Below are 57,671 nucleotides of genomic sequence, written 5' to 3'. Positions count from 1 at the left end.
TCACGTACAGCTGCGATAAAGCAGTCTGCTTAACGGGCACCTCCACATACAGCCATACGGCATTGTCCTCCGCTTCGGAGCCCAGCAGCGTAAAGGTAAGTGGCTTGCCCGGCTCCAGCGCAAAAGCCAGTGTGCTGTGCAGGTAATCGGCTAACTGTTGCGTTATTTTACTATCTGCGCGGCTGTAGTGCACCGTTGTTTTAGCACGTCCTGACAGAGCCTTCTCCAGGTCATCGGTAAACACTTTTACAGCTACCTCCAGGCTCTGTGTGCGCGGGTTATACTTTATATCCGTAATGCTGGTGTGGTAGTTATGCGCAAATGCAGCTCCTGTGCCCATGCAAAGCAGGAGTAGCACTGAAAGCAGGAATTTATACATCATACTTCTGATTTTTGGTTAACAGCTACACCCGGTTGTGCCCGGCGCAGTTATTCTTTGGCGGCAGGCAGGTCAGATAGTACGCGCCTGGCTACACCGGGCATATTATCGCTCACAATACGCTGTATATCGTTCATATTGGAGTGATACGGCACGCTCACTTTGTTGCCCGACACCAGCTCGCCGTTGCTGTCATAGATCGAGTAATGAACCAGAAAATTGCGCTCATAGTTCATGGCCGCGCGGTCCAGGCAGTGCTCATACACTGTTTTCACCTCAAACTGGTTGATGAAAACATAGTAGTCGATGCCATACTGGTTGTTGAAATAAGTGAAGAACTCCGGATCTTTTACTGTCACGCCGAAGTGCTTGTTTGGGTCCTGCGCTACGGGCACCTGCTCCGGGGCTTTGTTGTCTATCCCCAGCTTTTCTTTCTGCCGCTTGATCCACTCCAAGGCGCCCGGTTGCGGTTCTTTTACCGCTGGCTGGTGGTTATACTTCGATTGTTTGTTGTCCTGGTAAGTATAGCTGAGCGATTTGTATACCTTGCTCAGTTCATTCACACTATCGCGGTACACGCCACCCAGCAGGTGAATGGTTTCGTAGCCTGACGGCGCCAGCAGGGCATTCAGGCGGTTACGAAACACATAGCGCACATTCTGCCGCGGTATCTTCGACTGGCGGGCAATCTCGTAATCCGCGTCGGAGAAGTATAAATAAGGATCGAAGGGAATAACCAGGATGCGCTTCTTGGTTTTATGCTCGGCAAGGCCGGGTAGTGGTACTGCGGCTGCCGAAGTACTTTCCGGCGCCCGTGCCGGGGCAGTGGCCGCTTCGCCATACTTAGCAGCGCTAACAGTTTGGACGGCCGGCTTGGCGGCTGCCGGCTGGTGTGGCGCAGCAGCTCCTGTAGTCGGTGCGGCATGTGTCAGGAAAATGGTTTGCCCGATCTGCAGTTGCATGCCGTTCCAGCGCTGAAGCGAATCGAGCGGCACCTGAAACCGGTGAGCAAGGCCGTAATACGTATCCCCCTCCTGCACCAGGTAGGTGCTATCGCCTGCTGTAACAAGCGGGCGACTTAGTTGAAACGGTTGGTTGCCGGGAGCCGCTGTAGCCCCTGACATCACAAAAACAAAAAAGAAAAAAACGCTTGTAAGGATACGGGTTACTGGTAATTTCATTAAAAACGATGCACGTTATTAAAAAAACGTCTGGAAGACATCGTTAAAGATAGCGAATCCCATCAAGCACAGCAAGATCACCATGCCCACTTTCTGCGCGTTCTCCAGGAAATTATCAGACGGCTTGCGGCCACTCACCATCTCATAGGTCAGGAACAGCACATGGCCGCCATCCAGCGCCGGGATAGGCAGAAAGTTCATAAAAGCCAGCACCATTGACAGCAGGCCTGTTAATGTCCAGAACTTAAACCAGTCGAAGACACCGCCATAGATCTGCGCAATTTTGATAGGGCCGCCAATCGATTTGGTAGGATCTACCTCGCCCCGGAACATTTTACCGAAGCCTTTTATCTGGTTTGATACAACGCCGAAAGCCTGCTCTGCTCCCATCGGGATAGACTCGCCGAGGGTATAATCGCGGGTGGCATAATTCAGCAGCGGCTTAGGGAAAAAGCCAAGATGGCCGTCTTTGTCTACCTGAGCGCTGAGTTTGATAGGCTTGCCATCGCGCTCTACCTGCATCGTAATCTGCTTGCCGGCATTCTCCAGCAGCATGTGCTGAAACTCATCGAAAAACTTGGCATCCTTGCCATTGATTGTGAGCACGTAATCGCCGGACTGCAAGCCGGCTTTGGCTGCATTGCTGGCTGGCTGCACCTCCCCGATCTGGAAAGTCTGGCGGGGCTGCACAAACAACATACGGTCTTCCTTGTCTGCCAGGCGGTCCATCAGGTCTACAGGCACGTTGATGTTGACCTGCTTACCATCGCGCAACACCGTATAGTAGGCGTTCCGGTCCAGCAGGGCATCCAGCGCGTATACATCATCAAACCGCTCTATCTTTTTGCCATTTACAGCCACGATCCGGTCGCCGGTCTGAAAACCCATTTCTTTGCCGATCTCATTCACAACCACGCCATACTTGGCCTCGCGGGCAGGCAGGTAGCTTTCGCCATAGTGGTACGTCAGCACTGCAAAGATCACGATGCCGGTGATCACGTTCACGATAATGCCACCCATCATCACGATCAGGCGCTGCCAGGCTGGTTTTGCCCGGAACTCCCACGGCTTCGGCTCCTCTTTCAGCGCTTCGGTATCCATCGATTCATCCACCATCCCGGAAATCTTGACAAAGCCGCCCAGCGGTATCATGCCCAGCATGTACTCTGTTTCGCCAAACTTTTTACCGAAGATCTTGGGAGGAAAGCCGATCGCATACTTCTCCACGCGCATGCCAAACCACTTGGCCGCCAGCATGTGGCCCAGTTCGTGCAGTCCTACCAGTATTGTGAGGCCCAGCACCAGCTGGCCCACCATTATCACTACGTTCATCTAAAAAGAGTAAGTTTATACATTATACTTGCCACCCACGCCATCACCCCTTCACCAGTTCGGCTGCTTTGGCCCGGGCTTCCCTGTCTGTCGCGACATAGTCTTCGTAAGAAGGATTCGCAATATACGCAACTTTTGCCATACAACTTTCCAGGATGTCGGACATCTGTAGGAATCTAACTTCGTCGTGCAGAAAGGCACTGACAGCCACTTCATTAGCCGCATTCAGGATGCAGGGCATGTTGCCGCCTTTCTCCATTGCATCAAAGGCCATCTGCAGATTTCGGAACGTCTTCAGGTCAGGCTGCTCAAAGGTGAGTTGCGGGTAATCCAGAAAGCTGAACCGCGGCATATCTGACTTCAGGCGATTGGGATAGCCCAACGCATACTGGATCGGCAGTTTCATATCCGGCAGCCCCAGTTGTGCTTTGATGGAGCCGTCTTCGAACTGCACCAGCGAATGCACAATGGATTGCGGGTGCACCACCACCTCTATCTGCTCGTTGCGCAGCCCAAACAGCCACTTGGCCTCAATCACCTCCAGGCCTTTGTTCATCAGCGAAGCGGAATCGATGGTGATCTTGGCTCCCATTTCCCAGTTCGGGTGCTTCAGGGCTTGTGCTTTGGTCACCAATTTCAACTCTTCTGCCGTTCGTCCTCTGAACGGTCCGCCTGACGCTGTCAGTATAATTTTTTCAATTGGGTTGTGAAATTCACCAGCCAGGCACTGAAAAATGGCGCTGTGTTCCGAGTCAACCGGGTAAATGTTAACGCCATGCTCCCGCGCCAGTTTTGTGACCAGTTGCCCGGCAACTACCAGCGTTTCCTTATTGGCCAGGGCAATTTGCTTGCCAGCTTTTATAGCATGTATGGTCGGCAGCAGCCCGGCATAGCCGACCATAGCCGTGAGCACCATGTCGAGGGTGCCCATCTCCACAACCGAACAGAGCGCCTTGCTGCCCGCATATACTTTCACCGGCTCGTGCTGCAGGGCTGTTCGCACATGCTCGTACAGGTCTTCGCGGGCAATTACCACGGCATTTGGTTTAAAGGCCAGCGCCTGCGCTATCAGCAGTTCTGCGTTGCTGTGCGCCGTGATCACCTCCAGCTCAAACTGCTCTGGATGTGCTTGTATAACTTCCAGGGCCTGTGTGCCGATGGAGCCGGTAGAACCAAGTATAGCGATTCTTTTCATGCGTCATTTTTCAGATAAAACAAGATTTTGCCAGCTGTATGCTTTGGGCTGGTATGTACCAACGCTTCTATTAGCCGGCAAAAGGAGATAACCTGCTGCATGGCAGAACCTGTATACCAGTTCCCGCAGCAGCTAATTCGGCTTTGCTACCGCCAGCAGCCCGTCAGCCAGTTGCCGATCGTTGCTCAAACGTGGCACCTTGTTTTGGCCGCCCAGTTTGCCCTGCGACCTCATGTAGTTGCGGAACGTGCCGATCGGCAGAACCGTGATTTTGAGGTGCTGCAGGATATTACCTTTGATCAGGTCGTCGTAATAGGAGTTGAGCTTTTGCAGCTGTTCATCCAGCTCTTTTTCAAAATTGCCCAGGTCCATGGGCGGCCGTGCAAACTCTACCAGCCACTCGTGGTACGAAGCCCCGTGGTCCTGGCTGACGTGTGGTGCCACCGTAAACTCAATGAGCTCCACATTGCTATATCGCGTCATCGCCCCGTGCATCGCTTTCTCCACTTCCTCACCTATTACGTGCTCGCCAAAAGCCGAAATAAAGTGCTTGATACGGCCGCTAACCACCACTTTATAAGGGTTGAGTGACGTAAACCGGACCGTATCGCCAATAGAATAACTCCAGAGGCCGGCATTGCTGCTCACCACCAGGGCATAGTTCACGTCCGGCTCCACCTGGCCGATGGTCAGACGGGTGGGGTTCTGATGGCCATACTCTTCCACAGGTATAAACTCGTAGAAGATGCCCGCATCCAGCAACAGCAGCAAGCCTTTGTCGTGCTGCTCGTTTTGATAGGCAAAAAAGCCTTCGGAAGCCGGAAACAGCTCAATAGAATCGACTTCACACCCAATCGACTCAAACAACTTTTTGCGGTAAGGCTCAAAGTTGACACCGCCGTACACAAACAGCGAGAAGTTCGGGAAAATGTCTTTCACCTTTTTGCCAGTCTGCCGCATCAGCTTATCGAAGTACATCTGCACCCACGGCGGAATACCGGAGATCAGCGTCATGTCTTCGTCAATGGTTTCTTCGATGATCTGGTCCAGCTTTGTTTCCCAGTCCTCTATGCAGTTGGTTTCGTAGTTGGGCAGTTGGCTGGTGCGCAGGTATGCTGGCACATGGTGGTTCGCAATGCCCGACAAGCGGCCTGTCTTGATGCCACCCACCTCTTCCAGTTCAGGGCTGCCCGACAGGAAGATCATTTTGCCATCCAGAAAAGCTGATTTTCCGGTTTCGTGCACATAGGCCAACAAGGCATCGCGGGCACCGTTAATGTGGTTTGGAATAGAGTCGCGGGTGATGGGAATATACTTGGTCCCGGAGGTAGTGCCGGAGGTCTTTGCCAGGTATAACGGCTTGCCTGGCCAGAGCACGTCTTTCTGCCCTTCCTTCACCAAGCTGATGTACTGCGACAGCCCTTCGTAATCGCGCACCGGCACCGCCTGCACATACTCTGCGTGCGTTTTGATGCCGCTAAAACCGTGGTCCCGGCCAAAGCGGGTGTTTTGTGCTTTGTTCAGAATCTGCTCGAATGTCCTTTGCTGCGCCTCCACCGGATTCTCAATCCAGCTCTGTTGCTTTTTATGCACAAAGGCTGCCAATGGCTTGCTTAACAACGCTTTTACACCCATACCATCTTTATTGTGATGAGGTAAATATAGGCAGATAAACTTTTATTGCCATAGTTTGAGTTACTTTCAGGGCGAAGAGGCATTTTTTGTGCCTTAACTTCTAAACTTTGTTAACCTTATCGCCTTAAATAAGTTTTAAGTAAATACATCAGTAAAAACACTATAACTATGAAAAAGCATACTGCAAACGCACGATGGGAAAAAGGCCTGAAAGATGGCTCCGGGAAAGTAAAATCAGGTAATGGTGCCATAGAGGCCAAATACACCTATGCCAGCCGCTTTGGCGACAGCACCAGCGGCACCACACCCGAAGAACTGATCGGTGCGGCACATGCCGGCTGCTATTCTATGTTTCTGAGCGCTCTGATGGGCAATGAGAACCTCACGCCCGAATACATTGAAACAACGGCCAGTGTGTGGCTGGGCGAAAAAGACGGAGCACCGCTGATCCAGAAGATTGAGCTACGCACCGAGGCCAAAGTAGATGGCCTGGATGATGACGCTTTCCAGGAAATGGCGCAAAAAGCAAAGGAAGGCTGCCCGGTATCAAAGGCGCTGGGAGCTGTGCCGGAGATGACGCTGCAGGCTACGCTTAAAAGATAAAAATTGCTATATTGCGCCATTGCCATAACTGTGGCAGCAATTGTTTTACTTAACGTATTCTCTATGGCCGTGACTGGTAGCAATGCCCGATCGACGCTGGTGGTACAATTGGCGCCCACCCGCAGTGCAAAACTATCTTTTGGTGTGCTGATCACCCTGGCTCTGCTTTGGTTGGGCTGGGCATCGTACCTGCTCCTGACCGACACCTCGGCAGGACGGGAGAGTTACCTCTATTATATTTTCTTCGGGCTGGCCGTAGTATTCTTTTTTTATGTTGTGCTGCAGAATACCTCGGTATTTGGCGTGCAGTCTTACATCGAGCTAACGCCACAATACATTGTGCAGAAATATGGTGTGTTTCGCACCAAGCATATCATTGCAATACCTGAAGTAGAGGAAATACATATTTCGCCACTGGCGCTCCGGGTAACCAAGCGAGATGAAACCAAGATCTACCTGAATCTGAAGCAGGTGCGCAAACGACGTGACCTGGAGAAGATCAAAGAAAAAGTGCGCGACATGGCACCAGAGTATGGCTATGCTGTAACAGAGTCAGCCAGTTTTCGCGCTTAAATAGTATGAGCAAGTACCAACCAGCGGCGGCTATACTTAAAGCAAGTATAGCCGCCGCTGGTTTATAGTATAGCAGGTTCTCCTTCAATCTATCCTAATTCCCCTGCTCTTCAAAAGTATCAGTCCGGTAATGCATTATGCTGCGCTGTTTCGCCGCAGTTAAGCTCTCCTTTTATTTTTATTTAGCTGTAGCAAAGCTTACTTCAGCAGGCCTGGCCATAACGCCTATAGGCAACAGCACTCTGCCATATACTTCATTCAGCAACGTGGCTGTGGCAGTATAAATAGCGGAAGCCCCACATAAGATGCCTTCATATCCGGTAAATACCTTGATGGTAGCATTGCCGGTCGCATCGCCCAGCGCTAACAGGAAGAACAGAACGGTAAGCGTTGCAAACACCACCTGTAAGGCCCTGCTGATTTGTAGCGTACCCACAAACAGGAGCGCCGTAAAAATACCCCACATAATTAAATAAGCCACCATACCTGTTTCTGATGCCGCTACAGTCCAGCCCAGTTTCGGCATCACCAGCAAACCTACCAGTGTAAGCCAGAAAAAACCATAGGAAACGAAAGCGGTCAGGCCAAAAGTGTTGTTCTTTTTTGCTTCCATGATGCCTGCAATAACCTGCGCCAGTCCGCCATAGAACAGGCCCATAGCAAAGATCATCGCATTCATTTCAAAGATGCCGGCATTGTGCAGGTTCAGCAATACGGTGGTCATACCGAACGCAAACAGCCCTAGCGGAGCAGGATTTGCAGTGGTGTCTCTGATGGCAATCACATCTGTTTGGTTCATGGTATAATTGTATATGTAAGTGGCTACTTTAACGGATCAGGACAACGGGTTTCGCCGCACCAGATGAAGCGTTGCGCCTACAGATCGCTGTACAACGGATAGCGCTCTCCTGCTAGATTTGCCCGTACTATACTACACATTTGAGATGAAAAGTACAATAGAGCTGGCACAACTCTTTTACAGACGCAAAGTGCAAACAGCAGCTTTGGCTTATAGCAGTATACTCCCGCAAAGTAGGTAAAAGGGAAAGCAGCGAATGGAGCGGTGTACTATACCTGAATAGCTGTGGCTGCTGCAGGTTGCAAGCCTATGCTTGCTTAATCTGCAGTGCACATGCTGTAAGCGACTGCGGTTGATCAGCCGGCCTTTGACTTAAATTTTTTCTGAAGCTCCTGAATGCTAGCTTTGAACTTCTTGTCGGTATCGATGAGGTCGGAAACGGTTTGTACGGAGTGGATGACGGTGCTGTGGTCGCGGCCGCCGAAGTGATAGCCGATGGACTTAAGGGAGTGGCTGGTAAACTCCTTGGCAAAATACATGGCCACCTGCCGCGCTGTTACAATCTCTTTCTTGCGGGTTTTGGCTTTAAGCGAGTCCAGGCTCACCTGGAAATACTCGGCCACGGTTTTCTGGATGAAGTCGAGGTTCACCTCCGTCTCCACATCCTCAATAATATGTTTGAGCGCCTGCTTGGCAAGCTCCAGGTCAATCTCTTTGCGGTTTAGCGACGACTGTGCGATGAGCGAGATCAACACGCCTTCCAGTTCCCGCACGTTTGTATCTACGCTGTAGGCCAGGTACTCCACCACGTTGTCCGGAATATCGATGCCGTCGCTCTGCATCTTTTTCTGGATGATGGCCATACGCGTTTCAAAGTCCGGGCTCTGCAGGTCGGCGGTGAGGCCCCACTTAAAGCGGGATAGCAGGCGCTCTTCCAGGCCTTTTAAGTCGCGTGGCGGACAATCGGAAGTCATCACAATCTGCTTGCCGGACTGATGCAGGTGGTTGAAGATGTGGAAGAACATCTCCTGCGTTTTATCCTTGCCGCTCAGAAACTGCACGTCGTCAATAATGAGAATATCCACCAGCAGGTAAAAGTTGGCGAAGTCCTGCACGTTGTTTGTTTTTACCGATTCGATGAACTGGTTTACAAACTTCTCCGACGATACATAGAGCACAAATTTATCGGGGTTGCTGTTTTTGATGTGGTTGCCGATAGCCTGCACCAGGTGCGTTTTACCAAGCCCCACACCGCCATACACCATCAGCGGGTTAAAAGAGGTAGTGCCGGGCTTGTTGGCCACAGCAAAACCTGCCGAACGCGCCAGGCGGTTACAATCGCCCTCAATGTAATTCTCAAAGTTGTAAGCCCCGTTCAACTGCGAGTTAAGGAAGTTGCGGTCAATGGTTTTAGACTCAAACGGGCTCTTGATAAAGTTCTGCTCCGGGCGGTACGAGTTTACGACTGCCTGCGGTATCTTTTTGGTGGGAATGTTGACGGTCTGCGGCTTGTTAGTATCATTGCCACGGTCCACGATGATGGAGTATTCCAGGCGGCCTTCGCTGCCAAGCTCCTGGTAGATCACCTTCTTCAAAAGCTGCACATAGTGCTCCTCCAGCCATTCGTAGAAGAACTGGCTGGGCACCTGTATAGTCAGCACACTGTCGCGCAGCGATATAGGCTTTATCGGCTCGAACCAGGTTTTAAAGCTCTGCTCGCCAATATTTTCCTTTATCACCTGCAGGCAGTTAGTCCATACAGTAGAACAGTCTTTTATCATCCAGTTTTCCAAAGCTCACAAGATTCGTTTGGTGAAACAAACCTCTCCTTTACGGCAGGGGGGTTACAAAAATGCTTAAATAATTTAAAACAAAAAATTATTTATTCACGAAGTTAATACAGGGTTATCCATAGGCAAAACAGCGGTTCTTACGCCTGTTCGCTGCTTCGTTTTTTTGTTGAAGCTGAAGTCGATACGGCCCAGGAAAATGCCCGACCAGCCCACCTGGTTTACCAGCGTTTCGCCTCCTGCGTTTGAAACCACTGTCGGCTCATCCAGAAACGTATGGGTATGGCCGCCCAGGATTAAGTCGATGCCGGTTACCTGACTGGCCAGTTTCAGGTCGTCTATTTTCTCGTCTTTATAACTATAGCCCAGGTGCGAGAGGCAGATCACCAGGTCGCATTTCTGGTTGCCACGCAGCTCCTGCACCATCGCGCGCGCCACCGGCACCGGGTCGGTATACTCGGTTGCTCCGTAGTTGTTTTTGCTCACCAGCCCGGCCAGCTCAATGCCCAGGCCAAACACGCCAATGCGCAAGCCCTGCTTCTCAAACACCTTGTATGGCTGAAACTTCCCTTTCAAGATGGTATCCTCAAAGTTATAGTTGGCGATCAGGAAAGGGAATTCTGCTTTGGGCAGCTGGTTCTGCAGGCCCTGCAGGCCGTTGTCGAAGTCGTGGTTGCCGAGCGTGGCAGCATCATACTGCATCTGGCTCATCAGTTCATACTCTACCTCACCTTTAAAGAAGTTAAAGTAAGGCGTGCCCTGCCAGATATCGCCGGAATCGAGCAGCAATACGTTTGGCTCCTGCTGCCTCACCTTCTGGATAAGCGTGGCGCGGCGGGCCATCCCCCCCATGCCGCCATACTTGCGCCCGTCGTTTGGCATCGGATCAATGCGCGAGTGCTGGTCGTTGGTATGCAAAATGGTGAGGTGTATACTTTGTGCCGCCGCCGCTGCCGAAAAGGGAAAGCCCAGCAGACTGATACCTGCCGCCCCTACGGCCGATGCTTTTAAGAAATCTCTTCTTTTCATAGTGTTATATTGCTAAGGGAGGATGGTGACCCGGGTTACCATATCTGCTGTTACAGGTTTGCCTGCCGTAGCCATTTGCGTGATCTGCCGGGTAATGGCGTCGCGCAGCAGCAGCCCTACTTTTTCGGTTTTCGTCGCTTTCTTCAGCATGCTCAGGTCATCGCCGCCGCCGGCCAGGTAATCGGACGTCACCAGGGTATAGCTTTTGTTCGGGTCAAAGGGTTTGCCGCCGATTTTGATGTCCGTGGGTTTGCCGTTTTTTATAGTATAAGTAGCTCCGCCGATGGGTGCCCACTTTTTTTCTACGGCATAATCAAACAACTCCTGCACGGTGCCTCCTGCCAGCGTTAGCACCACCAGTTCATTCTCGAAAGGCATCAGCTCAAACACATTGCCAACAGTAATATTGCCCTGCGGCAGTGGCTGGCGCAAACCGCCATTGGTTGTGAGCGAGAGGTCGATGGGTTTGCCGTAGAGGGGCTCGCTCTGGGCCTTCTGCAGATCTACCACAAAGTTACCCAGCGCCGACTGGTAATCGCCTTTGCTCAGTTCTGTTGGCGCAAAGCCGATCACTTCACTCATTTTAGCGGTTACCTGCTGCCGGAAAGGCTTGATGAACGCCTCCGTCTGCGGGTCAGCCGTAAGGGTGCTGTCTACCGGTACATCGGTCGTGGTAAGGCTGGGCGACGCTTGCCAGGTGCGCGGCTGGCAAGCTGCCAGCGACAAAGCCAGCAGCATACCCTGAAGGCTTTTGTTCCAAATTATCTTCATGCGGAAGGGGTGCATCAACGTTAGTTATCCACAAAAGTACGGCGTTAGCAGAAGCAGCACAAATAGGTTTTCAGGTATGTTTCGCTATAGCAGCGGGCGTATTGAAATATTCCTTTATAGAGCAGCAATTCTCCTCTGGAATTATTACGCTTAGGACAAGCGTCTCTCACCTCTTCCTGCACATGAAAATAAAACACTATTACTGGTGGCCGATCAGATGCCTACCGGACTCAACGACCTACATAAAGAAGATCTGCTGGCCCTTTACCCGAATCAAGCTACCAACCAGTTTATGCTGGAAATGGCGGGAGTAGCCGGCACGCTTATGGTGTATGCGGCAGATGGCCGGGTTGCCTGGCAAACCGCTCTGAAACCTGGCAAAAATCGACTGACAAGACCCGCCGCGCTGGCAGCAGGATTTTATACTTACTGTGTGCAAAGCAAGAGGCGCATTGTGCAGCGCAGCCGCTTGGTACTGCAGTAAAACAGCCGCGGCAGCAAGTAATGCTGCCGCGGCTGTTTATACTTGTATACTTGGCTCTGTTACTTCTTCTTTCCGCCGCTGGCCAGGTAGTTGAGCGTGAGGTCGGTCAGGGTTTTTACGCCTAGTTCCATGCCGCTCTCATCCACATAAAAGTCGGGGGTGTGGTGTGCCGGGGCGGTTTTGGGGTCCTGGCCTTTGGGCATGCCACCGACGAAAATGAAAAGTCCCGGAATCTTCTCCTGGTAAAAGGCAAAGTCCTCGGCACCCGTTACAGCTTTGGTCAAGATGACGTTGTCGCGACCGGCTACCGCCTGTAGCGTCGGCAGCATTTTATCTGTCAGGGCTGGGTCATTGTAAGTAATTGGCGTCTGCGGGATAATCTCTACTTCGGCAGTGGCGCCGGCGCTCTCAGCAATTTTAGTGGCCGTCAGTTTGATTTTATCATGGATCTGCTGCTGCATGTCTTTGTTCAGGGCTCGTACGGTTCCCTCCAGCAGCACCTCCTCCGGAATAATGTTATTGCGCACGCCTCCGTGGATCATCCCAACGGTTACTACCGCGGCACCATCGGTCAACTCCACCTGGCGGCTCACGATGGTTTGCAGGCCCAGCACAATCTGCGCCGCCGTCACCACCGGGTCCACACCGTTCCAAGGGGACGCGCCGTGCACCTGCTTGCCATTTACCTTGATGCGGAAAATGTCGGCGCTGGCCATGGTGCCGCCCGGCCTATACTTGAGCTTGCCCACCTCCGTTTGCGAATTGATGTGCAGCCCGAAAATCACCTCCGGCTTCGGCCCCTTGTCCAGCACGCCCTCCTGCACCATCAGGTTGGCACCGCCAATCTGCCCCACCGGCGAGCCTTCTTCAGCGGGTTGGAAGATGAATTTCACGGTACCGGGCAGTTCTTTTTGCATACCTGCCAACACCTCGGCTGTAGCCATCAACATGGCAATATGCGTGTCGTGGCCACAGGCATGCATCACGCCTACCTCCTGCCCGTTATACATGGTTTTTACCTTCGAGGCAAACGGCACGTCAGTGCGCTCCACTACCGGCAGCCCATCGATATCGGCACGTAAAGCCACCACGGGTCCGGGCTTACCACCTTTCAGAATACCTATTACGCCGGTGCGGGCGACGCCGGTCTGCACTTCAATGCCCAGGTTTTTCAGGTGATCGGCAATTTTGGCGGCTGTCTCCGTTTCATGGTTGCCTAGCTCCGGGTGCTCATGAAAATCACGGCGCCAGGCGATTACTTTAGGCTCCAGTTTATCTGCCGCGGTATTGGCGCGGGCAATCAGCGGGCTCTGCTGGGCAAAGGCAGGTGCCGCCAGCAAACTCAGTCCAACAGCTGTTAGTATAGTGCTTTTGTACAAAATATAGTTGTTGCGCATGAAGTATAGGGTTGAGCGTAAAGGACGTTAAATATACAACAATTTGTGAACGGAAAGGATGAAAAGGTTTATACTTCGCCGGCACAAATAAGGCAGCTGACTACTGCCGGAACAGTGGCATCAGTCCGGTTCGTTGCTGCCTCCATACTTCTTTCGCTGCAGCTACGGCTATACTTGCCGGCACCTCTGCCCTGCATCTCCCGTACTATTAAACTATGCTGAGACGCTGGAAAGAAACCGTTCGAAAATTAAAAGAAGACATTTATACTTTATACCTGGCTGCCAACGACCCGCGCATTCCGTTCGGAGCCAAGGTGGTACTGGTGCTCACCGTGGCTTACGCCTTCAGCCCCATCGACCTGATACCGGATTTTATACCGCTCATCGGCTACCTCGACGACCTGGTGCTGCTGCCACTAGGCATCTGGCTATGCCTTAAACTGATACCCGACGAGGTATTGGTGGAATACCGCGCCAAAGCAAGGGAGCAACTGCAGGAGCGCAAGCCTAACTACGTGATGGCCACCTTTATCCTTATACTTTGGCTGCTGCTGGGCTACTGGATTTACCGCATCTGGGTGGCGCGGCTTGACTAAATTTCCGCCACTCCTGACTACCACCGGCCCTTTTAGGCCGTATCGCAGAAAGCCTTATCTTTACAAGAAATTAGACCTGTAGCATAATGACGGACGATCAGAAGCTATTTACAGAATTTGCCGCTGCTCCTAGTGGCCCTGCCGAGTGGGAGCAGAAAGCACGGAAAGACTTGCGCGACACCCCGCTCGAAAGCCTGACCTGGCACACTTATGAAGGGATCGAGGTAAAGCCATACTATACCCGGCAGGACATCCAACACCTGCCTTTTGTACAGCAAAAGCCAGGCGATTTTCCTTTTCTGCGTGGCCGCAAAACCAGCAACAACAACTGGCTCAATGTATCCCAGCTAAAAGTGCAGGAAACGGGCACTAATGCGGTGGAGAAAGCGGCTGACGCACTTGCCCGCGGGGCTAACGGCATCCACTTTATCCTCCTGCAGCCGGATCTTTTCGATGTCGCTTACCTGGTTGAAAAAGTTGACCTGAGCACGGTTTCGGCAAGCTATACTTTACACGACCAGCCCGTGGCTTTTCTGAAGCGGCTGTATGCTGCACTGGGGGCAAAGCAGGTCTCGCACCGAAACCTGAAAGGCTTTGTGCACTTCGATCCGATAACAGCTAAAGGTACCCTGACGGAAACGGAGGGCCAGGAAATCATAGAACTGCTTGAACTTACCAAAGACAGCCCCGACTTTTATGGTGTTACTGTTTGCGGCACCAATTTCAGCAGCATCGGCGCTTCCGTTACACAGGAGGTGGCCTATACGTTGAGTGCTGCCGTAGCTTATGTAGACAGGCTCACGGATGCCGGGGAGCCGCTGGAATCGGTGTTGCGCAACATGCAGTTCTGTATGGCATCGGGCACCAATTATTTCTTTGAGATCGCCAAACTGCGTGCCCTGCGCCTGCTGTGGGCGGCTGTGGTAGAAGCCTACCAGGCAGAACCTGCCCTGGCAGCCAAACTGCGCATCCATAGCGTAACTTCCAGCTGGTACCAGACCACGCTCGACCCTTACGTGAACATGCTGCGGGCCACCACCGAAGCTATGGCCGCCGTAATTGCCGGCTGCGATAGTCTAACGGTTGTTCCTTTCGACAACACTTTTGAGCAGCCTGACGAGTTCTCGGAGCGCATTGCCCGCAACGTATCCATCATACTGAAGGAGGAAGCCTACCTGGACAAAACGGTAGACCCCGCTGGCGGCTCCTATTACCTGGAATCACTGACCAATGAACTGGCGCAGAAAGCCTGGGCGCTATTTAAGAAAACAGAGGCGCTGGGTGGCTTTGAAACAGCCTATACCAAAGGCGCTATACTTGGTCCGATCACTGAGGTGAGCCGGATGAAGTTCCGGAATATAGCCACCGGCCGCGATGTGCTGGTAGGCACCAACAAGTACCCGAACCCGAAAGAAAGTATAAGCTTTGACCCGGAAGAGCTGATCCAGAGTGCTGATTTTGACACCACACGCGCCGCTTACCCGACAGAGGTAATGCGTATGGCCACCGAACTGCACCTGCGCAAACGCCAGCGCCTGCCCAAGGCTATTGTGGCTGTAATTGGCGATACGGAGAAGCGCAAACTAAATGCGTCGTTTGCCGAAGCGTTTTTCCGCTGCGTCGGTTTTGAAACTGAAAAGCAACAGTATACTTCGGTAGAAGATGCGGCCGACCGCCTGCTTCACTCCGCTGCCGAGGTAGTGGTAGTTGCCTCTTCGGAGGCTGCCTATGCCCGTGAGTTCGGCCCAAGGCTCCGCCAGCATCAGTCAAAGCCCACAGTTATTCTGGCCGACGACCCACAGCACATCAAGGAGGAGATGATCACCAATGGGTATGAGGAGTTTCTCTTCGACGGCTGCGACACGTCTACGATTATGAAGCTGGTGCAAAAGCGGCTGGCGAAAGACAATGACTGAATTTTGAATAATCGAATAACTGAATTCTCTTACCTTATTCAGTAATGCAATTATTCAGTTAATCAAAATCGAACATGAGACCTGACTTTTCTAAGATAGACTTACACCAGGCAATTGCGGCAACGCACGGTCCCAAAGACCCGCTGCCGGCAAAAAGCTGGAAAACACCCGAGAAGATAACTGTCAAAAGCTTTTATACTTCGGAGGACACTCCTGCTTTTGAGCACCTGGACTTTGCTGCCGGTCTGCCGCCTTACCTGCGCGGCCCCTACAGCACGATGTATGTGCAAAAGCCGTGGACAATCCGCCAGTATGCCGGTTTCTCTACTGCCGAAGAAAGCAACGCCTTTTACCGACGCAACCTGGCAGGTGGCCAAAAAGGCCTTTCCGTAGCGTTTGACCTGGCCACGCACCGCGGCTACGACTCCGACCACCCGCGCGTGGTAGGTGATGTGGGCAAAGCCGGGGTCGCCATCGATTCGGTAGAAGACATGAAGATCCTGTTCGACCAGATCCCGCTGGACCAGATGTCGGTGTCGATGACAATGAATGGTGCTGTGCTGCCGATCATGGCCTTCTACATTGTGGCCGCCGAAGAGCAGGGCGTGAAGCCGGAACAACTGAGTGGCACCATCCAGAACGACATCCTGAAGGAGTTCATGGTGCGCAACACCTACATCTACCCGCCGGAGCCCAGCATGAAGATCATCGCGGATATCTTTGAGTTTTCTTCCAAGCACATGCCGCGCTTCAACTCTATCTCTATCTCGGGCTACCACATGCAGGAAGCTGGCGCGACGGCCGACCTGGAGCTGGCCTATACCCTGGCCGATGGACTGGAATATGTGCGCACCGGCCTGAAGGCAGGTATGGACATAGATGATTTTGCACCGCGCCTCTCCTTTTTCTGGGCCATCGGCATGAACCACTTTATGGAAATTGCCAAGCTGCGGGCCGCCCGTATGCTGTGGTCCAAGCTCATCAAGCAGTTTAACCCGAAGAACCCGAAATCGCTGGCCCTGCGCACCCACTGCCAAACCTCTGGCTGGAGCTTAACCGAGCAGGACCCCTTCAATAACGTAGCCCGCACCTGCATAGAGGCCATGGCCGCAGCGCTGGGCGGTACGCAAAGCCTGCACACCAACGCCCTGGATGAAGCCATTGCTTTGCCAACAGACTTTTCGGCCCGCATTGCCCGCAACACGCAGATCTACTTGCAGCAGGAAACTAATATTACCAAAGTGGTAGACCCGTGGGGTGGTTCTTATTATGTGGAGGCGCTTACGCACGAATTAGCGCACAAAGCCTGGGCGCTGATGCAGGAAGTGGAAGAACTTGGTGGTATGGCTAAAGCCATCGAAACGGGCTTACCGAAGATGCGCATCGAAGAGGCTGCTGCCCGCAAGCAGGCCCGCATCGATTCGGGCAAGGACATCATCGTGGGCGTGAACAAGTATAAACCAAGCCAGATCCAGGAAATTGATATCCTGGACATCGATAATACCGCTGTACGGGAGTCGCAACTGCAACGGCTGGCAAGTATAAAATCCAGTCGCGACGAAGGCAGTGTGCTGAACGCGCTGCAGGCGCTGACAAATGCCGCGGAGTCGGGCGTGGGCAACCTGCTGGAACTAGCGGTAGAGGCTGCCCGCCGCCGCGCTACCTTAGGTGAAATTTCCGATGCTTTGGAGAAAGTATACGGCAGACATAAAGCAACCATCAGAGCCATATCCGGCGTGTACTCCGCAGAACTAACCGACGACGAGAGCTTCGAACAGGCCAAAGCCATGGCCGACGAGTTTGAAACACTGGAGGGCCGCCGCCCCCGCATTATGGTCGCTAAAATGGGCCAGGACGGCCACGACCGCGGCTCCAAAGTCATCGCCACCTCCTTCGCCGATCTCGGCTTTGATGTAGACATCGGCCCGTTATTCCAGACGCCCGCCGAAGTAGCTATGCAGGCCGCCGAAAACGACGTGCACGTGGTGGGTGTATCCTCGCTGGCCGCCGGCCATAAAACGCTGGTACCGCAACTTATTGAAGAGCTACGCAAGCTGGGCCGGGAAGACATCTTGGTAATTGTTGGTGGCGTGATCCCGGCGCAGGATTACGACTTCCTGTATAAAGCAGGCGCTGTTGGCATCTTCGGACCAGGCACCATCATCTCTGTTGCCGCACAGAAGATACTGAAGCAGTTGATAAATTCAGTTAAGAGTTAAGAGTTTAAAGTTAAGTGTTATAAAATAGCCGCAGTTGATTTGATTCAGCTGCGGCTTTTATACTTTTAACTTGGCGCCGGTACTTCTGGCGCAGGTTTTAATCCTGTGCTTAAAAATAAAGAGCAAGTCTCTAACTCGCAGAGGTTGTTTTCTAATCATTGGCAACGTTCGCCTTGATTTCACTACCTTCACATACCATGAAACTGAAACCCCTCCTAATAGCCATCGCAGTTGCCCTCATCCTCTGGTTTATCTATGACTCCTTCTCTCAGCCGGGTCCGCAGGATTTGAAAGGGAATTTCAAGGAAGTGGCCATGTACCGTAATGCGAACAACACCGGCCCTATTGTGCGGGTGTATGCCGTTACCGTAGCTGACACGCTCTGGCGCGAGATGCAGGCGTATGGTGATTTCATGCCACACACCAAGTATGGCAACACCAAAGTATACTTCTTCCGGCAAGGCAGCCCGGTACCCTCTGAAGTGCTCCCAGCCGAACCGAACATCGCACCCGCCTATCAGGCGTATGTGTTGGCGCGGTATGAAAAAGATGCGATGGGACAGGTTGCCTTTATCAAGAAGCCTTTCCGGTAAAGTTGCTACTGCTTTCAGGTGCGGTATACGGAGCAGCCTTTTGATAACTTTTAGGCGCAAAACTGCATATAGCTGGAAAAGGATTATGCTCACCGCGCCCGTGAAGTGCGCCTATATGATGCTACAATGACAAAAAAAGCTCTACATTTACCCGGTTTACCTCCAAACTCAATACAGCAGCTCCCCTTTTTTAAGGCGTTTCGTTTATTCCTTTGTTTGCTTATGCGCCAATTAGGTGCTGCCCTTGCGTCCGGTGCCAGCCAGTATATTTGCCCCCTGCTACTTTGCTGTGCGCTTTTTGCCAGCAGCCCTTTGCAGGCACAGCAGTTGTACCAACCCGAAAAAGACTTGGGTGCGTTGTTTGAGCAAGTGCAGTTGCAGGCTGTTTTCCCCGATTCCAAAACATTTCCAGACTGCATCCCACGCACTTCTCCGGCGCAGATTCTGCAGGCGTACCAACAGCAGAAAAACCAACCGGATTTTGATCTGAAAGCCTTTGTACTGGCACATTTTGAGCTGCCCCCGCAGCCTGCCACCGGCTTCACCACTGATACCACGCTCTCCGTTACACAACATATCGAGCGCCTTTGGCCGGTACTTACGCGGCAGCCCGGGGCTGACGGCGGCTCGCTCCTGCCGCTACCAAACGAGTACATTGTGCCGGGTGGCCGTTTCCGCGAGATCTACTACTGGGACAGCTTCTTCACCATGCTTGGCCTGCAGGCCAGCGGCGAAACGGAGCTCATCCAAAATATGGTCGACAACTTCACGCACCTGATCAACACGACCGGGCATATCCCCAATGGCAACCGCACCTATTACCTCAGCCGTTCGCAGCCTCCGTTCTATGCCCTGATGCTGCGTATACTGGCCCAGCAAAAAGGCCGCGACGTATTCCGGAAGTATGCGCCGGCGCTGCAGAAAGAGTATGCGTTTTGGATGGATGGAGCCGATAAACTGACAGCTGCCAACCCTACACACCGCCGCGTGGTGCGCCTGCCGGATGGCAGCATTCTGAACCGTTATTGGGACGACAACCCCGCTCCACGGCCGGAAGCGTACAAAGAAGACGTGGAAACAGCCCGCAAGTCCGGCAGAGCACCCGAAGAAGTATACCGCAACCTCCGGGCAGCGGCCGAATCAGGGTGGGACTTCAGTAGCCGCTGGTTTGCCGATGGCAAAACACTGGGAACGATCCACACCACAGAGCTTATTCCGATAGACCTAAATGCGCTGCTGTACCACGTGGAACTTACGCTACAAGAGATGGCCGTGCTGAATGGGAATAAAGCCGAAGCCCGCAAGTATGAGCAACTGGCCAGGGCCCGCCGCGATGCCCTGCTCAAGTATACCTGGAGCGACAAGGATGCTTATTTCTACGATTACGATTTTGTGAAAGGCACTACCACCAACATCCCGACACTGGCTGCGGTGTACCCGCTATACTTTAGTATGGTGAAGCAGAAACAGGCGGAAGGTGTAGCAAAACGGGTCGAAACAGACTTCCTGAAACCCGGTGGCCTGGCCACCACCCTTAGCCACACCGGCCAGCAGTGGGATGCGCCCAACGGCTGGGCACCACTGCAATGGATGAGCATTCAAGGGCTGCGCAACTACAGGTATAACCAGCTGGCCGATAACATCGCGCAGCGCTGGGCCACGCTCAACACCAGTGTTTACCACAATACCGGCAAGCTGCTGGAAAAGTATAATGTGGAGGACCTCGACCTGAAAGCCGGCGGCGGCGAGTACCCTAACCAGGACGGCTTCGGCTGGACAAATGGTGTGCTGCTCAAGCTCCTGAACCTGCAGCCGGAACTGCTTAAAACGGCAGAAGGCCACCTGGAAATGCAAAAGCAGTAGCAGCCATACCTATGGCTGCCGCTTCCTTTCTGCTTCAGCTATAATTCAACCATACTTGGCACTAGGTTTGCAACTGGCTCGTTTAGGAATAAACAAGAGCACCTATGAGCACGCTTCGACATTTAGCTTCGGCCTTTATACTTTGCATTGGCAGCTTTTCAACTTTCGCGCAGGGTGAAACCGCTAACTGGTACTTTGGCAAAAATGCTGGCATCACCTTTCAGGGCGACTCGGTCATTGCCCAAACCAACGGTCGCCTGCTAACAGAGGAAGGTAGCGCCACGCTGTCGGATAAGGACGGAAACCTGCTACTGTACACCAATGGCATTACGGTTTGGAACCGCAACCACCGCGTAATGCCCAATGGCAATGGCCTGATGGGCGGCAAATCATCCACGCAATCGGCGCTCATACTTCCCAAGCCTGGCTCCGACCATATCTACTACATCTTTACAACTGACATACAGGCGCAATCCAATGGCCTGCGCTATAGTGTGGTAGATATGAGCAAAGACGAAGGCAACGGCGACATTATCTCGCGCAACGTGTTTATGATCTCACCGGCTACCGAAAAACTGACAGCCGTGCGCCACAGCAACGGCCGCGACTGGTGGGTACTGGCACACCGCTGGAACAGCAACGGCTACATTGCTTTTCTTGTGTCGGCGGATGGCGTAACTCCCAAGCCTGTGATGAGCAATGTAGGCACCGTGCACGGCGGCCCCAACCGCAAAGCCATCGGCTACCTGGTACCCTCGCCGGATGGCACGCGCCTGGCCGCCGCTCTCTGGAACGATGACAGCAACTTCGAAGTGCTGGACTTTAACCGTAGCACTGGCGAAGTATCAAATCCTATCCTGCTGAAAGGTTATTCTGAAGCTTATGGTGTGGCATTCTCGCCGGATGGCTCCAAAGTATACGGCACCACCAACGGTGACGGAAAGGGCAAAGGGCAAATTGTGCAGTTTGATTTGAAAGCAGGAAATGCTGCGGCTATCGCTAAGTCGGCGATGGTGGTGGGCACCTCCGGCAGCCCCCATATCGGTGCGTTAGTGTTAGGTCCGGATGGCCGGATATATGTTGCCCGCCAGGACAACACGTATCTTGGTGTCATCAGCCAGCCCAACCTGAAAGGCACAGCCAGCACTTATACCGACCAGGGTTTATACTTAGGTGGCCGTAAAAGTGATCTCGGCCTGCCGAACTTTGCGCAGGGCATCCGCAGCGGTACTTCTTTTAAGGCTACCAGCAAGTAAGTTTATACTTAAAGTAAAAGGCCAGCTTCTTCCGAGGCTGGCCTTTTTGGCTCAAACCCGGTAGGTTTTAGAAACCTACCGGGTTTATTTTATACAACCTCTACCTACAACACCTTTGGCTTGCCAATCCTGAAGCGCAGGAAGCCCATAGCGGTAGATACGCCCGGATTAGTTTCTGAAAAAGGAGCCGTAATGTCGCGGGTACTGATGCCGAATTCATATACCGGCGTAACAATGGCAAAGCCAATGGGCAGGTTTACTTTATCGCCCGCGCCTGTGGAGACGCCGGTGCTCAGGCGGAAAAATGGAAGGGGCATCACATCCAGCCCCAAACCTATAAAGTCCTGTGAGATATTGCCAGGTGCCTTATTAAGGGCATGTACGTAATCCACGCCCAGTTCCAGCACCTTCCCCACCTTTACACCAGCGCCGGCGCGAAAGCGGGTAGGTAATTTGGTGGTCAGGGCGCTTACGGGCGAGAAAACGATGGCACTGTCTACAATGGTTTTCATTGCCTCGGCGGCATCTTCAAAGTTATACTCCTTCGCCCTGTCCGAGTCGCTGGGCAGCGTAAAGCCTTTGTCTTCGCCCTGCAGCAGGTTGTTCGTCCAGGTCATCTGGCCAATATCTGTGACAGACACAGCTAACTTTACAACTTTAGCTACCTCCGCCGACAAGCCCACATCGATCCCGTGGCCTTTGCCCACAGGGCTAAGCATACCGTCCATATCTTTATAGTTGAAGTTCGGATTGTCAAGGTAGCTTTCGTAGTTCCAGTCCAGCAGGGGTGACGAAGCTCTATAAGCGTTAACAGAGCCGCTTTGGGCACTAAACTCATACAGCGCCAGCCCCTGCAGGTACTTATAGCCTGCACCACCATACACATGGAACGCCGGCAAACTGATGAGCTCGCGGCCAAAGGCAAAACTCCATTCATTTACCCAGGATGCCTTGATTTCCGTTCCGGCAAAAAGCTGCGACACATACACAGTCTCATCCGGTTTAAACTGGTCATAAACGGAGGCATCCTGTCCTAAAAACACCAGCTCTGCAAAGTTCTGATTGAAGCCTGCATGTGTCAGCACGCGCTGCCGGTTACTAAAAGCAAAGCCACCTATTTTTGGCACGTATACCGATAGCGCCAGCGTGGTCAGATCGGCCCCTGCATTCAGCACATTATCGTTGGTAAAGGCTTTCGCTAAGTCTTTGCGTTCAGAGAGCGTCAGGTCTTCAGTTGTAGAAAGGGCAGCAAACTTACGAAAAGTGTCTTTGGTGAGCGCCTGCGAACTGGCTCCCAAGCCACCCTCCAGCACTGTAAAGGCCACAATAGACGTGCTCTGCCCCAGATTTGCCGGGTTGATACCCAGTGCCTCGTAATCATGTGCAAAGGTATTCAGCACACCACCACGCCCGACAGCCGAAAAGTTGCTAAATTCCGTTTGAGCCCATGCACTTGTCTGTGCAGCCAGCAGCCCAACTGCCAGCAAGAAGGTCTTTTTCATACGATGAAAATGAGATAATAGGATTGTTTCTGTAAGTAGGCGAACAGGCTCAGGCACCTTGCTGTTAGGAACCAGGCACTTACTTAATACTAAATTTCAGTGCAATTTCTGTTTTTCTGATGAGACCTGCTATACTTCAAAAAACTTTTATAGTAAAAAGAGTATACATAGGAGCAGCAGGTGCTTGCTAACGCGGAAAGCTTAAATTTGCACCTATTCTTTCACTTAACTCCTAGCTTTTGGCCATTCGATTCAGCTCCAACACCTATGCGCAAGGCATCTTAGCCGGTGACCGTGTAATGCTCAGCCGGGCCATTACGCTGGTCGAAAGCAAGCTCCTCACCGATCAGGAACTGGCGCAAGAAGTCATTCAGCGGGTGTTACCAAATGCTGGCAATTCGGTACGGATCGGCATTACGGGGGTGCCGGGTGTGGGCAAAAGCACCTTCATCGAGGCTTTCGGCAGTTACCTGATTCGCGAGCAAGGCCGGAAGCTGGCCGTATTAGCTGTTGACCCCAGCAGCCAGCGCTCCGGAGGCAGCATCCTGGGCGACAAAACACGAATGGAGTCGCTGTCCGTTAACCCGCAGGCATTCATCCGGCCTTCGCCGGCAGGCAAATCGCTGGGCGGCGTCACCCGAAGTACGCGCGAGAGTATCATACTTTGCGAAGCGGCTGGTTTCGATACGATCATCGTGGAAACTGTCGGTGTTGGCCAGTCGGAGACGGCGGTGCATGCCATGGTTGATTTTTTCCTGTTGCTGATGCTTGCTGGTGCTGGCGACGAGCTGCAGGGCATCAAACGCGGCATCATGGAAATGGCCGACGCCATCGCCATCACCAAAGCCGATGGCAGCAACATTGACAAAGCAAAAGCCGCCCGCGCCGAATACCGAAATGCCCTCCACCTCTATCCACCTGCTCCTTCGGGCTGGACACCGCAGGTGAGCACCTGTTCTGCCCTGGCTACTACCGGCCTGGAAACCATTTGGGAAAGTATAGCCGCTTATCTTAACCTGACACAGAGCAACGGGTATTTTGAGCAGCAGCGGCGCGACCAAAACCTGCAGTGGCTGCACGAAGCGATCCGCCAAAGCCTGGAAGATAACTTCTATGCCCGTCCGCAGGTAAAAGCGCAGCTGCCAAGTATAGCACAAGCCGTAAAAGAGGGGCAAAAATCCGCCTTTGCCGCCGCTGCGGAGCTCCTGCGCCTGAGGTAACCAAAGTAGGATTGTCGTTTATACTTGTTTGTTTCTTTTATTATAGCTTATTGTCTAAGGCTTGTAGTGCCGGGTCCAACTGCCCCTCCTTATCTAACGAGGGGTGTTTGTAATTGCTATGGCTGAAGTATAGGCGTTGTAGTTTATCAGGAACACCTCCCTGCCCTCCTCAAGGAGGGAATTCAGCTTTTAGAGAAAGAGAAGTAAAAGTGGTATAGTTAGGACTTCACCTCCCATTCACCAAGATCCTTTCAGGATGACAGGAAAGAGAAAACCAGAAAGAAAGAATTCGTAATAAGTAAAGCTCCCCTCCTTGGTTAAGGAGGGATAGGGGTGGTTGGACCTGGAACTATAAAAGACAGCAGCTTAGTGAAAGATTCCAGTCCTTAGCTTTAGAGCGCTCCAAAGTATGAGATGCAACAAGGCAAGTGTAAAACTGCGCATCAAACAGTAACTAACAAGTATAACTTGGAGTACAAAAATCCGCAACAAAACAAAAGCAGCTGGCCCATTCCTGAACCAGCTGCTTTACTATCTATAATTAAAATAGTTATCTCACTTCTTCCAGTATCACCTTTGCCCATTTGCAGATGCCTCCGAGCGGTGGGTTATACTTGTACACACTCACTTTTACGGAAGCAACAAAAGGGAACTGCGCATATATTTTGTCGATGATGCGGTGGCCCAGGTGCTCCAGCAGGCGCGCAGGTGTTTTCATCTCCTCCAGCACCAGGGCATACAGCACCTCGTAGTTTACCGTCTGGTGCAGGTCGTCTGAAGCTGCAGCACGGCGCAGGTCCGTGTCAATGACCAGGTCGATGCCATATTTGTTGCCGATCTTCTGCTCTTCGTCGTAGTAGCCGTGGAAGGCGAAGAACTCCATGCCTTCCAGTGCAATTTGCCCCATCGTTATTGCCTAGCCTAATTCGTCAAAGAAGGAACCTACAGGTTGCTTTGCAGCTGAGGCTACCTGCGCATAGTTGCGCGACGGCTCCGGAATCGGCTGCACTTCTGGCTTATCCGGCGTTACAGGCTGTATGTCCGGGATCGGCCGCTCGATGTCCGGGGCTGGCACCCGACCGGGATAATCTGGCGCTGGCTGCTCAATTTCAGGACCCGGTATACTAGGCACTACGGGCTCTGCCGGGCTCGGTATTTCAGGATGCACCTGTGTTACTGCCTGCGAACTGCTGCTGGTTGCCAGTACAACCGGTGCATTAGCTGCCGTGCTTTCGGCCAGCTCGTAAGGTTTATTTTCGTGTGTTGCGCTCATATCTTTCAGGTTTTTCAGCAGCTCGGCATTTTCTACCGTTACACCTGCTGCTCTCGAAAGAATACTGCCCATCCCTGATTTAGGTTTTGCTTTGGTCTTTTCGGCTTTCTCCAGCGCTTCGTTGGCCAGGTTCTTCAGGTCGCGTACCAGCGTGTCCAAATAGCCTTCCAGGCGCAGGTGTTCCTGCTCCAGGTTCTTCACTTCCTGCTGCATTTCGGCCACCACTTTATCAGCTTCTCCTTTGGCCTGCTCCAGCATCTGGCGTGCCTGGTTGCGGGCTTCCGAAAGCAGTTCATGGGCTTGCAACTCCGACTCGCGCGCCTTCAGCTCGGCCGACTTCTGGGCCTGCTCCATAATGCTGTTGCCCGTGTCCTCGGCTGTTTTCAGGGTTTTGTAAAGAGACGATTCCACCTCGCGCAGCTTCTGAGTCTCGCGGTGGGCCGTATCCAGCTTCATGCGCAGATCCTTGTTCTCATCCAGTAACTTTTCCCACTGCTGCGAGAGCGTCAGCAAAAAGGCGTTGACCTCGTCCTTATCTAACCCTCTAAATGCTTTCTCAAACGTTTTTTGCCTGATCTCTAATGGTGTAATCTTCATAATGCTACCCTAAATTAATGTCCCAAACTGATATGGTACGGTCGTCACTACACGAAACTAACTGATTCTGATGAGCCGACCAAAATAATTTATTCACAGATGTGCCGTGGCTGGCATTTCGTACTTTATCAATCACTTTCAGCAACTTAAATGTTTCGGCATCCCACAGCTTGATCGATTTATCCATGCTGCAGGTGGCAAAATACCGGCCATCGGGGCTATAGGTAATGTGATTGATGGTATACATGTGCGCAATTTGGTAGCCTCGCTCCTTGTAGCCATCCTCCACCTGCCACACCCACAAGTGCGCATCGCGGCCACCGGTCAGCAGCAGTTTGCCGTCCGGAGAGTACGCAATCGTAAACACCGAATTCGTGTGCGCCTCCAGGGTGTGCTTCACCGTCCTACTGGCAACGTCGAATACGCGCACTGTATTATCGCTGTAGCCCACGGCAAGCTCGTTGCTATACTTGTTGTAAGCCAGGCAGCGGGCGCTCTGGTCCGTTTTCCGGATAATGGTCTGCAGTTCGAAGGTTTGCCCGTGCAGCACACACACGCTGCCATTGCCTAATGCCACGTATACCTGGTCCGGTTCCGGCGCGTACAGTATATCAAAAATAGCCACTTTCGGCAGCGACACCGACTTCAGTATCTGTTTGCTTTTCAAATCAATCACTTGCAGGCCTTCCTGGTTCTGGCCAACGAGCAGCAGGTTACGGTCGGGCACATACTGCAACGCGTATACCGAGGTTGTTACCCGTGCCATCAGCTCGCCGTTCTCTGGCTGGTCCAGGTTCCAGGCAACCACCATGCCGTCGCCACCCGCTGAAAAGAAGACGTTTTCTGCGCCGGAGGGCGTGAGGGTATACACGCAATCGCGGTGCCCGGTAAGGGTGGCTACTTTGTGTACTTGTATTTTGCTGGCCATGTCGCCCTTATACTTGCTGGTTTCAAATTTTAGCTAAATTTACGATAAAAGCGCGAACCGATCGCCTTTCTACTTGTTTAACCCGCCGCCCACTAGCTTTATTGCCTATGCCCCTGCTGCTCACCCGATCTCTTAACCCGCACACCCTTCTTAGCATCTGGCACCTGACCGAGCCTCCAGAGGAACTGCAGCACCTGATGCCTGCCCATGCCGCTGCACACCTGCTGCCGGGCCAGGTGCACCCGCGGCGGCAGCGCGAATGGCTGGCTAGCCGGGTGCTCGCCTATAGGCTGTTGCAACACTTTACCCCCGAGCCGCTTCTGCTACAGCGCAACGAAGCTGGGAAGCCATACTTTGCCCGGCAAGGTTTGCACGTGTCCATCACGCACTCGCCCCACCTGGCGGCTGTTATACTTTCAGACAAGTATGAGGTTGGCACAGATATTGAACTTATCACACCGAAAGCATTGCGGGTAGCTGATAAGTTTTTGTCTGAAACTGAGAAAGAAAACACAAAAGCTGATACTAAGAAAACCTGCCTTTACTGGAGCGCTAAAGAAACGTTGTATAAACTGTATAGCCGTAAAAAGCTGATTTTGAAAGAGAACATACACGTAAGCCCGTCTGCCGAAGCGAATATGCTGCAGGGACGTGTGCAAACCGAAAATTTTTCTAAATTGTATCAGATTGCGTATGAAACGCTTCACGAGCACGTACTGACCTATTGCATCGATTTACAACAAACTTAGACTACAAAAGCAAACCCTTATGAAATACCTGGCCTTTCTTGCCACCGCACTTCTTCTTTCCGCCAGTGCTATGGCACAGTCTGGCGGCTACCAGTTGGGAGATAAAGTGGCCGATTTTTCGCTGAAGAGCAGCAGCAACAAGTCCATTTCGCTCAGCGACTTTGCCAGCGCCAAAACGGTGGTACTGGTGTTTACCAACACGCAGTGCCCGTATGCCAAGCTGTATGAAAACCGCCTGGTAACGCTGGCCAGCGCCTATGGTAGCAAAGGGGTGCAGTTTGTATTCATCAACCCAGGTGTAGGCGCAGGAGATGGTGCTGAAACCCTGGCCGACATGACTGCCAAGAACTACAGCTTCCCATACTTAGCCGATGAAGGTCAGAAGATCAGCGCACAGTTCGGAGCTACCAAAACCCCGGAAGTATATGTGCTGAACAACAGCAACGGCGAATTTGTGCTCAAGTATAAAGGCGCTATTGATGACAACCCACAGTTGGAAAGCGGCGTTAAAAACTTTTACCTGAAGAATGTAATAGACGAGGTGCTCACCAACAAAACGGTCACCACTTTAGACAAGCGGGCGACCGGCTGCCTGATTAAGAAATATTAAGTATAACTAAAGTATAAACAAAAAGCCGCTCCTTAAAACAGGAGCGGCTTTTTGTTTATACTTTGTACTTCAATTTGGCTTTCTCACTCATGTCAGCTAGAGTATCTTGCTTGCTGTAGTCGTTCCTCTATCCACTTCTTTATGCCGTCGAATGTTAAATTACCCTGGGCTATCGAGATAACAAATTGGTACTTTTCATCCTGGGTGGCCCTAATATCGAAACCTGCCTGAAGTAATATAAGCCGCATCAATACGTATCCCGTTCGCTTATTTCCGTCTACAAATGGATGATTTATTAAGATGCTCTCAATTATAGCAGCTGCTTTATCTATTGGTCTGGGATAAAGCTCTTGTTGGTCGAACGTGGCAAACGGCCAGTTTATGGCTCCATCTAATGCTCCTGTATCTCTTACTCCTTTGGCTCCTCCAAATTCCGCTATAACTATGTGATGTATCTGCTCAACCTCTTCTATAGTGATCATTGAGCAAGTTTCTTAAGAAGTTCTCTGTCTTCTGTCAGTATTTTCTGTAAAAGAGTTGCATTATCGTGTGTAGACGTAGTTTCTTTCTGCACTTCTTTTAAATAAAAGAGCACATCCTCCAGCGCACTCTCCGGAACATTCTCTAATACTTTCTGAATTTCTGTTCTGAGTTCCTTAGCAGTCATTCTATAGTCCTTTCTCTCAAATTACGAATTATTTGCAGACACTGTTCATGCTTAGAAGGTCTTACTAACTCTTAGACACCCGGTTCATCATCTGATATGGCAGCCAGCAGTTTAGTTACTTCGGTCGCTTTTTCCAAGTCATCCATCTTTTCGAAAGAGAAAGCCAGGTTCCGCAATGCCCTTTTGATAATGTCGAGGTTGGAGCAGGGCTCATAAAAGATGTCGATCGGGTTCAGGTTGAGCTGCAGGATGTAGTTATCGATATCTGCTTTGGAAAGGATAAGGCCTTTGTTGTAGACGTTGATGTAAAACTGAATGCCATCCATTTTATAGGTAAGTATAAATAGGTTGGGCAGGTTTACACCATGTACCGGCATATGGAGGCGCTTGGCAATGGTCATGTAGATCACGCAGAGCGTCAGCGGGTTGCCACGCTTGGTCTCCAGCACCAGGTGCAGCATAGAGTTAGCCGGCGAATGAAAGTTTTTGGTATTGGCTGAAAACTTTTTCTCCCGGAACAGCACATTGTTGAGCGATTTTACCTGGTCGTACGGGTGCATCTCTTCCTTCATGTGCGTCCAGGCCTCATAGTATAGCTGATCTACTTCGCGGGTAATGGTGCCATACTCCACATCGGGGTACAGGTAACTGTTTACCAGCCACATGCCTTTGAGCAGGTCCTGGGCTCCTTCTTTTTTCCACTCCTGCAGGCGGTGCAGCAGCCCGTCAAACTGCAAGTTATGAATCAGGTCCTCAATTTTTTTCTGCAGGTCCGGGTTCAGGGTTTCCTCCCACTCCTCCTCCAGAAAGGGGATAATGCCTTCTCCTAATGATACAATCTTCTGCTCCACATGCGCCGCCACCTCAAAGTCTACGTCATCCAACAAGGATATCAGCGCCTTAATCTCTGTCTTGTTCACTCTTTTCCTCTGTAATTATGATCGTCAAAATTAGGAATTTTATTCGCTTGCCACCAAACCGGGTAGCTGCCTTGCGTATACTTCCTTCTTCCTAATACTCCTGCAGGGGCTACGTTTCTACCTATAGCACAGCCCCTGTTTTTGTGCTCAGGTCTGTATCACCCCTACGTTGTAAGGCTTCTCGATTGGGGCATGATTAGCTGCTTCTATCCCCATCGAAATAACCTTGCGCGTCTCCAGCGGATCGATAATGCCGTCTACCCACAGCCGGGCAGCGGCGTAGTAGGGCGATAACTCCTCGTTATACTTGGCAGTGATGCGCTCCAGCAATTCTTTCTCGGCTTCCGGCGTTATTTCCTGCCCCTTCGCTTTCAGGGATGATACCTGAATCTGCAGCAGGGTATTGGCAGCGGCGGCACCACTCATTACGGCCAGTTGCGCTGTAGGCCAGGCGTAGATCAGGCGCGGATCGTAGGCTTTGCCGCACATGGCGTAGTTGCCCGCGCCATAGCTGTTGCCTACCAGTATGGTAAACTTCGGCACCACCGAGTTAGCCATCGCGCTCACCATTTTGGCGCCATCTTTTATGATGCCGCCGTGCTCCGACTTGCTGCCCACCATAAAGCCCGACACGTCCTGCAGGAACACCAGTGGAATTTTTTTCTGGTTGCAGTTCATAATAAACCGCGCGGCCTTATCAGCCGAGTCGGAATAGATGACGCCGCCCATCTGCATCTCGCCTTTCTTGCTCTTCACAATCTTGCGCTGGTTGGCCACAATACCTACCGACCAGCCGTCGATGCGGGCCAGGCCGCAGATCAGTGTCTGGCCATACAGATCTTTGTAAGGCTCAAACTCCGAGTTATCTACCAGGCGCCGGATAATGTCCATCATGTCGTATGGTTTTACGCGGTCGGCGGGCAACAGGCCATAAATTTCCTGCTCATCCAGTTTGGGTGCAGCAGCCTCCACCCTGTTAAAGCCGGCTTGGGGCGAATCGCCCATTTTATCAAAGATATTGCGGATGTGGTCCAGTGCTTCCGCATCATCCTTGCACTTATAGTCGGTAACGCCTGATATTTCAGAGTGCGTAGTAGCGCCCCCTAGGGTTTCATTGTCGATGCTTTCGCCGATGGCGGACTTAACCAGGTAGGAGCCGGCCAGAAAAACAGAGCCGGTGCCCTCCACAATTAGGGCTTCGTCGCTCATGATAGGCAGGTATGCGCCACCTGCTACACAGCTCCCCATAATGGCAGCGATTTGTACTATGCCCATAGAGCTCATCACAGCATTGTTGCGAAACATGCGTCCGAAGTGCTCTTTATCCGGAAAAATCTCGTCCTGCATCGGCAGAAACACGCCTGCGCTATCCACCAGGTATACGATAGGCAGTTTATTCTCAATGGCAATCTCCTGAGCCCGCAGGTTCTTCTTAGCGGTGATCGGAAACCAGGCACCGGCTTTCACGGTGGCATCGTTGGCGACCACCACACACTGGCGGCCTTTGATGTAGCCAATGCCCGTCACCACGCCGCCGCTGGGGCAGCCGCCCACCTCTTCATACATGCCCTCGCCGGCAAAAGCGCCGATCTCCAGGAAATCTGTCTCCTCGTCTAAAAGGTAGGCGATGCGCTCGCGGGCGGTCATTTTGCCCTTGTCATGCTCTTTGCGGATGCGCTTCTCGCCGCCGCCCAGGTATACTTTTTTTAGTTTGTTCTGCACCTGATAAACCAATTGCTTTAGTGCGTCTTCATTTTTGTTGAATTCGATATCCATACAGGTATGTGGCGTGTTAGAATAGAGTTATAACGAAAAATCCGCCCTTACTAGTAGCGGATTTCACAAATGTGTCAGTTGTCGTGTGCATCACCGGCTTATCGTGGCGCTTTTACGGAAGTGTTCCTGCTCCCGGCCGGCATTGTTGTGCCAATTGTCCGAAGCGTATCGGCGGGCACGGGCACGTAAACAGTGTCGGGAGCGGGGCTGTTAAACTCCTGCGGGTGCTCGTCCTGCATTTTCTTTACCTCATCCACTGTAATCACGCGGCCGGTAGCATCTACTTTATACTTGTCTTTTTTGCCGAACACAGAGAAGTGCACGTAGCGCTTCGGGTTTACTTGGATGTCGCGCAGCAGCAGGTTCAGCGCCTCTGTCGAGCGGTTCATGTTGTTATATAATTCCTCATCGTTCATCAGCTTTCCGAGGGAGCCCTGATCCGAATTGAGCTTCGCTATTGTTTCCTGCATCTCTTTTACCGCGCTGTTGGCATTATTTACCAGCTTGTTCACCTCGGCCTGCTTCAGGGTATCCGTAATCACGGCCATGTTCTGCGCAATTCTGTCAATGTAACGCTGGGTATGGTTCAACGAGGCTGTGAGCTGGCTGAGGTTCTGCGCAATTTGGCCGATGTTTTTCTGGTTGGCCTGCAGAATAGCGTTTACTGCGTCGGTGGTGGTTTTGGTGTTGGCAAGTATGGCCTGTAGGTTGCCTTTGGCGTCGCTGTCCAGCAGCCGGTTTACGCGGGCGAGGGTCGTATCCACCTTATCGATAATAGGCACCGTTTTCGTGGAGATCATGTCGGTGATGCTGCTCTCTGTAAAAGCGATCAGCCGCTCTCCGCCATTATACAGTTTGGTGCTGTGGCCAAGGTAGAGGTTAACGGCTTTACCACCCAGCAGGTCAGAACTGGCTAGGCTGGCAATCGTTGAATCGCCTACAGCCACATTCTTCTGCACTTCGATCTGCACTTTTATTTTGTTTCCCTGGTCAGTCAGCAGCTGCATGTCCTGTACGGTGCCCACCTGTATGCCATTCAGAACAACAGGGTTTGAAATGGTCAGGCCGTCCACATTATCATATACTACATAATACTGGTGGGTGTTCGAGAAGAGGCTGGAGCCTTTTAAGAACATAAACCCGACATACAGAATAACGGCTGCTATGATACCTAGCAGCGCAACTTTAAGTTCTTTGGATATCTTCACGTAGGAATATTTGGCTTTGTTGGTTAGTTCATCGCCTCAAGCTCCTGTTTATAAGCCTTGAAAGCACGATATATACCTGATGCCATATACGATTGCCCCGACTTATCGTTAAGAAATTTTTCTTCTGTCGGATTTGTCAAAAAGCCACACTCTATTAAAACGCTCGGCATGTACGACTTCCAGAGCACCAAAAAGGGGGCTTGTTTCACGCCGCGGCTGCTGCGGCCTACCTTACTTTTAAACTCATGTTCTACTTTTTCAGCGAAGCGCAGGCTGTTGTCAATGTAGGCACTTTGCTGCAGGGCAAACAGGATGTGGTTCTGAGGCGCATTCGGATCAAACCCGTTATACTTGTCCTTGTAGTTGTCTTCCTGCAGAATTACCGCATTCTCGCGCTTGGCCACCCTCAGGTTGCCTTCTGATTTCTGCAAACCCATCGTATAGGACTCGGTGCCATAGGCAGCAGAAGGGCCGGAATTGAGATGGATGGAAATAAACAGATCGGCGTTATTTTTATTAGCAATCCCGGCCCGGTCGGCCAGTTCTACGAACGTATTATCGTGGCGGGTATAGATTACTTTCACATCCGGCATGTTCTCCTCGATCATGCTCCCCACCTGTAGGGCCAACTTCAAGGCTACGTCCGCTTCGTGAGAGAACTTGCCATTACAACCCACATCTTTCCCCCCGTGGCCGGCATCTATTACCACCGTGTGTAATTTGTACTCTTTGCGAAACTCTAGCTTACTGGAGGTACACAATAAAAGAATGATAGCCAGAAACGAAACAGCAACAATATTTTTCACAACGTTCGTTAGTTTAAAAGCTAAAAGAATAACTTTGTACAAATTAAATAAAACTTTAGGGAAGTCTGAAGAAATTGCGCCACATTTTAATCTTTTTACTGCTACTGCAGTTTAGCACACTTTCTCCGCAAGCCGTAAGGGCGCAGACCATACCGCGCATGAGTGTTCCGCCACAGGATACCCTGAAAGCTACGCAAGATTCAGTGACACTGGCCGCCCCCAAAGGAGATATTGAGACGACTATCAAATACTCTGCCAGGGACTCTATTCAGTTTGAGGTAGAGCGGAAAGTGGTGCACCTCTACGGCGACGCCAAGATCAACTATGGCGAGATGTCGCTGAGCGCAGCTTACATTGAAATCAATTACGACACCAACACCTTAACGGCCTCTGCCCAGACCGATTCTACCGGCAAAGAAGTAGGCGTACCTTTGTTTTCGCAGGGGGCCGAGTCGTATGCCGCCAAGCAAATTGCTTTTAACTACAAAACCAAGCGCGGACGAATTGCACAGGTGGTGACGCAGCAGGGCGAAGGCTACATTCACTCAGAAGTGGTAAAACGGGATGCAGATAATGAATTCTTCGGGTACCACAACATGTATACGACCTGCAACCTGGAGCACCCGCATTTTTACATTAATGCCACCCGCATAAAAGCCATTCCAAACGACAAGGTCATGTCAGGGCCTTTTAACCTGGTAATTGGTGGCATTCCGACGCCGCTGGGTTTCCTTTTCGGCCTCTTTCCAACGCCCCGTGCCGGGCGCTCTTCCGGCGTTATTGTTCCTAGCTTTGGCGAATCAGGCTTACGGGGCTTTTACCTTCAAAATGGTGGCTACTACTTTGCCTGGAACGACTACATCGGCACCCAACTGACAGGAAGCGTTTACTCGCTCGGCAGCTACGACGTTAACATGGCCAACACGTATCAAAAACGCTATGCTTACAGAGGTAGCCTGAACTTCCAGTATTCTTTTCTGAAATTAGATGAAGCCGATGTAGCTGAATCGCGCTCAACTAACAACCTGGCCCGCTACCTGCCAAAAAATAATCGTGCTTTTGCTATCCAGTGGTCGCATACACCGGTGATGAAGCCCGGCCAGGGGCGTTTTTCAGCTAGCGTAAATGCCCGAAGCAGCATGGAGAAAAGCCTGAATTATAACAGCGCAGCCAATTACCTGGCGGCCAGCCTTAACTCCACTATCTCTTATCAGAAAAACATCGAGAATTCTCCTTTCAGCTATGCCATTACGCTGCAACAGGGGCAGAATACATCTGGTGTCATGAACTTTACGCTGCCGGACATTAACCTGAGTATGTCGCAGACAAGTATATCCGATCTGTTCGGCGGAACGTCCACTGGCAAGTGGTATGAGAAATTCCAGATAGGCTATGGCGTGCGGTTCCAGAACTCTATCGACAACATTGTTCGTGCCCGCCAAATTTCAGGGATTGATGCCATCGGCGAAACCACCAATACCGATACCATTGCCATCAACATGAATAACCTGGGCAGACTTTGGAAGAATGGCCGCCGCAGCGCCATCCATAACTTCTCTTTCAGCTTGGGTAACTACAAAGTGCTGCGCTACCTGAACTTTACGCCCAGCGTAAGTTACCAGGAAACATGGCTAGACCAGAAGTATACTTACAGCTTTGACCCGGACTCGCAGAAAGTACGCATTGATACAGCCAATTTTGGCCGGGTGTACAATTATAACGCTGGCGCTTCGCTCTCTACCCAGATCTATGGCACTTATGTGGTAAACGGCAAACGCATACAGGCGATCCGGCACAAGATCACGCCAAGCATAACCTACTCCTACCGTCCGGACTTCGGTTCACAGAGCTTCGGCTTTTACCAGGATCTGCAAACGGGAGTCGATACCACGACCAACCTGCCTGTGTATACTAACCTGGGCCGGTTTAATACTGGTTTGCCTGGCCGGGGGCTCCAAAGCGCCATTTCTTTTGGGGTGCAGCAGAACCTGGAAATGAAGGTGAAATCCAGCAATGACTCCACAGGTAACAAGTTTGAAAAAGTAAGCCTGATCGACAACCTGGGCATCAGCGGGAGCTATAACATGGCGGCGGAGACCTTCAAGTTCAGTACCATTAACATGAACATGAATACGCGCCTGTTTAAAAAGGTCAACATACAAGCTGGGGCTGCTTTCGACCCTTACCAGCACGACAGCACAGGTAACCGCGTCAACGAATTTGTGTTTGACATATCACGGTTTAAACTGGCATCGCTCACAAATGCTCGACTTACCATCGGTGCCAGCCTTAACCCGAACGATAGCCGCAGCAATGAAAGAGTAGCCCCGACCAACCTGCCCGCCCTGCAGCGCGACCAGGACCCGCTCATTCCGGAATACATCGATTTTAAGATTCCCTGGACGCTGACAGTAGATTATACCCTGAATTACAGCCGAGCCTTTGGGATTGACGCCAGAACAGGCCTGGCAAGGGCAAACACCATTACGCAGACGTTAGGTTTGAATGGTTCGCTGAGTTTGACGGAAAAATGGAAGATCAACTATAATACCGGGTACGACTTTACGAACAAGAACATCTCTTATACCAGCGTGAACATTTCGCGCGACCTGCACTGCTGGGACATGAGCATTGGCTGGATACCTTTCGGCCTGCAGCGCAGCTATAACTTTACCATTAACGCCCGTTCTGCGCTCCTACGCGACCTGAAGCTGACGAAACGCAGCTCCAACAATTTATACTATTAGCAGAAGCAGCCACACAAAATGTGGCTGTTTTTGGTTCTAATTTCATAGCTTTACAGCATCACTAGCGTATCTCTGCTTATGTCTGTTCATAAATCCGACGTAAAAATAATTACCACACACCAGCTGCAGAACATGAAGGACCGCGGCGAGAAAATATCCATGTTGACGGCTTACGACTTCTCGATGGCCAGTATACTGGATGCCGCCGGTGTAGATGTGCTGCTGGTAGGCGACTCTGCCTCTAACGTAATGGCAGGGCACGAAACCACGTTGCCCATCACGCTGGATCAGATGATCTATCATGCCTCTTCGGTGGTGCGGGCTGTTAAACGCGCTTTTGTGGTGGTAGACATGCCGTTTGGCTCTTATCAGGGCAACTCCTCCGAAGCACTTCGTTCCGCTATCCGCATCATGAAAGAATCTGGAGCACATGGCATTAAACTGGAAGGTGGCGCTGAGATAAAGGATTCTGTTACCCGCATTTTAAGCGCGGGCGTACCGGTGATGGGGCACCTGGGCCTTACGCCGCAATCTATCTATAAATTTGGCACCTATTCAGTGCGGGCAAAAGAAGACGCTGAAGCGCAGAAGCTGCTGGAAGATGCCCAACTGCTGCAGGAACTTGGATGCTTTGCCATCGTGCTGGAGAAGATTCCGGCAGCCCTGGCCCGCCGTGTTGCTGAGTCGCTCCAGATCCCGATCATAGGCATTGGCGCCGGCCCTCATGTGGATGGCCAGGTGCTGGTAGTACACGACATGTTGGGCATCAACAAAGAGTTCAAGCCCCGTTTTCTGCGCCGCTACGCCGAGCTGCACACCATCATGACCGATGCCGTGCAGCACTATGTGAAAGACGTAAAGAGCCGCGATTTCCCGAACGAGCAGGAAGCGTATTAGAAGTTGGGGAGTTAAAAGTTAGAAAGTTATACTTGCCGTTGCGCTAGAAATTATTCTAGAAATTAGAGCGATCAGGAATGCTATAGCCAGCCATACTTGCAGTTGCTCCACCATTAGTTCTAATTCATAATTTCTAACTCATCATTTATTATTAAAGCCCATGGCTTTAGACGTTCTTTTTGAGGATAACCATGTGCTTGTGGTCAACAAACCGGCCGGATGGCTGGTACATGGCGACGAAACTGGCGACACTACCTTGGCTGATCTGGCGAAAGCTTACTTAAAAGAGAAGTATAACAAGCCAGGTAATGTATTTGTGGGCGTGGTGCACCGCCTCGACCGGCCGGTGAGCGGTGTCGTGCTGCTGGCTAAAACATCCAAAGCCCTTTCCCGCCTTAATGAGCTGTTCCGCAGCAACAAGACCTGTAAAACCTATTGGGCCATTGTGCAAAACAGGCCACAGCCAGAGCAGGGTACGCTGGTGCACTGGCTCGTAAAAGACAGCAGCCGGAATGTAACCAAAGCCTTTGCCAAAGAAAATAAAAGTGGCCTGCGTGCTGAGCTGCACTACAAATTACGCAACACACAGGACGGGCATTATCTGGTGGAGGTAAACCCCATTACAGGGCGGCCACACCAGATACGCGTGCAGCTAGCCTCCCTTCGCTGCCCTATAGTGGGCGATCTGAAGTATGGCGCCCCTGCCCCACTCCCCGACAAAAGCATCGCCTTACACGCACGGCAATTGCAGTTTGAGCACCCGACGCTTAAAACACTGATAACAGTTAGCGCGCCGCTGCCCGCCTGCCCGGTATGGTCGCCTTTCCGGCACCTGCAGTAAGGCCGTCGGAGTTGAAATATGATTTTCATCACTTTTCTGAACTTTTACTTCCTTTAGTATATTTAACTTAAAATTCGTGTTGTAGATTTGTAAACAAGTGGCATGGTTATAGATTATAACCTGCTCCTTCAAAACTCAACCATAACAACATCTTACATATTCTTAATGGCAATTCTTGTATTCTTTGTGGTGCACTGGTACCTGTCGCTGTTCGTGCAAACATTTTTCCTGCACCGCTACGCCGCACACAAAATGTTCACGATGACTCCTTTCTGGGAGAAATCATTTTACCTGCTGACGTATGTGGCACAGGGCTCCTCTTTTCTGTCGCCCCGCGCTTACGCCATTCTGCACCGCATGCACCATGCGTTCTCCGATACAGAGCAGGACCCGCACTCGCCGCACTTTTCTAACAATGCGTTCACGATGATGTGGAAGACCAAAGAGATTTATAATAACGTGCTCAACAACCGCGTGGAGCCGGAGCGCCGCTTTGAGGGCAACTACCCACTGTGGCCCGCTCTGGAAAAGCTCGGCGACTCCTACTACTCCCGCATTGGTTGGGGCGTCGGTTATGTGCTGTTCTACATTGCGTTTGCCCAGCAGTGGTGGATGTTCCTGCTGCTGCCAATTCACTTTTTGATGGGCCCGGTGCACGGCGCCATCGTAAACTGGAGCGGACACAAGTATGGCTACCAGAACTTTGATAACAACGACAAGTCCCGCAACTCCCTGTTCTTCGACTTTCTGACTGGCGGCGAGCTATTCCAGAACAACCACCACAAGTTGCCAAACCGCGTGAACTTCGGTGTGAAGTGGTGGGAGGTAGACCCTACCTGGCCCGTGATCTGGACGCTGAACAAGCTGCGCGTTATCAAACTAAAGCCTGCCAGGCTAAAAGAAAGAGCAAAGGCGGCTGCCTAAGTATAAACAGAAAGCCCTCCCACAGCGGAGGGTTTTCTGTTTATACATTATTCTGCTACCCTGCCAGGCATAACAAGAGGCGTGGTCTTATACTTAGCCCCTTGAGCCCCTGCAAGGTATGTTTCTAAAAGAATCGAAAAACTTTGTATCAACCCAAATAAATTTCCTACCTTTGCGGTTCTAAAAATGGCGGACGGGATTCGCCGACTTAACACTTATATAACCAATGGCAGTAAAAATCAGACTGGCCCGCAGAGGCCGAAAGAAAAAAGCGATCTATGATATCGTAGTAGCTGACGCGAGAGCACCACGTGATGGTAAGTTCATCGAGAAACTGGGCACTTACAACCCTAACACCAACCCTGCTTCCATCAACTTTGATGAGATCAAGGCGTTTGAGTGGGTGATGAATGGCGCTCAGCCAACTGACACGGTAAAGGCCATGCTGTCATACACGGGCGTACTGTACAAGAAACACCTGCAAATCGGTGTAATCAAAGGCGCTATCACGCAGGAAACAGCTGATTCTCGTTTCACAGACTGGAAAGAAGCAAAATCTGCTAAGATAGAAGGCAAGCGTCAGGACCTGGGTACTGCAAAAGAAGCGGCTCGTAAAGCTGCGCTGGATGCTGAAACCAAGAAGAAAGAAGCACGTGCCGAGGCAATCCGTCAGCGTGAAGCTGAGAAGGCTGCCGCAAACGCACCTGCCGCTGAAGAAGCTCCGGAAGCACCTGCTGCTGAAGGCGAAACTACTGAAGAACAAGCATAATTTTTGGTGCCATGAACCAGGATGCCTGCTTTTTGCTAGGACATATTGTGAAGACCCATGGCACTAAAGGGCAAGTGGTCGCGTTTTTTGACGTAGACTATCCCGAGGATTATGATGAGCTGGAATCAGTCTTCCTGGAACAGAAGGGAAGGCTGATTCCTTTTTTTATTGAGGACATGGAGCCGCAGCAGAAAGGCCGGTTTATCATTCGTTTTGAGGATATCAACACGATGGAGCAAGCGGAGACACTGCGCGGAACAGCCCTTTACCTGCCCCTCGACGAGCTTCCGGAACTGGATGCAGATCAGTTTTACTTTCATGAGGTGATCGGCTATACCGTTGTGGACGAAAACCACGGACGGCTCGGCACTGTGAAAGAGTTTTACGACCTGCCCCAGCAGCAATTAATGGCCATGGACTACCTGAACCAGGAGATGCTGATACCCGTTATGGGCGAGATTATGCTGCATGCTGACCATGAGGCCAAAGAGCTGCACGTAAAGCTGCCCGAAGGCCTGCTGGAAGTATACACCCAACCCGCCAGCCCCGACGACGAGGACACGGAGCAAGAATCATAATGCGCTTTGATATCATCAGCTGCCAGCCCGATCTGCTGGACAGCCCTTTCAGCCATTCCATACTTAAGCGGGCGCAACAAAAGCAGCTGGTGGAAGTGCAGGTACATGACCTGCGCAAGTATGCCATCAACAAGCACGGCCAGATAGACGATTATGCGTTTGGCGGCGGTGCCGGAATGGTGATGATGATCGAGCCGATAGACAAGTGCATTTCAGAACTGAAAGCAGCACGCCCCTACGATGCCGTGATTTACATGACACCGGATGGACAGGTGCTGAACCAGCGCATGGCCAACCAATTCTCGTTGCTGCAAAACGTTATTATACTTTGCGGCCACTACAAAGGGGTGGATGAACGTGTACGGCAGCTGTTTGTTACCCACGAGGTGAGCATTGGCGACTATGTGCTCTCTGGCGGGGAGTTGGGAGCCGCCGTATTGGCTGATGCCATCATCCGCCTGATACCAGGTGTGCTGAACGACGAGTCATCGGCATTAACGGATTCTTTTCAGGATGGGCTGCTGGCTCCGCCTGTTTATACCCGGCCCGCAGCCTACAAGGGTTTGCAGGTACCCAGTATTCTATTGTCGGGAGACGGACCAAAAATAGACGAATGGCGCTTTGAGCAGGCTGTAGTACGTACCAGGCAGCGCCGCCCCGACCTATTGGCCGAATAAGCCTGCCTGCTGGAAGGTCCACTTACTGCTGCGGTTTTTCTGAGGAAAGCCGCGTAGCAAAAATTACATTTTTTTTCTGCAAAAGTTCTTATCTAATAAATAATTACATATCTTTGCAGTCCGAATTTTGAAGAAGATACTTTTAAGAGAATAGCCATCATGAGCGAACTAATTAAATTCATAGAGCAGGAATCGACAGACAAACGCGCCTCTTTTCCTAAGTTCCAGGCCGGTGACACGATCAATATTCACGTAAAGATTCGTGAGGGCAACAAAGAGCGTATCCAGCAGTTCCAGGGCGTTGTAATCCAGCGCAAGAACATCAATACAAATGGTGAGACTTTTACTGTAAGAAAGGTATCTAACCAAATCGGACTTGAGCGTATCTTCCCGCTTCTTTCTCCTTCTATCGAGAAAATCGATCTGATCAGAAAAGGTAAAGTGAGAAGAGCCCGCCTGTACTACCTGCGTGGCCTGCAAGGCAAAGCTGCTCGTATCAAAGAAAGAAGATAAAAGTACCTGTTTTCATAATTGTAGTGAAAGAGGAACTGCCCCGGCAGCTCCTCTTTTTTTTGCCCCTACTTACGCGTTCGCCTGATGCGTTTACCAGCCACCGTTGTGTATATTTGCACATGACAAAATTACTGATGCGCTACCTGTTGCTGTTTCCGCTGCTAGCCCTTCTCTCTGCCTGCAAAACAGACTATGCCAACCTGCCCACCTACTCTGCGAACAAACAGCTGCAGGCTGTGATAGAAACACCGGCAGGCAGCAGCCAGCCACTAAGGTATGACCGCCAGACAAAAGCGTTTGTTCCTGTAAAGGAAGCAGGAAAAGAACAGGTAATAGCCTACCTGCCCTACCCGGCCAACTTCGGGTTTATCCCCTCTACTGAAGTAAGCAGCAGCGGCGAAGGGCTGGAAGTACTGGTGCTGGCCGGAAGCCGGGAACCGGGAACCGTGCTGGAAGTAATTCCTTTGGGCGTACTGCAGCTGGAGACTGCCGGTGAACTGGAGCACATCATCGTTGCTATTCCCGCACGCCCAAGTGAGCAGACCATCGCTACTGCCGACTTTAGCAGCTTCAGCCGGCAGTACCCCACCGTAAAGTATATGCTGCAAACATGGTTCGCTCATCACAACCCCACTGCGCGCACCAATTTTGTTGGTTGGCGCGATAATAGGTTCGCCGATGAAGAGATTCAGCGTTGGATGAAGCTGTAAAAGCCAGCGGCCCGGTTATACTTAGTATAACCGGGCCGCTGGCTTTTACAAGTATAAAGTTCTACTTGATGTCCTGTAGTTTTGCGCGTACAGCATCTACCGATTTCCCCATCTCCACAACCTGCTGTCGGCTGGCTTCCTGTTTCTTCTGGTTGTTTAGTACATCCTGCTCCAGTTGCTTCAGCTCGTCACCGTTGCGTACCAGTTCTGCTTCCAGTTCCTGCTTGCGTTTCTTGTTCTTCTCAATGTTTACCTGTATGTCGTTGGCTTCCTTCACTACGCGGTCTTGTTCCAACTTGGTAGCGCGCAGCACCTCTTCGGCGGCATTGATCTGGCGGAGCACGTCCTCACGGTAAAGTTTGCGGGCAAAGCCGCGCATAAAGTTTTCAGCGGCAGTATACTCTTTCGGAGTGGCAGCCTTGTCTACATACGCTACGCCCAAGTCCAGCGACCACCATACATAACTGCCCTGCGCATCGCTGCCCACTGTTGACAGTACCCGCATCGGCGCATCCGAAATAGTATCGATCACGGCCCCTTCAACTGTATACACACCCTTGCTTGACTTTACCTTACCCGCTTTCCGGCCCAGGTAATCTTTCCAGGATTTCTCCACCACCTTTGTATCCAATTGCACCGAAAGCTGCTGCCCCCGACGCAGGACACCATTAATAGCTTGTTCTTTTTCACTTACCTGTACTGATTGTGCCTGGCACAGGCTGCCTGTTAAGAGCAGCAAGACCAGCAAAAAGCCTTTTACACGCATGGGTGTCATCCTTTAAATTGTACTGTTTAATGATTCTCAATTGCGTACGAAAATATGAAATAGCCTTGAGAAACAGCGTGCTGCCGGGGATTATTTTAGCAGAAAATTGGTTTGGCATTCCCGTATACTACACTACCTTTGCATACTTATGCCCGTTGCAACGGCACAATGTTTGGCCGGTTGTGAAACATTCAGCAACTGCAATTTGTTGCAGAGTACTATGAGGATAACCGTTTGCCGGAAAGAACACTTTAACGCCGCTCACCGCCTGCATAACCCTGCCTGGAGCGACACACAGAATGCCGAAGTATTTGGCAAATGCAATAACCCAAATTATCATGGCCATAATTACGAGCTGATCGTGAAGCTGACAGGCCCGGTAGATCCGGACACAGGTTATGTATATGACCTGAAAAAATTAAGTCACCTGATACAGCAGGAAGTGATCGATAAGTTTGATCACAAAAACCTGAACCTGGATACGGAAGAATTTAAAAGCCTTAATCCGACTGCCGAGAACATTGCAGCGGTGATCTGGCAAAGTCTGCGGCCCAAGATCAGCGATACCTACGGTCTGTCCGTAACACTATATGAAACTGAACGAAACTTTGTGGAATATAATGGATAATCCCCACATAGATACTGAAGACGAAGCGATGGATGATCATGTGATGACCTCGCTGGAGACACCGTTGCGCGCAGATGCCTTTGACATGCCGGACGAAGAAAAGATCCGGATTATTTCGGAACATTTTAGCGAAATCATGCACACGCTGGGCCTGGACCTGACCGATGATAGCCTGAAAGGTACGCCGGCCAGGGTGGCTAAAATGTACGTGAAGGAGATCTTTCACGGCCTTGACCCCAAAAACAAACCGGTAGTGCGCCGCTTTGAGAACAAGTACCAGTATAATCGCATGCTGGTAGAGCGCGACATTACAGTTTACTCTTCCTGTGAGCATCATTTTGTACCGATCATTGGCAAGGCACATGTGGCCTATATTCCTAACGGACATGTGATCGGCTTGTCGAAGCTGAACCGCATTGTGCACTACTATGCCCGCCGCCCGCAGGTGCAGGAGCGCATGACCATGCAGATCGCCAATGAGTTGAAGGAAGCATTGCAAACAGAGAATGTAGCCGTGCTGATTGAGGCAGACCATCTTTGTGTGATGAGCCGTGGTGTGAACGATGTGAGTAGTAGCACAATCACAGCAGAGTACTCCGGGCTATTCCAGGAAGTGCAATACCGCAGCGAGTTTCTGGGCCATATTCGTACAGGCAAGTAATTATTTTCGCACACTTACCGGCTTGCCGTATACTTATTGCGCAATAGCTTGTTATAAGGCAACAGAACTATACCCTATCCTCGTATAGAAGCAATTCTATATTTCCAATCTAATGAACAACTATGCCAGGTAAGATACTGATTACAGGCGGCTCAGGTTTAATAGGCATGCGCCTCTCCGAAATGCTGATTGACCTGGGTTACGAAGTGGCGCTTCTCAGCCGTGAGCCGGAGAAGGTTTCGACCTATAAAGCATTTAAGTGGGATGTGCAGAATGACTATATTGATGAAGACGCCATCGGCTATGCTGACTATATCGTGAACCTGGCCGGCGCCAGTGTTGCCAGCAATAAATGGACGGAAGAACGGAAAAAGCAGATCTACAATAGCCGCGTGGACGGCATAAAGCTGCTTCACCGGTGCCTACGCGAAACAGACCACCATGTGAAAGGCTTTGTTTCTGCTTCGGCCATTGGTATCTACGGCGACTCTGGCGAACAGCTGATGTCGGAGGAAAGTATGCTGGGCGATGATTTTCTGGCTTATGTGTGCAAAGCCTGGGAAGAAACTGCCTGGCAGATGCGAGATTTGAACATGCGTACTGTTATACTGCGGCTCGGCATTGTGCTCAGCAGCAAAGGGGGTGCACTGCCGCAACTGGCTCGGCCTGTTAAACTGCTGGCTGGCGCGCCGCTGGGTACAGGCAAGCAGTACATGTCCTGGATCCACATCGATGATGTATGCCGCATCTTTATCAAAGCCATGGAAGACACGCAGATGACAGGTGTATACAATGCCGTAGCGCCACATCCTGTGACCAATAAGGAATTTACGCAGGAATTGGCTGAGGTAATGAAGCGCCCGCTGGTGCTACCCAAAGTGCCTGCTTTTGCTATAAACCTGGTATTTGGAGAAAAGAGCGAAGTAGTGCTGGCAAGCCAGCGCGTGAGCGCCAACAAGATCAAACATACCGGCTTTACTTTCGAGTATAACCACCTGGAAGAAGCGCTGGAATCTTTTTATGATAAAAACCACCAGTAAGATCCTCCTCCTGAAAAGAAAAGGCCAGCTATGAAAATAGCTGGCCTTTTCTTTTATACTATACGGCCTATACGGCAGTGTACGCTTACAAAATACTGCCTCCATTCAGCAGGTTCAGCACCGAATCTATGGCTGTAGAATCGACCACTACTTTTTTCGGTAGCACCGTGGTGCAGTTGTAGTTCTTGGTAATCTTAACGGTAGGCTTCGGGAAAGGCCCCATCGTATAGCCCAAGTCCTTGTCTTTGTATATATCTTCCATAAACAAGCCAAAAACCGGCAGCGCGGTCTTAGAGCCCTCACCCAGTTCGGATGTGCGGAAGTGAATGCTGCGGTCCTCTCCCCCTACCCAAACACCTGTCACCAGGTCTTTGGTAACGCCCATGTACCAGCCGTCGGAGTGGTTAGAGGTGGTACCTGTTTTGCCGCCGATCTGGTTGCCGTTCTTCCAGAGGTCATACTCCCACAGTGCCTGCGAGGTGCCGCCGGGCTCTTCCATACCGCCTTTCAGCATGTGCATCATCAGGAACGCTGTTTCAGTACTCAGCACTTTCTTCTGCTTCGGCACAAACTGGTGTAGCAGGTTTCCGTTGCGGTCTTCAATGCGGGTAATAAACATGGGCTTGGTGTAAAAACCGCGGTTCGGGAAGGTGCTGTAAGCGGCCACCATCTCATAGATAGAGACATCGCTCGGTCCAAGGCCAATAGAAGGCACCGACTCCAGCGGGCTCGTAATACCCAGCCGGTGCGCATACTTCACCACGGTTTCCCAGCCAATATTTTCTGTTAGCTGCGCGGTTACCACGTTTACTGACTTGCCCATGGCACGGCGCAGGGTCATGGGAGCGCCGGTATACTGCCAGTCAGCATTGGTAGGTGACCAGCTCTTTTTCTCGCCTTTCTCCATGTAGTTGATCGTGATGCGCTTGTCCACAATTTTATCACAGGGCGAGTAGCCGTTGTCGATGGCAGCCACATACACAAAAGGCTTAAAGGTGGAACCAGGCTGGCGCCGTGCCTGCTTTACGTGGTCATACTTAAAGTATTTGAAGTTGATGCCGCCCACCCAGGCTTTGATGTGCCCCGTAAACGGGTCCATCGTCATCATACCGCCATGCAGGAAATGCTTGTAATAAGCCAGTGAATCGAGCGGCGACATACGGACCGTTTTCTCCAGCGAGTCGTTGTCCCAGGTAAACACCTTCATCTCGTGCGGGGTGTGCAGGGCGCGGCTGATCGCAAGGGTATCATTCCCATACTCTTTCTTTAGGCGGTGGTAATAAGCGGTGCGCTTAATGGTTTCATCTATAAACCCAGGTATTTCCTTGTTATGCTCGTCCACCCACGGGTTTTTACCTTTCCAGTGGTTATCAAAGCGGTGTTGCAGGGCGCGCATCTGCTTCTCCATTGCTTCCTCTGCGTATGCCTGCATCCTAGAGTCAATGGTAGTGTATATCTTAAGGCCATCGCGGTACAAGTCGTAGCCGTTCTGCTTGCACCACTCGTTCAGGTACTCGGCCACAGCGCCTCTGAAATACGTAGCCGGACCTTCATAGTGCGTTTCTACGCTGTAATCCAGCCCCAGGGGCAACTGCTGCAGCGAGTCGGCCTGTGCCTGTGTGATGTAGGCATACTTGGCCATCTGGTCCAATACCGTGTTGCGGCGGCGGGTGGCATTGCGGGGATTGTAGCGGGGGCTATAGTATGTTGGTGCCTTCAGCAGGCCCACCAGCACGGCGGCCTGCTCTGTTTTCAGGCTGTCCGGCGATACATGAAAAAAGGTCTTGGCTGCCACCTTGATGCCGAAAGAGTTTGACCCGAAGTCCACCGTATTCAGGTACATCGCCAGTATCTCCTCTTTGGTATAGCGCTGCTCCAGCTTGATGGCCGTGAGCCATTCCTTTGTTTTAGAGATAATGATGTTGAGCACCGGAATATGGCCCAGCACACCTTTCGAGTCGTCTGTACGGGTTTTATACAGGTTCTTGGCGAGCTGCTGCGTAATGGTACTAGCTCCACGCGCATCGCCATGCAAGCTGCCGTAGGCCGCGGACACGATAGCAGCCGGGTCGATGCCGGAGTGCTCGTAAAAGCGAACGTCTTCAGTGGCAATAAGGGCATTGATGAGCTTGGGCGACATTTTTTTGAACGACACCGGGCTGCGGTTCTCCTCAAAGTACTTCCCGATCAGTTTGCCATCAGATGTATACAGTTCCGAAGCCTGATCAGTGCGGGGGTTTTCCAGTTTATCCAGGCTGGGAGAGGTGCCAAAAAGGTACAGCAGGTTATACTCTACGCTCAGCAGGTAAATTACAACCAGGGCAAATCCGAGGATAAATATCCGCCAGACAGTCCTGATGACGCTACCGTATATGGATCTTTTTTTAGGGATTATTTTTTCTTGCTCTTGCGGCATGATGTTCAAACAGAGAGAGGTCTCTTAAAATTCCGTTCACACTTGGTTCAAAACGTTCGCAAATATACCTTTTGTACAGCACTTCTGATGTTTAACCTTCCAAAACTTAGTGAAAGGCTAATCTACAGCGTCGTTTTTTTATTTGTAGCTGCCTATATTTGCCTCGATTGGTAACGCACATAGCCCCGCCACATGCAGGAAAAACAACAACAGGCCCTTGAGAGGCTCCTGGAAATACCGCTCACCAAAGCTACCCGCCAGGGCACCGTTCAGTATTTCCACTTTGGCAAAGCGCACTATACTACCCCGCAGGGCTTGGTGCTGGATGTAGGTGCCTATACCTTAGCTCTAAATTGCCCCTGGCACCTGCAGCAGCCTCAACATGACCCGATTAACCACAGCGATGTGTTTGTGCGCAGGCGCGAAGCCGGTTTGCCAACACCGGTATGGGACTGGAAAGTGCCAGGTGCCAGCCTCCGCGACCAGCGCTTAGCAGCGCTGATAAAGACCGGCACTACATTAGTGGTTCTGCGCGTGGAGGAGCAGCCAGCTCAGGGATTTATACTTCATTTCGCTGCCGGAAGCCAGCTTGTAGTTACGCCGGACCCGGCACAGCCCATGCCAGAATACTGGCAGCTGTTCAGCAATACCAGCGATTTTACCTATTGCGCCGGCGCTGCGGCAGCGGGCTAAGGCACTTAAGCCTGGCGAAGCTGTTCCGCTGCCTCTGGTATATTTGGTAAGCACCGCAACGGGTCAGCAGTAACTTTTACAGCGGAGGGCTAGTATGGGCTAATGTACCTGACTGCTGCCCTTGAACTTTCGCCTGCAACTTTTTGAACTGGAAGACCTGTCCTGGTTTCCACATAGTATCCGGCAGGGTATGCTTGATTTCCTGCGCTTTATGATTTCGAAGCTCGGCGCCTATGAAGCCGCCTTGCCGCTGCTGCAGGAATTACTCGAGCAAACGCAGCAGCGCCACATCACCGACCTGTGCTCCGGTGCCGGCGGGGGTATCGCGGTGGTGCAGCAGCAGATCAGTCAGCGTATGGGCACTCCTATTCGCATTACGCTTAGTGATCTATATCCCAACTTTCCAGCTTATTCTTATTTAAAAAAGCAATCTGCGGGAGGTCTGGATTTTATAGCGGAGCCGATTGATGCCACGCATGTGCCGGCATCTGTCAACGGGGTGCGCACCATCTTCTCCTCTTTCCACCACTTTCCGCCGCATCTTGCCCGGGCAATTCTGCAGGATGCAGCCGACAAACGGGCAGCCATCGGCGTATTTGAAGGTGCCCGCAAGAGTTGGCTGGAAATGTTGCTGCTATGGTTCGTTTTTCCGCTGCTTATACTGGTTATCACTCCTTTTATCAGGCCTTTTAAGCTTAGCAGACTAATTTTTACGTATCTTATACCCCTAATCCCCTTAGGCATTCTATGGGATGGCACCGTCTCGCTGCTTCGCCTTTACACCCCCGAAATGCTGCAAAGGCTTGTTGCTGGTGTACAAACAGAAAATTATACCTGGCGCACCGGCAGGGTGGGTACACGGTTCGGCAAACACGTGATTTACCTCATCGGGTATCCGACGGTGTAATATTTTAGTAGCTAATTACCTGAGACGTGAAGTCGTGGTTGATGCTTGTGCCTTTTGCTTCTAATGTAAAGCACCAGCACATGGCTATGTTTTATTTGCTGCAGGTGTTATCTGAATAAATTTATAATAAATACCAGATGAAAAGCTACAGAGATGCCCTGACACTGATGCGCATTCCTTTTTCCCTTTACCTGATGCCCGTCTTCTGGTTTGCCTTGAGTACGCTGTATCGCTTTGGTGCAGGGCAAGCAATAGCGGTATTCCTGCTGCTGCATTTACTGGTATACCCTGCCAGCAATGGCTATAACTCCTATTATGACCGGGATGAGGGCAGCATCGGCGGTTTAAAACATCCTCCCAGGGTAACCAGGCAGCTGATGCACCTGGTGCTGCTGTTTGATGTGCTGGCTGTTGGGCTGAGTTTGTTCCTTTCCCCGCTTTTTGCTGTGCTGGTCGCCCTATACCTGCTCATTTCTAAAGCGTATAGTTACGAGGGTATCCGGCTGAAGCGGTATCCGATCCTGAGCACTTTTGTCGTTACCTTTTTTCAGGGTGCCTTTACCTATGGTATGGTACAGATCGGCGTAGGCTTACCGCCCCAACAGGTGCTGCAAACACCTAACTTCTGGTTTGCACTGGTGAGCACGCTTTTTCTCTGTGGCTCCTATCCACTTACCCAGATTTACCAGCACAACGAAGACAGCCGCCGTGGCGACCGCACGCTCAGTTTACTGCTTGGCATACAGGGAACGTACCTTTTCGCGGCTGCCAGTTTAATGGCGGGTGCCGGCCTGCTGATGTGGCTGTACATCACAACGAAGCAGCATCATAGTATCTTTATATTCCTGGCCTGTACGGCTCCGGTGGTGTACTTCTTTAGTACCTGGGTACTGCGTGCCCGGCAAAACCCGGAAGCGGTGAACTATGAGAATACTATGCAGATGAACAAAATCTCATCTGTTTGTATCAGCGCTGCTTTTATTGTGATCACCCTACTGCGGCTATACTTGTAGCAGCAAAACGTTGCCCTGTGTTTGCGTATACAGGTTAAACGATATACTTACCTATGAAATTTCTGCACGTTCTGCTGGCTGGCATCGCCGGCACTGCCGCCATGACAGCTTTCCTGTACCTCCTCTCCTACGCCACGCACCGGGTGATGAAAGTAATCAAAGTATTGGGCACCATGCTCCTCTTCCGGACGCAACCGGACGGCGCACTTTCCGATGCTTTCAGCACGAAAGTAATCGGTACAATCGCACACTACAGCATTGGCGCGTTCTTCGCCGTGGTGTATTTAGCCTTATGGGATTCCGGTGTAGGGCTGGTTTCGGCATCCTGGTCGCTGCTATTCGGCGTAGCCAATGGAGTTGTGGGGATGTTCGCCTGGTATACATTGTTCCTGGTACATCCAAAACCGCCTCTCATTAAGTTAAAAACCTACCTGATCACGCTCGTTTTTGCGCATCTTGTATTCGCGTTTATCACTTTCTATGCATATTATCTGCTCTCAGAGCCGGATTATACCTTCTGGCAATAAGTATTTTCAACTGTATTGGTTAACGATTTAACGCCTTCCTACCCTCCTCAAGATGGGAATTTGGCTGAAGGTGAGAGAAGGAGAAGTGGTATAGCAGAGGCTTCGCTCGTGGAACTGACTTATCCCTTCGCGCCAGAACACAAGCTTATACTTGAGCTACAGTATAAACAGCAGCTATTGGAAAGCTTACAGTCCTTGGGTGGAGCGCCTTGGCGGGTTCCGGTGCCTGCAAGGCAGCGCGCCAGCGCTGGTTCACGCCACCGCGCGATGCCCTTATCGGAGGCCCCTGCACCCCCAGGACGTGCCCTCGTGGGCTTAGAGCGCACCAAAGCTAAACATGAAACAAGACAAATATAAAACTGCGGATGAACGGTAGCTAACAAGTATAGCCTGCCCGATAAAGTATTGAGCACTGCTACTAAGTTTAGCAGAAGGGAAAAGTTATACTCGCTAATAAGTATAACCGAAAAAAAGTATAAATAAGCCTTGTTAACAAAGGCTCAAAGTAACAAGGTAATATAAAATAAAAGAGCCTGCTTGACTTAACATCCAACAGGCTCCTTTTATACTTTATACAAAAGCTACTTCTTAACCATTCATCGAGATAAGAAACTCCTCGTTGCTCTTGGTGCCCGTCATTTTGTCTTTCAGGAACTCCATGGCTTCGATCGAATTCATATCCGACATAAACTTGCGCAGGATCCAGATACGGTTCAGTTCGTCCCGGTCCATCAGCAGGTCCTCGCGGCGTGTGCCGGATGCTGGTACGTCGATAGCTGGGTACGTGCGGCGGTTTGCCAGTTTACGATCCAACTGCAGTTCCATGTTACCGGTACCTTTAAATTCTTCGAAGATCACCTCATCCATTTTAGAACCAGTGTCGATCAGGGCAGTGGCGATGATGGTGAGCGAGCCACCGTTCTCCACATTACGGGCCGCACCAAAGAAGCGCTTCGGCTTGTGCAACGCGTTCGCATCCACACCCCCCGACAGGATCTTACCAGACGACGGCACCACGGTGTTATAAGCTCGGGCCAAACGTGTGATAGAGTCCAGCAGGATCACCACATCGTGGCCGCACTCCACCATACGCTTGGCTTTGTCCAGCACAATGCTAGATACCTTCACGTGGCGGTCAGCTGTTTCATCAAAGGTAGAGGCGATCACCTCTGCTTTTACGCTGCGGGCCATATCGGTTACTTCTTCCGGGCGCTCATCGATGAGCAGGATCATCAGGTATACTTCGGGGTGATTTTCGGAGATGGCGTTAGCGATCTCTTTCAACAACACGGTTTTACCAGTTTTTGGCTGTGCCACAATCATACCACGCTGGCCTTTACCAATTGGGGCAAACAGGTCCAGAATACGGGTTGAGAGTTGGCTTGGCCGAGTGGTCAGTTTCAAGCGCTCTTCCGGGAACAGAGGTGTCAGGTGCTGGAACGGAATGCGGTCGCGGATCTCCTCGGTCGTGCGTCCGTTTACCGTCTCTACCTTTAACAGGGCAAAATATTTCTCGCCTTCTTTTGGCGGACGGATCTGGCCTTTTACGGTATCACCAGTCTTCAAACCGAACAGCTTGATCTGCGAAGGCGATACATAGATATCATCCGGAGAAGCCAGGTAGTTGTAATGCGTAGAACGCAGGAAGCCATAGCCGTCCTGCATCAGCTCCAACACACCTTCGTTTAGGATTATTCCGTCAAACTCTTTGAAATTACTACTACTGACGTTTACCTGCTGGTTCGTACGGCGTTGGTTGTTATCGCTGCGGTTATTTTCGTTGCGCGAGTCGTTTCTGCTATCGTTGCGGTTGTTGTTATCGCCACGATTGCTATTGCTGTTATTATTGTTATTGCTGCTGTTGTTATTATACTCACGCGGTTCACGCTCTGTGGTACGTTCAGCGCGGTTATCCCGGTTATCAGAACGCTCCTGGCGGCTCTCGCGCGTGTCAGTTCGTTCGGTGTTGTTGCGCTCCCCACGGCTGTCGTTATTCTGCTCACGTGTGTTGTTGCGGCTTTCGCGGCGGGGCTCCCGCTCTCTTGTCTGCTGGTCCTGGGGGCCGTGGTCCTTTAAAGGGGGTGTCTCCACCAGGGTTTCAGTAGCTACTTCGCTGCGCACAGCATGCTCGCGCACCCTTTTGCGGGCAGGTGCAGCAACAGGTGCTGGCGCCGGCGCTGCTTCCACAGCTACAGGACTTGCACTTTCTTGTTCTTCTATATTGGTAGGTTCGGCAGTTGGGGCAGGAGACTTGAACTTTTTGGTTATTTTTTCAGGAGAGGTTATGGCTTGCTGGTCTAGTATTTTGTAGATCAAATCCTGCTTGCTCAGTTTTTTGAAATTTTTAACACCCAGGTCTTCAGCAATTTCCTTAAGTTCTGAAAGAAGTCGATCTTTCAATTCTTCAATATTGTACATAAAAAAAATTATGGTAGTTAACTTAACTTGCCAAGTACGCGGTGTGCGGACGCAGCGAGAGACTTTGTTTTCTAATCAGGAAAAAGAATAGGTTGCGATAGAGTTACGTGAGGCTTAGGAAAAGCGCCATCTCCGATTGTACTGCAATGTTATTGTAATGCCTCTTAATTAACAAATATTACGGGGCTTTTGATAAAAAAAGTTTCACGATTTACTTAAAAGATTTCGCAAATGCCGCTTACTACTCAAAAAAGTATATTTTTGCAGCTCTACAAACACTTATTTATGCTACAGCTAACCGTTTTAAGAGAGCAAACCGACCGGGTAATAGCTGGTTTGACCAAAAAAAACTACAAGAATGCGGCCGATGAAATAGCCGCTTTGCTGCAGCTCGATCAGCAGCGCCGGCAGGTGCAAAACGAGCATGATGAACTTCAAAGCAAGGCCAATAACATCTCGAAAGAAATAGGCGTGCTGATGAAGAACGGGGAGAAAGAAAAAGCCGAAGCGTATAAGTCAGAAACGTCGGACCTGAAGCAACAGACAAAAGCCCTGGCAGAACAACTTTCTGCTATCGAGGCCGAGCTACAGCAGGCGCTTTATAAATTGCCTAACCTGCCGCACGAAAGCGTACCTGCAGGTAGAACAGCGGAAGATAACGAAATAGTTCTGCAGCATGGTGATATTCCAGCGCTGCACGCAGGCGCACTGCCACACTGGGAGCTGATCCAGAAGTATGACATCATCGACTTTGAGCTGGGGAATAAAATAACAGGAGCCGGTTTCCCTGTCTATAAAAAGCAGGGAGCTCGCTTGCAGCGCGCCCTCATCAATTTTTTCCTGGATGAGGCTATCAAGGCAGGGTACATGGAGGTGCAGCCGCCGGTGCTGGTGAATGAAGCATCCGGCTACGGCACAGGCCAGCTCCCCGACAAGGAGGGCCAGATGTACCATGCCACGGAGGATAATTTATACCTTATTCCGACGGCGGAAGTACCGATTACCAACATGTACCGCGACGTGATTGTGCCAGCCGAGCAGCTGCCGATCAAAAACACCGGCCATACGCCCTGCTTCCGGCGAGAAGCCGGCTCATGGGGTGCCGATGTGCGCGGCCTGAACCGCCTGCACCAGTTTGATAAGGTGGAAATTGTACAGGTAGCGCTGCCGGAAAACTCGTATGCCGCGCTGGAAGAAATGAGCAGCTACATACAAGGGCTGTTACAGAAGCTGGAGCTGCCTTACCGCGTGCTGCGCCTCTGCGGCGGCGATATGAGCTTTACTTCTGCCCTTACCTACGACATGGAAGTATACTCTGCTGCCCAAAGCCGCTGGCTGGAAGTAAGCTCGGCCTCTAACTTTGAAACCTACCAGGCCAACCGCCTGAAATTACGGTATAAAACCGAATCGGGTAAAACGCAGCTGCTGCATACTTTAAATGGCAGCGCGCTGGCCTTGCCGCGCATTGTGGCGGCTATTCTGGAGAACAACCAGACGCCAGATGGCATTAACATGCCGCAAGTACTGCACGCCTATCTCGGGTTTGATAAGATTTCCTGATCTGCAGCTGCAAGCCCGTTACGCGAGCTGATGCCGCATTTTATTTATACTTGTACTATATACAAAAGCCGCTCGTGGACAGCGGCTTTTGTATATAGTACAAAAAACTTCTTCTTGATCTCTAGCCGCCAAACTGCTCCTGGTATGCTTCATACTGGCTTTTAAGTTTGTACTTCTTGATCAGGATCTTCGGGGCATCCATCTCTTCAGCCTTTAGTGCTTTGGTCTGCAGCAACTGCAACAGCGCTGTTTGCTCGTCCGGGGTTCCTTCTATTTCCCTGTAATCCTGCAGCAAGGATGTGGTGGGCAGCAGCTTATTTTTCTGAACATTCACGTAAGCGATTGACATCAGCTTTTCCAATCCCTGCTCCAGTTCCTGCAAGCTAAGTACTGTTCCGTCCACTGCATCAGCCATTAACAATACCTCCTGCACAGGCACTCCTCCTTCCCCACCTGTGGCCAGCAATATCGCTTCTAATAGTTGTGCATCGGTCTCCTGCCAGGTTAAGTTATACTTGGGCATGGTTCATTTATTTTGGTTGGTTGATAATAAAAATCTCAGGCGCTAAATATTATTTTCAGCTATTTATATTAATATTGCTAGCTTTTAATAAATAAATATTGCTGTTGTGCTACTACTCAGAAAACAAACTGCCGCGCTTTTCCTCTGCTTCGTGCTAAGCCTGCTTGCCTTTCAGCAGGGCTTCGGCCAATCGAAAGGCTATATCATTAAAGGAGAAAGCGTTTATACTCAGGGATACATCCATTTTAATACCCAGGAGCCACAGGAAGTAAAATTCAGCTTCATGCGCGATGGCACGCCCCGCACCTATACGGTAGAGGAACTCACTGGCTTCGGCTTTCTGGACAGCACAACGTATGCCGCAAAAACCATCGTGCAGGATGGGAAGCCGCAACGCCTGTTTGTCGAAGTAATCGGCGACAGTGCATTTCTGTACCTGGAGCGCGACCAGGCTTTCTTTAAGCATACGAAAGCCCCTGAACAAATATACCAAAAAGATCTGCTCTCTTACCTGCAATCCCTCACCAACTCCTCCGAGAAGTGGTACCCGCAGCTGCATTTGTTCCAGCTGAAACGTAACTCCCTGCGTTATTTTGGCAGGTATAAACAGGCAGCTAAGCAGCCAGCTATTCCGTTTTACAGCAGGGGCTTGTTCACCAGTTTCAACATTGCTACGCTGCATACCCAAAGCAATACGCAGCAACCGGCATTTGCCGACCCGCTGGAGACTGCCTCGCCCAATATCAGCATTGGCGGTTTTGTTAACCTGCCGCTCTGGTCTGTCAGAAATCTGGCGCTTCAGGCGCAGGCGAGCTATGGCAAAATGCGCTTTAACGAGACAAAGCAACTGCCTAAGGCTCGCTACGACATTAAACTGGACCTGGACTTTGCCCGCCTTTCTTTAATGCCACAGTACACCCTCAGCAGTTCTAAGACGTTTCGTTTGTTTGTACAGGCAGGCCCAAGCGCCATCTATCTCCTGAAAAGCGAAAGTGAAGGTTTGGAAAGTATAGAAGAGGGAGATAACGTCTGGACCTCGCCTATTGCCGGTCTGCCCGTCACGTCTAAGGCAATGTTCGGGTATGAGGCTGGTGTAGGCCTCAGCTTTTTTTACCTGCCGCAACATTACCTGTCGCTTGGCCTGAACCACAGCGCGATCCATGGCAGAAACTTCAACATCAGCAACCAGTCTCTTACAGTTAGCGTCAACTTATGAAAACCAGCTTTACCCGCTCCATCCTATACCTGTTCCTGCTTTGCCTGTGCTGCTGTGCCAAAGAAGAGGACTTCCCGAACGGAAGTAACTATCCGTTCATGAAAATACTGAATGCCACTGCCGATAGTACCGGCATCCGCGTAAAAGCGCAAGTTTCGGTGCCAGGCACAGCCAAGATACAGGAGTATGGCTTTGCCTACGGATTTGTTTCTTCGTACGCAGATCAAAAAGTGCCAGAGCTGCGGATGCAAACTGCTTTAACCAACGGCGAGTTAGATGCCGTTCTGAAAGATGGCCTCATCAAGCGTACCAACTACAGGATCCGGGCCTACGCTGTTACAGCAGATGGTAAAACAGTATACAGCCCTGCTGTTACAGCTATAAGCCTGATTTCCAGCACGCCCGTTATCACCGATTTTTCGCCACAGGAAGGGGCCGCCGCTACGGAGGTGACCATTACTGGCTCCAGTTTCACCAATGACAAGTATAAAATAGCTGTATACGTCGGTGCAATAAGGGTGAACGTGCTCTCAGCAGACTTCGACAAAATCGTTGTCCAGATACCCGACGGCAGAGAGTTTGGCTCCTACCCGCTACGGGTGGTACTGAATGGGGTAGAAAGCAAATCAAAAAAACCATTTAAGTTATGGGGCCCTGAAATTACAAGTATGAGCCGGTATGAAGGTATGCCCGGCGACACCGTGACATTATTCGGCAACCATTTAACGGATGGTACCGGGAGCACCTATGTCACTTTAAGATCCGCCGGATTCTCCATAC

55 protein-coding genes (2 of these 55 cut by a window edge) are annotated in these 57,671 nt (G+C 51.2%); 31 read left to right on the top strand and 24 right to left on the bottom strand.

Translation table 11 applies throughout. From position 1 onward, the window contains the following. The 5 genes from ABDW72_RS07600 to ABDW72_RS07580 all read right to left on the bottom strand — a co-directional run. A protein-coding gene (locus ABDW72_RS07600; RefSeq protein WP_347157919.1) for a DUF6702 family protein crosses the window boundary here: on the bottom strand, positions 1-382 show its 5' portion. Its footprint begins 122 nt before the window's first position; the window shows 382 of its 504 coding nt (coding positions 1-382); its start codon is at positions 380-382; its stop codon lies off the left edge, out of view. A gap of 47 nt (positions 383-429) precedes the next feature. Continuing rightward, the gene (locus ABDW72_RS07595) at positions 430-1,560 is read right to left on the bottom strand and encodes a LysM peptidoglycan-binding domain-containing protein (protein WP_347157918.1); all 1,131 of its coding nucleotides are present in this window, start codon (positions 1,558-1,560) and stop codon (positions 430-432) included. Between the two features lie 18 nt (positions 1,561-1,578). Beyond that, entirely contained in the window at positions 1,579-2,892 is a 1,314-nt protein-coding gene (rseP, locus tag ABDW72_RS07590) for an RIP metalloprotease RseP (protein WP_347157916.1), read from the bottom strand. Between the two features lie 43 nt (positions 2,893-2,935). Next, positions 2,936-4,087, bottom strand: a complete 1,152-nt coding sequence (locus tag ABDW72_RS07585; RefSeq protein ID WP_347157915.1) for a 1-deoxy-D-xylulose-5-phosphate reductoisomerase — start codon at positions 4,085-4,087, stop codon at positions 2,936-2,938. Between the two features lie 132 nt (positions 4,088-4,219). Beyond that, complete coding sequence (locus ABDW72_RS07580; RefSeq protein WP_347157914.1) at positions 4,220-5,722, bottom strand: GH3 auxin-responsive promoter family protein; 1,503 nt, start codon at positions 5,720-5,722, stop codon at positions 4,220-4,222. 168 nt (positions 5,723-5,890) lie between these two features. On the opposite strand from ABDW72_RS07580, the gene ABDW72_RS07575 reads away from it, so the two are divergent. Together ABDW72_RS07575 and ABDW72_RS07570 are read left to right on the top strand one after the other, a co-directional pair. After that, positions 5,891-6,325, top strand: coding sequence for an OsmC family peroxiredoxin (locus tag ABDW72_RS07575; RefSeq protein ID WP_347157912.1), 435 nt, complete (start codon positions 5,891-5,893; stop codon positions 6,323-6,325). Between the two features lie 30 nt (positions 6,326-6,355). Continuing rightward, positions 6,356-6,898, top strand: a complete 543-nt coding sequence (locus ABDW72_RS07570; RefSeq protein WP_347157911.1) for a hypothetical protein — start codon at positions 6,356-6,358, stop codon at positions 6,896-6,898. Positions 6,899-7,076: 178 nt separating this feature from the next. On the opposite strand, the gene ABDW72_RS07565 is transcribed toward ABDW72_RS07570, so the two are convergent. From ABDW72_RS07565 to ABDW72_RS07550, 4 genes are all read right to left on the bottom strand, one after another. Further along, positions 7,077-7,697, bottom strand: coding sequence for an acetate uptake transporter (locus ABDW72_RS07565; protein WP_347157909.1), 621 nt, complete (start codon positions 7,695-7,697; stop codon positions 7,077-7,079). A gap of 356 nt (positions 7,698-8,053) precedes the next feature. Next, positions 8,054-9,478 (bottom strand): chromosomal replication initiator protein DnaA, encoded by a 1,425-nt coding sequence (gene dnaA, locus ABDW72_RS07560; RefSeq protein WP_347157908.1) that lies wholly within the window; start codon positions 9,476-9,478, stop codon positions 8,054-8,056. 105 nt (positions 9,479-9,583) lie between these two features. Beyond that, positions 9,584-10,516: a metallophosphoesterase gene (locus ABDW72_RS07555; protein ID WP_347157907.1), complete on the bottom strand. Its 933-nt coding sequence runs from the start codon at positions 10,514-10,516 to the stop codon at positions 9,584-9,586. 12 nt (positions 10,517-10,528) lie between these two features. Beyond that, positions 10,529-11,287, bottom strand: a complete 759-nt coding sequence (locus ABDW72_RS07550) for a 5'-nucleotidase C-terminal domain-containing protein (protein WP_347157906.1) — start codon at positions 11,285-11,287, stop codon at positions 10,529-10,531. 205 nt (positions 11,288-11,492) lie between these two features. Here ABDW72_RS07550 and ABDW72_RS07545 point away from each other — a divergent pair, with 205 nt between their 5' ends. Continuing rightward, positions 11,493-11,771 carry a hypothetical protein gene (locus tag ABDW72_RS07545; protein ID WP_347157905.1) on the top strand — a complete coding sequence of 93 codons (279 nt, stop codon included), beginning with the start codon at positions 11,493-11,495 and terminating at the stop codon, positions 11,769-11,771. A 59-nt stretch (positions 11,772-11,830) separates the two neighbouring features. Here ABDW72_RS07545 and ABDW72_RS07540 read toward each other — a convergent pair whose 3' ends face one another. Further along, on the bottom strand, positions 11,831-13,168 hold the full coding sequence (locus tag ABDW72_RS07540) for an amidohydrolase (protein ID WP_347157904.1): 1,338 nt from the start codon (positions 13,166-13,168) through the stop codon (positions 11,831-11,833). Between the two features lie 215 nt (positions 13,169-13,383). Between ABDW72_RS07540 and ABDW72_RS07535 the strand changes: the two genes are divergently transcribed. The 6 genes from ABDW72_RS07535 to ABDW72_RS07510 all read left to right on the top strand — a co-directional run bounded on the left by ABDW72_RS07535 (position 13,384) and on the right by ABDW72_RS07510 (position 21,611). Continuing rightward, positions 13,384-13,764: a YkvA family protein gene (locus ABDW72_RS07535; RefSeq protein WP_347157903.1), complete on the top strand. Its 381-nt coding sequence runs from the start codon at positions 13,384-13,386 to the stop codon at positions 13,762-13,764. A gap of 86 nt (positions 13,765-13,850) precedes the next feature. Beyond that, the gene (locus tag ABDW72_RS07530) at positions 13,851-15,680 is read left to right on the top strand and encodes a methylmalonyl-CoA mutase family protein (RefSeq protein WP_347157902.1); all 1,830 of its coding nucleotides are present in this window, start codon (positions 13,851-13,853) and stop codon (positions 15,678-15,680) included. A gap of 74 nt (positions 15,681-15,754) precedes the next feature. Then, positions 15,755-17,899, top strand: coding sequence for a methylmalonyl-CoA mutase (gene scpA / locus ABDW72_RS07525; RefSeq protein ID WP_347157900.1), 2,145 nt, complete (start codon positions 15,755-15,757; stop codon positions 17,897-17,899). A 197-nt stretch (positions 17,900-18,096) separates the two neighbouring features. Next, a complete protein-coding gene (locus ABDW72_RS07520; protein ID WP_347157899.1) occupies positions 18,097-18,492 on the top strand; it encodes a hypothetical protein in 396 nt (131 codons plus the stop codon). 222 nt (positions 18,493-18,714) lie between these two features. After that, positions 18,715-20,355, top strand: a complete 1,641-nt coding sequence (treF, locus tag ABDW72_RS07515) for an alpha,alpha-trehalase TreF (RefSeq protein ID WP_347157897.1) — start codon at positions 18,715-18,717, stop codon at positions 20,353-20,355. 104 nt (positions 20,356-20,459) lie between these two features. Then, positions 20,460-21,611 (top strand): TolB-like translocation protein, encoded by a 1,152-nt coding sequence (locus ABDW72_RS07510; RefSeq protein ID WP_347157896.1) that lies wholly within the window; start codon positions 20,460-20,462, stop codon positions 21,609-21,611. A gap of 104 nt (positions 21,612-21,715) precedes the next feature. Here ABDW72_RS07510 and ABDW72_RS07505 read toward each other — a convergent pair whose 3' ends face one another. Beyond that, a complete protein-coding gene (locus ABDW72_RS07505) occupies positions 21,716-23,113 on the bottom strand; it encodes a DUF5723 family protein (RefSeq protein WP_347157895.1) in 1,398 nt (465 codons plus the stop codon). A gap of 239 nt (positions 23,114-23,352) precedes the next feature. On the opposite strand from ABDW72_RS07505, the gene meaB reads away from it, so the two are divergent. Beyond that, positions 23,353-24,333, top strand: a complete 981-nt coding sequence (gene meaB / locus ABDW72_RS07500; protein ID WP_347157894.1) for a methylmalonyl Co-A mutase-associated GTPase MeaB — start codon at positions 23,353-23,355, stop codon at positions 24,331-24,333. A gap of 550 nt (positions 24,334-24,883) precedes the next feature. On the opposite strand, the gene folB is transcribed toward meaB, so the two are convergent. The 3 genes from folB to ABDW72_RS07485 are packed head-to-tail and all read right to left on the bottom strand — an operon-like array spanning position 24,884 to position 27,131. Then, positions 24,884-25,240, bottom strand: coding sequence for a dihydroneopterin aldolase (folB, locus tag ABDW72_RS07495; protein ID WP_347157892.1), 357 nt, complete (start codon positions 25,238-25,240; stop codon positions 24,884-24,886). Positions 25,241-25,249: 9 nt separating this feature from the next. Beyond that, complete coding sequence (locus ABDW72_RS07490; protein ID WP_347157891.1) at positions 25,250-26,203, bottom strand: DivIVA domain-containing protein; 954 nt, start codon at positions 26,201-26,203, stop codon at positions 25,250-25,252. Between the two features lie 4 nt (positions 26,204-26,207). Beyond that, positions 26,208-27,131, bottom strand: coding sequence for a WD40 repeat domain-containing protein (locus ABDW72_RS07485; RefSeq protein WP_347157890.1), 924 nt, complete (start codon positions 27,129-27,131; stop codon positions 26,208-26,210). A gap of 107 nt (positions 27,132-27,238) precedes the next feature. On the opposite strand from ABDW72_RS07485, the gene ABDW72_RS07480 reads away from it, so the two are divergent. Together ABDW72_RS07480 and ABDW72_RS07475 are read left to right on the top strand one after the other, a co-directional pair. Continuing rightward, positions 27,239-27,880 (top strand): 4'-phosphopantetheinyl transferase superfamily protein, encoded by a 642-nt coding sequence (locus ABDW72_RS07480; RefSeq protein ID WP_347157889.1) that lies wholly within the window; start codon positions 27,239-27,241, stop codon positions 27,878-27,880. 19 nt (positions 27,881-27,899) lie between these two features. Next, positions 27,900-28,490 (top strand): redoxin domain-containing protein, encoded by a 591-nt coding sequence (locus ABDW72_RS07475; RefSeq protein WP_347157888.1) that lies wholly within the window; start codon positions 27,900-27,902, stop codon positions 28,488-28,490. Positions 28,491-28,582: 92 nt separating this feature from the next. Here the strand turns inward: ABDW72_RS07475 and ABDW72_RS07470 are convergent, their stop codons facing one another. From ABDW72_RS07470 to ABDW72_RS07445, 6 genes are all read right to left on the bottom strand, one after another. Beyond that, positions 28,583-28,972, bottom strand: coding sequence for a type II toxin-antitoxin system death-on-curing family toxin (locus ABDW72_RS07470; RefSeq protein WP_347157887.1), 390 nt, complete (start codon positions 28,970-28,972; stop codon positions 28,583-28,585). After that, positions 28,969-29,157, bottom strand: a complete 189-nt coding sequence (locus ABDW72_RS07465; protein WP_347157886.1) for a hypothetical protein — start codon at positions 29,155-29,157, stop codon at positions 28,969-28,971. Before ABDW72_RS07465 ends, ABDW72_RS07470 begins: the two co-directional genes overlap by 4 nt. Positions 29,158-29,228: 71 nt before the next feature. Next, complete coding sequence (locus tag ABDW72_RS07460) at positions 29,229-30,077, bottom strand: transglutaminase-like domain-containing protein (protein ID WP_347157885.1); 849 nt, start codon at positions 30,075-30,077, stop codon at positions 29,229-29,231. Positions 30,078-30,224: 147 nt separating this feature from the next. Continuing rightward, positions 30,225-31,853 carry an acyl-CoA carboxylase subunit beta gene (locus ABDW72_RS07455; RefSeq protein ID WP_347157884.1) on the bottom strand — a complete coding sequence of 543 codons (1,629 nt, stop codon included), beginning with the start codon at positions 31,851-31,853 and terminating at the stop codon, positions 30,225-30,227. Positions 31,854-31,951: 98 nt separating this feature from the next. Continuing rightward, positions 31,952-33,061 carry an MlaD family protein gene (locus tag ABDW72_RS07450; RefSeq protein WP_347157883.1) on the bottom strand — a complete coding sequence of 370 codons (1,110 nt, stop codon included), beginning with the start codon at positions 33,059-33,061 and terminating at the stop codon, positions 31,952-31,954. Between the two features lie 23 nt (positions 33,062-33,084). After that, positions 33,085-33,867, bottom strand: a complete 783-nt coding sequence (locus tag ABDW72_RS07445) for an N-acetylmuramoyl-L-alanine amidase family protein (RefSeq protein ID WP_347157882.1) — start codon at positions 33,865-33,867, stop codon at positions 33,085-33,087. Positions 33,868-34,025: 158 nt separating this feature from the next. Between ABDW72_RS07445 and ABDW72_RS07440 the strand changes: the two genes are divergently transcribed. The 9 genes from ABDW72_RS07440 to ABDW72_RS07400 all read left to right on the top strand — a co-directional run bounded on the left by ABDW72_RS07440 (position 34,026) and on the right by ABDW72_RS07400 (position 42,523). After that, on the top strand, positions 34,026-36,614 hold the full coding sequence (locus ABDW72_RS07440; protein ID WP_347157881.1) for a putative LPS assembly protein LptD: 2,589 nt from the start codon (positions 34,026-34,028) through the stop codon (positions 36,612-36,614). Between the two features lie 78 nt (positions 36,615-36,692). Then, on the top strand, positions 36,693-37,511 hold the full coding sequence (panB, locus tag ABDW72_RS07435) for a 3-methyl-2-oxobutanoate hydroxymethyltransferase (RefSeq protein ID WP_347157880.1): 819 nt from the start codon (positions 36,693-36,695) through the stop codon (positions 37,509-37,511). A 160-nt stretch (positions 37,512-37,671) separates the two neighbouring features. Then, on the top strand, positions 37,672-38,352 hold the full coding sequence (locus ABDW72_RS07430; protein ID WP_347157878.1) for an RluA family pseudouridine synthase: 681 nt from the start codon (positions 37,672-37,674) through the stop codon (positions 38,350-38,352). A 165-nt stretch (positions 38,353-38,517) separates the two neighbouring features. Next, positions 38,518-39,276, top strand: coding sequence for an acyl-CoA desaturase (locus ABDW72_RS07425; protein WP_347157877.1), 759 nt, complete (start codon positions 38,518-38,520; stop codon positions 39,274-39,276). Positions 39,277-39,502: 226 nt separating this feature from the next. Beyond that, complete coding sequence (locus ABDW72_RS07420; protein WP_347157876.1) at positions 39,503-40,045, top strand: 30S ribosomal protein S16; 543 nt, start codon at positions 39,503-39,505, stop codon at positions 40,043-40,045. A gap of 11 nt (positions 40,046-40,056) precedes the next feature. Further along, entirely contained in the window at positions 40,057-40,623 is a 567-nt protein-coding gene (rimM, locus tag ABDW72_RS07415; RefSeq protein WP_347157875.1) for a ribosome maturation factor RimM, read from the top strand. After that, positions 40,623-41,300: a tRNA (guanosine(37)-N1)-methyltransferase TrmD gene (gene trmD, locus ABDW72_RS07410; RefSeq protein ID WP_347157874.1), complete on the top strand. Its 678-nt coding sequence runs from the start codon at positions 40,623-40,625 to the stop codon at positions 41,298-41,300. Before rimM ends, trmD begins: the two co-directional genes overlap by 1 nt. 159 nt (positions 41,301-41,459) lie before the next feature. After that, complete coding sequence (gene rplS, locus ABDW72_RS07405) at positions 41,460-41,813, top strand: 50S ribosomal protein L19 (protein WP_347157872.1); 354 nt, start codon at positions 41,460-41,462, stop codon at positions 41,811-41,813. Positions 41,814-41,932: 119 nt separating this feature from the next. Continuing rightward, positions 41,933-42,523, top strand: coding sequence for an inorganic diphosphatase (locus ABDW72_RS07400; protein WP_347157871.1), 591 nt, complete (start codon positions 41,933-41,935; stop codon positions 42,521-42,523). Between the two features lie 61 nt (positions 42,524-42,584). Here the strand turns inward: ABDW72_RS07400 and ABDW72_RS07395 are convergent, their stop codons facing one another. Then, positions 42,585-43,298 carry a DNA repair ATPase gene (locus ABDW72_RS07395; RefSeq protein ID WP_347157870.1) on the bottom strand — a complete coding sequence of 238 codons (714 nt, stop codon included), beginning with the start codon at positions 43,296-43,298 and terminating at the stop codon, positions 42,585-42,587. A gap of 211 nt (positions 43,299-43,509) precedes the next feature. Between ABDW72_RS07395 and ABDW72_RS07390 the strand changes: the two genes are divergently transcribed. The 3 genes from ABDW72_RS07390 (at position 43,510) to ABDW72_RS07380 (ending at position 45,618) form a co-directional block, all read left to right on the top strand. After that, positions 43,510-43,917 carry a 6-pyruvoyl trahydropterin synthase family protein gene (locus ABDW72_RS07390; RefSeq protein ID WP_347157869.1) on the top strand — a complete coding sequence of 136 codons (408 nt, stop codon included), beginning with the start codon at positions 43,510-43,512 and terminating at the stop codon, positions 43,915-43,917. After that, positions 43,910-44,578 (top strand): GTP cyclohydrolase I FolE, encoded by a 669-nt coding sequence (gene folE, locus ABDW72_RS07385; protein ID WP_347157868.1) that lies wholly within the window; start codon positions 43,910-43,912, stop codon positions 44,576-44,578. Before ABDW72_RS07390 ends, folE begins: the two co-directional genes overlap by 8 nt. 122 nt (positions 44,579-44,700) lie before the next feature. Then, positions 44,701-45,618, top strand: a complete 918-nt coding sequence (locus tag ABDW72_RS07380; protein WP_347157867.1) for a TIGR01777 family oxidoreductase — start codon at positions 44,701-44,703, stop codon at positions 45,616-45,618. 85 nt (positions 45,619-45,703) lie between these two features. On the opposite strand, the gene ABDW72_RS07375 is transcribed toward ABDW72_RS07380, so the two are convergent. After that, positions 45,704-48,034 (bottom strand): penicillin-binding protein 1A, encoded by a 2,331-nt coding sequence (locus ABDW72_RS07375; RefSeq protein ID WP_347157866.1) that lies wholly within the window; start codon positions 48,032-48,034, stop codon positions 45,704-45,706. A gap of 192 nt (positions 48,035-48,226) precedes the next feature. Between ABDW72_RS07375 and ABDW72_RS07370 the strand changes: the two genes are divergently transcribed. The 4 genes from ABDW72_RS07370 (at position 48,227) to ABDW72_RS07355 (ending at position 51,174) form a co-directional block, all read left to right on the top strand. Continuing rightward, positions 48,227-48,727 carry a hypothetical protein gene (locus tag ABDW72_RS07370; protein WP_347157865.1) on the top strand — a complete coding sequence of 167 codons (501 nt, stop codon included), beginning with the start codon at positions 48,227-48,229 and terminating at the stop codon, positions 48,725-48,727. 121 nt (positions 48,728-48,848) lie between these two features. Continuing rightward, positions 48,849-49,634: a class I SAM-dependent methyltransferase gene (locus ABDW72_RS07365; RefSeq protein WP_347157864.1), complete on the top strand. Its 786-nt coding sequence runs from the start codon at positions 48,849-48,851 to the stop codon at positions 49,632-49,634. A gap of 137 nt (positions 49,635-49,771) precedes the next feature. Beyond that, the gene (locus ABDW72_RS07360) at positions 49,772-50,647 is read left to right on the top strand and encodes a UbiA family prenyltransferase (RefSeq protein ID WP_347157863.1); all 876 of its coding nucleotides are present in this window, start codon (positions 49,772-49,774) and stop codon (positions 50,645-50,647) included. Between the two features lie 53 nt (positions 50,648-50,700). Beyond that, positions 50,701-51,174 carry a hypothetical protein gene (locus ABDW72_RS07355; protein WP_347157862.1) on the top strand — a complete coding sequence of 158 codons (474 nt, stop codon included), beginning with the start codon at positions 50,701-50,703 and terminating at the stop codon, positions 51,172-51,174. A 588-nt stretch (positions 51,175-51,762) separates the two neighbouring features. Here the strand turns inward: ABDW72_RS07355 and rho are convergent. Next, positions 51,763-53,592: a transcription termination factor Rho gene (rho, locus tag ABDW72_RS07350; RefSeq protein ID WP_347157861.1), complete on the bottom strand. Its 1,830-nt coding sequence runs from the start codon at positions 53,590-53,592 to the stop codon at positions 51,763-51,765. 285 nt (positions 53,593-53,877) lie between these two features. Between rho and serS the strand changes: the two genes are divergently transcribed. Further along, on the top strand, positions 53,878-55,152 hold the full coding sequence (serS, locus tag ABDW72_RS07345) for a serine--tRNA ligase (RefSeq protein ID WP_347157859.1): 1,275 nt from the start codon (positions 53,878-53,880) through the stop codon (positions 55,150-55,152). 121 nt (positions 55,153-55,273) lie between these two features. Here the strand turns inward: serS and ABDW72_RS07340 are convergent, their stop codons facing one another. Continuing rightward, positions 55,274-55,675 carry a hypothetical protein gene (locus tag ABDW72_RS07340; protein WP_347157858.1) on the bottom strand — a complete coding sequence of 134 codons (402 nt, stop codon included), beginning with the start codon at positions 55,673-55,675 and terminating at the stop codon, positions 55,274-55,276. Between the two features lie 106 nt (positions 55,676-55,781). Here ABDW72_RS07340 and ABDW72_RS07335 point away from each other — a divergent pair, with 106 nt between their 5' ends. Both ABDW72_RS07335 and ABDW72_RS07330 read left to right on the top strand, forming a co-directional pair. Further along, on the top strand, positions 55,782-56,891 hold the full coding sequence (locus ABDW72_RS07335; RefSeq protein WP_347157857.1) for an outer membrane beta-barrel protein: 1,110 nt from the start codon (positions 55,782-55,784) through the stop codon (positions 56,889-56,891). Continuing rightward, positions 56,888-57,671 carry the 5' portion of an IPT/TIG domain-containing protein gene (locus ABDW72_RS07330; protein ID WP_347157856.1) on the top strand. Its footprint extends 956 nt past the window's final position, so the window shows 784 of its 1,740 coding nt (coding positions 1-784); its start codon is at positions 56,888-56,890; the stop codon falls past the right edge of the window. Before ABDW72_RS07335 ends, ABDW72_RS07330 begins: the two co-directional genes overlap by 4 nt.

Source organism: Pontibacter chitinilyticus, from assembly GCF_039748935.1.
Taxonomy (GTDB): Bacteria; Bacteroidota; Bacteroidia; order Cytophagales; family Hymenobacteraceae; genus Pontibacter; species Pontibacter chitinilyticus.
Note: the sequence above shows the minus strand (reverse complement) of the source record. Positions and strands in the feature narration are given on the sequence as shown.

Bases quoted from the DNA above. Each gene is read 5' to 3' on its own strand.
- rseP (WP_347157916.1), bottom strand. From the start codon at position 2,892: ATGAACGTAGTGATAATGGTGGGCCAGCTGGTGCTGGGCCTCACAATA.
- ABDW72_RS07390 (WP_347157869.1), top strand. From the start codon at position 43,510: ATGAGGATAACCGTTTGCCGGAAAGAACACTTTAACGCCGCTCACCGC.
- ABDW72_RS07400 (WP_347157871.1), top strand. From the start codon at position 41,933: ATGACAAAATTACTGATGCGCTACCTGTTGCTGTTTCCGCTGCTAGCC.
- rho (WP_347157861.1), bottom strand. From the start codon at position 53,592: ATGTACAATATTGAAGAATTGAAAGATCGACTTCTTTCAGAACTTAAG.
- ABDW72_RS07380 (WP_347157867.1), top strand. From the start codon at position 44,701: ATGCCAGGTAAGATACTGATTACAGGCGGCTCAGGTTTAATAGGCATG.
- ABDW72_RS07540 (WP_347157904.1), bottom strand. From the start codon at position 13,168: ATGCGCAACAACTATATTTTGTACAAAAGCACTATACTAACAGCTGTT.
- ABDW72_RS07475 (WP_347157888.1), top strand. From the start codon at position 27,900: ATGAAATACCTGGCCTTTCTTGCCACCGCACTTCTTCTTTCCGCCAGT.
- ABDW72_RS07585 (WP_347157915.1), bottom strand. From the start codon at position 4,087: ATGAAAAGAATCGCTATACTTGGTTCTACCGGCTCCATCGGCACACAG.
- dnaA (WP_347157908.1), bottom strand. From the start codon at position 9,478: ATGATAAAAGACTGTTCTACTGTATGGACTAACTGCCTGCAGGTGATA.
- ABDW72_RS07340 (WP_347157858.1), bottom strand. From the start codon at position 55,675: ATGCCCAAGTATAACTTAACCTGGCAGGAGACCGATGCACAACTATTA.
- ABDW72_RS07520 (WP_347157899.1), top strand. From the start codon at position 18,097: ATGAAACTGAAACCCCTCCTAATAGCCATCGCAGTTGCCCTCATCCTC.
- ABDW72_RS07370 (WP_347157865.1), top strand. From the start codon at position 48,227: ATGCAGGAAAAACAACAACAGGCCCTTGAGAGGCTCCTGGAAATACCG.
- ABDW72_RS07490 (WP_347157891.1), bottom strand. From the start codon at position 26,203: ATGAAGATTACACCATTAGAGATCAGGCAAAAAACGTTTGAGAAAGCA.
- ABDW72_RS07550 (WP_347157906.1), bottom strand. From the start codon at position 11,287: ATGAAGATAATTTGGAACAAAAGCCTTCAGGGTATGCTGCTGGCTTTG.
- rimM (WP_347157875.1), top strand. From the start codon at position 40,057: ATGAACCAGGATGCCTGCTTTTTGCTAGGACATATTGTGAAGACCCAT.
- ABDW72_RS07440 (WP_347157881.1), top strand. From the start codon at position 34,026: ATGAGTGTTCCGCCACAGGATACCCTGAAAGCTACGCAAGATTCAGTG.
- ABDW72_RS07555 (WP_347157907.1), bottom strand. From the start codon at position 10,516: ATGAAAAGAAGAGATTTCTTAAAAGCATCGGCCGTAGGGGCGGCAGGT.
- ABDW72_RS07530 (WP_347157902.1), top strand. From the start codon at position 13,851: ATGACGGACGATCAGAAGCTATTTACAGAATTTGCCGCTGCTCCTAGT.
- trmD (WP_347157874.1), top strand. From the start codon at position 40,623: ATGCGCTTTGATATCATCAGCTGCCAGCCCGATCTGCTGGACAGCCCT.
- folE (WP_347157868.1), top strand. From the start codon at position 43,910: ATGGATAATCCCCACATAGATACTGAAGACGAAGCGATGGATGATCAT.
- ABDW72_RS07355 (WP_347157862.1), top strand. From the start codon at position 50,701: ATGAAATTTCTGCACGTTCTGCTGGCTGGCATCGCCGGCACTGCCGCC.
- ABDW72_RS07480 (WP_347157889.1), top strand. From the start codon at position 27,239: ATGCCCCTGCTGCTCACCCGATCTCTTAACCCGCACACCCTTCTTAGC.
- ABDW72_RS07420 (WP_347157876.1), top strand. From the start codon at position 39,503: ATGGCAGTAAAAATCAGACTGGCCCGCAGAGGCCGAAAGAAAAAAGCG.
- ABDW72_RS07470 (WP_347157887.1), bottom strand. From the start codon at position 28,972: ATGATCACTATAGAAGAGGTTGAGCAGATACATCACATAGTTATAGCG.
- ABDW72_RS07565 (WP_347157909.1), bottom strand. From the start codon at position 7,697: ATGAACCAAACAGATGTGATTGCCATCAGAGACACCACTGCAAATCCT.
- serS (WP_347157859.1), top strand. From the start codon at position 53,878: ATGCTACAGCTAACCGTTTTAAGAGAGCAAACCGACCGGGTAATAGCT.
- ABDW72_RS07535 (WP_347157903.1), top strand. From the start codon at position 13,384: ATGCTGAGACGCTGGAAAGAAACCGTTCGAAAATTAAAAGAAGACATT.
- ABDW72_RS07575 (WP_347157912.1), top strand. From the start codon at position 5,891: ATGAAAAAGCATACTGCAAACGCACGATGGGAAAAAGGCCTGAAAGAT.
- ABDW72_RS07510 (WP_347157896.1), top strand. From the start codon at position 20,460: ATGAGCACGCTTCGACATTTAGCTTCGGCCTTTATACTTTGCATTGGC.
- treF (WP_347157897.1), top strand. From the start codon at position 18,715: ATGCGCCAATTAGGTGCTGCCCTTGCGTCCGGTGCCAGCCAGTATATT.
- ABDW72_RS07595 (WP_347157918.1), bottom strand. From the start codon at position 1,560: ATGAAATTACCAGTAACCCGTATCCTTACAAGCGTTTTTTTCTTTTTT.
- ABDW72_RS07485 (WP_347157890.1), bottom strand. From the start codon at position 27,131: ATGGCCAGCAAAATACAAGTACACAAAGTAGCCACCCTTACCGGGCAC.
- ABDW72_RS07360 (WP_347157863.1), top strand. From the start codon at position 49,772: ATGAAAAGCTACAGAGATGCCCTGACACTGATGCGCATTCCTTTTTCC.
- ABDW72_RS07430 (WP_347157878.1), top strand. From the start codon at position 37,672: ATGGCTTTAGACGTTCTTTTTGAGGATAACCATGTGCTTGTGGTCAAC.
- rplS (WP_347157872.1), top strand. From the start codon at position 41,460: ATGAGCGAACTAATTAAATTCATAGAGCAGGAATCGACAGACAAACGC.
- ABDW72_RS07580 (WP_347157914.1), bottom strand. From the start codon at position 5,722: ATGGGTGTAAAAGCGTTGTTAAGCAAGCCATTGGCAGCCTTTGTGCAT.
- folB (WP_347157892.1), bottom strand. From the start codon at position 25,240: ATGGGGCAAATTGCACTGGAAGGCATGGAGTTCTTCGCCTTCCACGGC.
- ABDW72_RS07505 (WP_347157895.1), bottom strand. From the start codon at position 23,113: ATGAAAAAGACCTTCTTGCTGGCAGTTGGGCTGCTGGCTGCACAGACA.
- ABDW72_RS07375 (WP_347157866.1), bottom strand. From the start codon at position 48,034: ATGCCGCAAGAGCAAGAAAAAATAATCCCTAAAAAAAGATCCATATAC.
- scpA (WP_347157900.1), top strand. From the start codon at position 15,755: ATGAGACCTGACTTTTCTAAGATAGACTTACACCAGGCAATTGCGGCA.
- ABDW72_RS07465 (WP_347157886.1), bottom strand. From the start codon at position 29,157: ATGACTGCTAAGGAACTCAGAACAGAAATTCAGAAAGTATTAGAGAAT.
- ABDW72_RS07455 (WP_347157884.1), bottom strand. From the start codon at position 31,853: ATGGATATCGAATTCAACAAAAATGAAGACGCACTAAAGCAATTGGTT.
- ABDW72_RS07425 (WP_347157877.1), top strand. From the start codon at position 38,518: ATGGCAATTCTTGTATTCTTTGTGGTGCACTGGTACCTGTCGCTGTTC.
- ABDW72_RS07395 (WP_347157870.1), bottom strand. From the start codon at position 43,298: ATGACACCCATGCGTGTAAAAGGCTTTTTGCTGGTCTTGCTGCTCTTA.
- panB (WP_347157880.1), top strand. From the start codon at position 36,693: ATGTCTGTTCATAAATCCGACGTAAAAATAATTACCACACACCAGCTG.